Annotated in this window: 54 protein-coding genes and 1 tRNA gene (2 of these 55 running past the window's edge); 21 read left to right on the plus strand and 34 right to left on the minus strand. The window is 37.1% G+C overall.

Annotated features, from left to right (window positions below):
• Window positions 1-275, minus strand: partial view of a DUF2029 domain-containing protein gene (locus tag FVB32_RS07625; protein ID WP_147742780.1) — the 5' portion only. 1,090 nt of this gene lie to the left of the window's left edge; 275 of the gene's 1,365 nt are visible here — the first part of the coding sequence; the start codon lies at window positions 273-275; the stop codon falls past the left edge of the window.
• Between the two features lie 127 nt (window positions 276-402).
• Window positions 403-864 carry a GyrI-like domain-containing protein gene (locus FVB32_RS07630; protein WP_246139843.1) on the minus strand — a complete coding sequence of 154 codons (462 nt, stop codon included), beginning with the start codon at window positions 862-864 and terminating at the stop codon, window positions 403-405.
• A gap of 202 nt (window positions 865-1,066) precedes the next feature.
• Here FVB32_RS07630 and FVB32_RS07635 point away from each other — a divergent pair, with 202 nt between their 5' ends.
• The gene (locus FVB32_RS07635) at window positions 1,067-1,420 is read left to right on the plus strand and encodes a hypothetical protein (RefSeq protein WP_147742782.1); all 354 of its coding nucleotides are present in this window, start codon (window positions 1,067-1,069) and stop codon (window positions 1,418-1,420) included.
• A gap of 2 nt (window positions 1,421-1,422) precedes the next feature.
• Entirely contained in the window at window positions 1,423-1,884 is a 462-nt protein-coding gene (locus FVB32_RS07640; RefSeq protein ID WP_147742784.1) for a hypothetical protein, read from the plus strand.
• A 203-nt stretch (window positions 1,885-2,087) separates the two neighbouring features.
• Here the strand turns inward: FVB32_RS07640 and FVB32_RS07645 are convergent, their stop codons facing one another.
• The 7 genes from FVB32_RS07645 to FVB32_RS07675 form a co-directional block, all read right to left on the minus strand.
• Window positions 2,088-2,810 (minus strand): helix-turn-helix transcriptional regulator, encoded by a 723-nt coding sequence (locus FVB32_RS07645; protein WP_147742786.1) that lies wholly within the window; start codon window positions 2,808-2,810, stop codon window positions 2,088-2,090.
• Window positions 2,811-2,814: 4 nt separating this feature from the next.
• Window positions 2,815-4,086: an MFS transporter gene (locus tag FVB32_RS07650; protein WP_147742788.1), complete on the minus strand. Its 1,272-nt coding sequence runs from the start codon at window positions 4,084-4,086 to the stop codon at window positions 2,815-2,817.
• A 237-nt stretch (window positions 4,087-4,323) separates the two neighbouring features.
• Window positions 4,324-5,808 (minus strand): cellulose synthase family protein, encoded by a 1,485-nt coding sequence (locus FVB32_RS07655; RefSeq protein WP_147742790.1) that lies wholly within the window; start codon window positions 5,806-5,808, stop codon window positions 4,324-4,326.
• A 1-nt stretch (window position 5,809) separates the two neighbouring features.
• A complete protein-coding gene (locus FVB32_RS07660) occupies window positions 5,810-6,499 on the minus strand; it encodes a glycosyltransferase family 2 protein (RefSeq protein WP_147742792.1) in 690 nt (229 codons plus the stop codon).
• Window positions 6,500-6,982: a toxin-antitoxin system YwqK family antitoxin gene (locus FVB32_RS07665; protein WP_147742794.1), complete on the minus strand. Its 483-nt coding sequence runs from the start codon at window positions 6,980-6,982 to the stop codon at window positions 6,500-6,502. It abuts the gene before it with no gap.
• 1 nt (window position 6,983) lies between these two features.
• Entirely contained in the window at window positions 6,984-8,588 is a 1,605-nt protein-coding gene (locus FVB32_RS07670; RefSeq protein WP_147742796.1) for a 4Fe-4S binding protein, read from the minus strand.
• A gap of 62 nt (window positions 8,589-8,650) precedes the next feature.
• The gene (locus FVB32_RS07675; RefSeq protein WP_147742798.1) at window positions 8,651-10,000 is read right to left on the minus strand and encodes an NAD(P)/FAD-dependent oxidoreductase; all 1,350 of its coding nucleotides are present in this window, start codon (window positions 9,998-10,000) and stop codon (window positions 8,651-8,653) included.
• Window positions 10,001-10,235: 235 nt separating this feature from the next.
• Between FVB32_RS07675 and FVB32_RS07680 the strand changes: the two genes are divergently transcribed.
• The 5 genes from FVB32_RS07680 (at window position 10,236) to FVB32_RS07700 (ending at window position 15,199) form a co-directional block, all read left to right on the plus strand.
• Entirely contained in the window at window positions 10,236-10,958 is a 723-nt protein-coding gene (locus tag FVB32_RS07680) for a DUF547 domain-containing protein (protein ID WP_147742799.1), read from the plus strand.
• 19 nt (window positions 10,959-10,977) lie between these two features.
• On the plus strand, window positions 10,978-11,847 hold the full coding sequence (locus tag FVB32_RS07685; protein WP_147742801.1) for a hypothetical protein: 870 nt from the start codon (window positions 10,978-10,980) through the stop codon (window positions 11,845-11,847).
• A gap of 46 nt (window positions 11,848-11,893) precedes the next feature.
• Window positions 11,894-12,910, plus strand: coding sequence for a glycoside hydrolase family 113 (locus FVB32_RS07690; protein ID WP_147742803.1), 1,017 nt, complete (start codon window positions 11,894-11,896; stop codon window positions 12,908-12,910).
• A gap of 17 nt (window positions 12,911-12,927) precedes the next feature.
• Window positions 12,928-14,190, plus strand: coding sequence for a BamA/TamA family outer membrane protein (locus tag FVB32_RS07695; protein WP_147742805.1), 1,263 nt, complete (start codon window positions 12,928-12,930; stop codon window positions 14,188-14,190).
• 76 nt (window positions 14,191-14,266) lie between these two features.
• Window positions 14,267-15,199, plus strand: coding sequence for an N-acetylmuramoyl-L-alanine amidase (locus FVB32_RS07700; RefSeq protein WP_147742807.1), 933 nt, complete (start codon window positions 14,267-14,269; stop codon window positions 15,197-15,199).
• A gap of 3 nt (window positions 15,200-15,202) precedes the next feature.
• Here FVB32_RS07700 and FVB32_RS07705 read toward each other — a convergent pair whose 3' ends face one another.
• The 4 genes from FVB32_RS07705 to FVB32_RS07720 all read right to left on the minus strand — a co-directional run bounded on the left by FVB32_RS07705 (window position 15,203) and on the right by FVB32_RS07720 (window position 18,368).
• A complete protein-coding gene (locus tag FVB32_RS07705; protein WP_147742809.1) occupies window positions 15,203-15,913 on the minus strand; it encodes a TIGR04283 family arsenosugar biosynthesis glycosyltransferase in 711 nt (236 codons plus the stop codon).
• Window positions 15,900-16,808, minus strand: coding sequence for a DUF547 domain-containing protein (locus FVB32_RS07710; protein ID WP_246139844.1), 909 nt, complete (start codon window positions 16,806-16,808; stop codon window positions 15,900-15,902). The genes FVB32_RS07705 and FVB32_RS07710 overlap by 14 nt, the downstream gene beginning before the upstream one ends.
• Window positions 16,809-16,930: 122 nt before the next feature.
• Window positions 16,931-17,746: a purine-nucleoside phosphorylase gene (locus tag FVB32_RS07715; RefSeq protein ID WP_147742811.1), complete on the minus strand. Its 816-nt coding sequence runs from the start codon at window positions 17,744-17,746 to the stop codon at window positions 16,931-16,933.
• A gap of 4 nt (window positions 17,747-17,750) precedes the next feature.
• A complete protein-coding gene (locus FVB32_RS07720; RefSeq protein ID WP_246139845.1) occupies window positions 17,751-18,368 on the minus strand; it encodes a TIGR04282 family arsenosugar biosynthesis glycosyltransferase in 618 nt (205 codons plus the stop codon).
• Between the two features lie 285 nt (window positions 18,369-18,653).
• On the opposite strand from FVB32_RS07720, the gene FVB32_RS07725 reads away from it, so the two are divergent.
• The 3 genes from FVB32_RS07725 to FVB32_RS07735 all read left to right on the plus strand — a co-directional run bounded on the left by FVB32_RS07725 (window position 18,654) and on the right by FVB32_RS07735 (window position 22,121).
• Window positions 18,654-20,201, plus strand: a complete 1,548-nt coding sequence (locus FVB32_RS07725) for a glycoside hydrolase family 32 protein (RefSeq protein ID WP_147742813.1) — start codon at window positions 18,654-18,656, stop codon at window positions 20,199-20,201.
• Window positions 20,202-20,316: 115 nt separating this feature from the next.
• Window positions 20,317-21,306, plus strand: coding sequence for a type I glyceraldehyde-3-phosphate dehydrogenase (gene gap / locus FVB32_RS07730; RefSeq protein ID WP_147742814.1), 990 nt, complete (start codon window positions 20,317-20,319; stop codon window positions 21,304-21,306).
• A gap of 365 nt (window positions 21,307-21,671) precedes the next feature.
• On the plus strand, window positions 21,672-22,121 hold the full coding sequence (locus FVB32_RS07735; RefSeq protein ID WP_147742817.1) for a hypothetical protein: 450 nt from the start codon (window positions 21,672-21,674) through the stop codon (window positions 22,119-22,121).
• Between the two features lie 38 nt (window positions 22,122-22,159).
• Here the strand turns inward: FVB32_RS07735 and FVB32_RS07740 are convergent, their stop codons facing one another.
• Both FVB32_RS07740 and FVB32_RS07745 read right to left on the minus strand, forming a co-directional pair.
• Window positions 22,160-22,387 (minus strand): hypothetical protein, encoded by a 228-nt coding sequence (locus FVB32_RS07740; RefSeq protein ID WP_147742820.1) that lies wholly within the window; start codon window positions 22,385-22,387, stop codon window positions 22,160-22,162.
• Window positions 22,388-22,539: 152 nt separating this feature from the next.
• A tRNA-Phe gene (locus FVB32_RS07745) sits at window positions 22,540-22,612 on the minus strand.
• 110 nt (window positions 22,613-22,722) lie between these two features.
• Between FVB32_RS07745 and FVB32_RS07750 the strand changes: the two genes are divergently transcribed.
• The 7 genes from FVB32_RS07750 to FVB32_RS07780 all read left to right on the plus strand — a co-directional run bounded on the left by FVB32_RS07750 (window position 22,723) and on the right by FVB32_RS07780 (window position 30,492).
• A complete protein-coding gene (locus FVB32_RS07750; protein ID WP_147742822.1) occupies window positions 22,723-23,451 on the plus strand; it encodes a type III pantothenate kinase in 729 nt (242 codons plus the stop codon).
• Window positions 23,452-24,708 carry a hypothetical protein gene (locus FVB32_RS07755; protein WP_147742824.1) on the plus strand — a complete coding sequence of 419 codons (1,257 nt, stop codon included), beginning with the start codon at window positions 23,452-23,454 and terminating at the stop codon, window positions 24,706-24,708.
• Between the two features lie 102 nt (window positions 24,709-24,810).
• A complete protein-coding gene (locus tag FVB32_RS07760; RefSeq protein ID WP_147742827.1) occupies window positions 24,811-26,181 on the plus strand; it encodes a hypothetical protein in 1,371 nt (456 codons plus the stop codon).
• A 1-nt stretch (window position 26,182) separates the two neighbouring features.
• Window positions 26,183-26,785, plus strand: a complete 603-nt coding sequence (gene lptC, locus FVB32_RS07765) for an LPS export ABC transporter periplasmic protein LptC (RefSeq protein WP_147742830.1) — start codon at window positions 26,183-26,185, stop codon at window positions 26,783-26,785.
• Between the two features lies 1 nt (window position 26,786).
• On the plus strand, window positions 26,787-26,993 hold the full coding sequence (locus tag FVB32_RS07770) for a hypothetical protein (protein WP_147742833.1): 207 nt from the start codon (window positions 26,787-26,789) through the stop codon (window positions 26,991-26,993).
• A gap of 3 nt (window positions 26,994-26,996) precedes the next feature.
• Entirely contained in the window at window positions 26,997-28,286 is a 1,290-nt protein-coding gene (locus FVB32_RS07775; RefSeq protein WP_147742835.1) for a hemolysin family protein, read from the plus strand.
• 85 nt (window positions 28,287-28,371) lie between these two features.
• Complete coding sequence (locus FVB32_RS07780; protein WP_147742837.1) at window positions 28,372-30,492, plus strand: peptidylprolyl isomerase; 2,121 nt, start codon at window positions 28,372-28,374, stop codon at window positions 30,490-30,492.
• Window positions 30,493-30,644: 152 nt separating this feature from the next.
• Here the strand turns inward: FVB32_RS07780 and FVB32_RS07785 are convergent, their stop codons facing one another.
• From FVB32_RS07785 to FVB32_RS07810, 6 genes are all read right to left on the minus strand, one after another.
• The gene (locus FVB32_RS07785; protein ID WP_147742839.1) at window positions 30,645-31,763 is read right to left on the minus strand and encodes a glycosyltransferase family 4 protein; all 1,119 of its coding nucleotides are present in this window, start codon (window positions 31,761-31,763) and stop codon (window positions 30,645-30,647) included.
• 219 nt (window positions 31,764-31,982) lie between these two features.
• A complete protein-coding gene (locus FVB32_RS07790) occupies window positions 31,983-32,570 on the minus strand; it encodes a GDYXXLXY domain-containing protein (RefSeq protein ID WP_147742842.1) in 588 nt (195 codons plus the stop codon).
• Window positions 32,563-33,846, minus strand: coding sequence for a DUF2157 domain-containing protein (locus tag FVB32_RS07795; protein ID WP_147742845.1), 1,284 nt, complete (start codon window positions 33,844-33,846; stop codon window positions 32,563-32,565). The genes FVB32_RS07790 and FVB32_RS07795 overlap by 8 nt, the downstream gene beginning before the upstream one ends.
• A 211-nt stretch (window positions 33,847-34,057) precedes the next feature.
• Window positions 34,058-34,477, minus strand: coding sequence for a hypothetical protein (locus tag FVB32_RS07800; RefSeq protein WP_147742847.1), 420 nt, complete (start codon window positions 34,475-34,477; stop codon window positions 34,058-34,060).
• Window positions 34,478-34,557: 80 nt separating this feature from the next.
• Window positions 34,558-35,469 (minus strand): GYDIA family GHMP kinase, encoded by a 912-nt coding sequence (locus tag FVB32_RS07805; RefSeq protein WP_147742849.1) that lies wholly within the window; start codon window positions 35,467-35,469, stop codon window positions 34,558-34,560.
• Window positions 35,469-36,785, minus strand: coding sequence for a hydroxymethylglutaryl-CoA reductase, degradative (locus tag FVB32_RS07810; RefSeq protein ID WP_147742852.1), 1,317 nt, complete (start codon window positions 36,783-36,785; stop codon window positions 35,469-35,471). Before FVB32_RS07810 ends, FVB32_RS07805 begins: the two co-directional genes overlap by 1 nt.
• A gap of 157 nt (window positions 36,786-36,942) precedes the next feature.
• Here FVB32_RS07810 and FVB32_RS07815 point away from each other — a divergent pair, with 157 nt between their 5' ends.
• Window positions 36,943-39,102 (plus strand): S9 family peptidase, encoded by a 2,160-nt coding sequence (locus FVB32_RS07815; protein WP_147742855.1) that lies wholly within the window; start codon window positions 36,943-36,945, stop codon window positions 39,100-39,102.
• An 18-nt stretch (window positions 39,103-39,120) separates the two neighbouring features.
• Window positions 39,121-40,653, plus strand: a complete 1,533-nt coding sequence (locus tag FVB32_RS07820) for a peptide MFS transporter (RefSeq protein WP_147742857.1) — start codon at window positions 39,121-39,123, stop codon at window positions 40,651-40,653.
• Here the strand turns inward: FVB32_RS07820 and FVB32_RS07825 are convergent.
• From FVB32_RS07825 to surE, 5 genes are read right to left on the minus strand one after another with little or no spacing between them, the layout of a single operon-like run.
• Window positions 40,650-42,674, minus strand: coding sequence for a ComEC/Rec2 family competence protein (locus tag FVB32_RS07825; protein WP_147742860.1), 2,025 nt, complete (start codon window positions 42,672-42,674; stop codon window positions 40,650-40,652). The two genes, FVB32_RS07820 and FVB32_RS07825, sit on opposite strands and share 4 nt — an antisense overlap.
• A complete protein-coding gene (locus FVB32_RS07830) occupies window positions 42,674-43,246 on the minus strand; it encodes a C40 family peptidase (RefSeq protein WP_317132201.1) in 573 nt (190 codons plus the stop codon). The genes FVB32_RS07825 and FVB32_RS07830 overlap by 1 nt, the downstream gene beginning before the upstream one ends.
• A 3-nt stretch (window positions 43,247-43,249) precedes the next feature.
• Window positions 43,250-44,362, minus strand: coding sequence for a lipid-A-disaccharide synthase (lpxB, locus tag FVB32_RS07835; protein ID WP_147742862.1), 1,113 nt, complete (start codon window positions 44,360-44,362; stop codon window positions 43,250-43,252).
• Between the two features lie 15 nt (window positions 44,363-44,377).
• The gene (locus FVB32_RS07840) at window positions 44,378-44,665 is read right to left on the minus strand and encodes a hypothetical protein (RefSeq protein WP_147742865.1); all 288 of its coding nucleotides are present in this window, start codon (window positions 44,663-44,665) and stop codon (window positions 44,378-44,380) included.
• Window positions 44,655-45,434 carry a 5'/3'-nucleotidase SurE gene (gene surE / locus FVB32_RS07845; protein ID WP_147742867.1) on the minus strand — a complete coding sequence of 260 codons (780 nt, stop codon included), beginning with the start codon at window positions 45,432-45,434 and terminating at the stop codon, window positions 44,655-44,657. Before surE ends, FVB32_RS07840 begins: the two co-directional genes overlap by 11 nt.
• A 203-nt stretch (window positions 45,435-45,637) precedes the next feature.
• Here surE and FVB32_RS07850 point away from each other — a divergent pair, with 203 nt between their 5' ends.
• The gene (locus tag FVB32_RS07850; protein ID WP_147742870.1) at window positions 45,638-47,836 is read left to right on the plus strand and encodes a carboxy terminal-processing peptidase; all 2,199 of its coding nucleotides are present in this window, start codon (window positions 45,638-45,640) and stop codon (window positions 47,834-47,836) included.
• A gap of 74 nt (window positions 47,837-47,910) precedes the next feature.
• Here the strand turns inward: FVB32_RS07850 and FVB32_RS07855 are convergent, their stop codons facing one another.
• Complete coding sequence (locus FVB32_RS07855) at window positions 47,911-49,179, minus strand: DEAD/DEAH box helicase (protein WP_147742873.1); 1,269 nt, start codon at window positions 49,177-49,179, stop codon at window positions 47,911-47,913.
• Window positions 49,180-49,327: 148 nt separating this feature from the next.
• Entirely contained in the window at window positions 49,328-49,780 is a 453-nt protein-coding gene (locus FVB32_RS07860) for a hypothetical protein (RefSeq protein WP_147742876.1), read from the minus strand.
• A 124-nt stretch (window positions 49,781-49,904) separates the two neighbouring features.
• Here FVB32_RS07860 and FVB32_RS07865 point away from each other — a divergent pair, with 124 nt between their 5' ends.
• Window positions 49,905-50,705, plus strand: coding sequence for a DNA/RNA non-specific endonuclease (locus tag FVB32_RS07865; RefSeq protein ID WP_147742879.1), 801 nt, complete (start codon window positions 49,905-49,907; stop codon window positions 50,703-50,705).
• On the opposite strand, the gene rodA is transcribed toward FVB32_RS07865, so the two are convergent.
• The 6 genes from rodA to purH form a co-directional block, all read right to left on the minus strand.
• Complete coding sequence (gene rodA, locus FVB32_RS07870) at window positions 50,702-51,985, minus strand: rod shape-determining protein RodA (protein ID WP_147742882.1); 1,284 nt, start codon at window positions 51,983-51,985, stop codon at window positions 50,702-50,704. The two genes, FVB32_RS07865 and rodA, sit on opposite strands and share 4 nt — an antisense overlap.
• Entirely contained in the window at window positions 51,975-53,843 is a 1,869-nt protein-coding gene (locus tag FVB32_RS07875) for a peptidoglycan D,D-transpeptidase FtsI family protein (RefSeq protein ID WP_147742885.1), read from the minus strand. Before FVB32_RS07875 ends, rodA begins: the two co-directional genes overlap by 11 nt.
• A 56-nt stretch (window positions 53,844-53,899) precedes the next feature.
• Entirely contained in the window at window positions 53,900-54,247 is a 348-nt protein-coding gene (locus FVB32_RS07880) for a hypothetical protein (RefSeq protein WP_317132202.1), read from the minus strand.
• Between the two features lie 151 nt (window positions 54,248-54,398).
• Window positions 54,399-55,214 (minus strand): rod shape-determining protein MreC, encoded by an 816-nt coding sequence (gene mreC / locus FVB32_RS07885; RefSeq protein ID WP_147742890.1) that lies wholly within the window; start codon window positions 55,212-55,214, stop codon window positions 54,399-54,401.
• Window positions 55,215-55,277: 63 nt separating this feature from the next.
• Window positions 55,278-56,306: a rod shape-determining protein gene (locus FVB32_RS07890; protein WP_055396723.1), complete on the minus strand. Its 1,029-nt coding sequence runs from the start codon at window positions 56,304-56,306 to the stop codon at window positions 55,278-55,280.
• Window positions 56,307-56,361: 55 nt separating this feature from the next.
• Window positions 56,362-57,671: the 3' portion of a bifunctional phosphoribosylaminoimidazolecarboxamide formyltransferase/IMP cyclohydrolase gene (gene purH / locus FVB32_RS07895; RefSeq protein ID WP_147742893.1), read on the minus strand. 223 nt of this gene lie beyond the right edge of the window; only the last 1,310 of its 1,533 coding nucleotides appear in the window; its start codon lies off the right edge, out of view; its stop codon occupies window positions 56,362-56,364.

Below are 57,671 nucleotides of genomic sequence, written 5' to 3' on the forward strand. Positions count from 1 at the left end.
ATAAAGCGGTAAAAATCTTGGGAAAGGTTTGGTTCCGTTAGTAGAAAAACCAAACGAAAGAGTATTCCTGAAACCAAAAGGAACTTAAAGTTCCATTTTTCAAATTGGATCAGTTTGTAGTGGAAGAAAAACAGCGCAACAAATAACGAAAGTAGTTTTGGAAAATCTTCACGCTCTAAATCATAGGCAAAGACCGTATAAAACGAAATACAACCCAAAACTATTAAGATGGAATAGGTGTGGAGCTTCCAAAATTTTATGATTTGTTGGGGCATCTGTGACGAATATTTTTTACGCTTGTAAAAAGTATAAAAATATATCCGATTTAAGACTTTTCAATGGGATAATAACCCGTTGTGTATTTGAAGGGCAGTAATACACAACGGGAGGTTAATTTTGATACTATTCTGTGGCAATTAAAATTTCTGCCTCACCATTGGTGGGGTTCATTGCTTTTTCACCATAAATTTCAATATCTGTGGTGTACGTTCTTTTCAAATCTGTTTTCCAAATATCCATCCAAGTGTTGATTACAGCATCTTTGGTAAGGTCACCTTTTGCCACAAATTGGGTATAATTGGCAGCTGGAACCATTTTTACGGTCATGTCCTCTGGAATATTATCCAAGTTGAACACATTACAGCCAATAACTATGGTGTAAGGTGCGGTATGATCCCCTTCATAGTCGGTATAAATGGCATAAATGGTATCGTCTATTTTGTGTGGTATTCTACTGGGCACATTTTCTGCCATAAATTTTTCCCAAAGCTGTGGAATATCTTTTTCAGCTTTTCCTTTACTGTTAGATGTTCTGGCAGAAAGGCCAACAATGGTCAATGCGTCTTTTTTTGTGATAGTCATCATGATATATTTAAGATTTGACACAAAAATATTATCAGGTTATGACAAGGGTATGTCAGGGGTATTTGAAATTGCTAAATTTATCTATTGTGTCCATCAATTTCATCTGGATTTTTCATTAAAAATTCCCGAACTTCACTTATCGTAGGATATAAATCATTAAAACGAATTCATATCCTTTTTAGTTAGGCACAAGTTGACCAAAATGCGAACAGAAGAATATAATAGAATAACGAAAGAGGGAAACGTACTTGATTTTGGAGCGCTAAAAGAAACTAAAAAGCAACTCGGAATTAATAAATTGACGGAACTTGAATCTGAAATTGACCGAATAATAGCGGAAAATAAAATTCAAAAACCTGAATTGCATAATAAACAGAATAGTGAGGAAACTGACTTTTATCGGATTGACTTAAACTCTGACCAAATTGAAATTATTGTTTCTATGTTTGGAGATTTGGAAGTTGGAAATCTCGGACTGAACTATGAAACGACTTATTCTGCTAACTTCTTTGCTAAAATGCTTGATAAGTGGAATAATTTACCAAATTACAGATAAAAATGAGTGAGGAAAAACCACCACACCTGAACGCTAAACAAATCAGAGAAGGAACTCAAAAAGGACTAAAGAAGTATGAAAACTTAAGTTTTATTGAGCAATATGCTATGTATATGGGAATGGCACAAATACTCGAATTTGGACTGAAAAAGTTATTTGAAGAGAAATTTGGAGGAAATCTTGACGATATGGAAAGATGGACTCTCGGCAAAACTAGAGTTGAACTTGAAAAAAAAGGATTGAGAACAGACTTTATTGCTCTTCTCAAAGAGGTTACAGATTCAAGAAATCATATAGCACACGAAATTCTAGCAAATGAAGCGCTTATGAATGGAATGATGAATAAATTAAATGTACAAGGAGGATTTTCTAAAAACCAAAGATTTCTTTGGAAAGCAATAAATGAACTTGAACACACCTGTTTTCTCTTTGACTGGACGAATGAAAATAATGGTTGGGATTAAAAAACCAGTGCCTAGCACCGTGTATAATTAATTGCTTGGTTCTCGCCTACTTACGAACATTCCTGCGGAATATTCTATCTGTGATTTATTTGCTAAATTAGTTGCTTAACCACGCAACTAATCATACACAACAACGATAAGTGCCATCATAAAAACTCGCACTCCTATGCCGGTGAGCATTTTACTTTAAGGAGTACGCATAATTATTTCCCGTCTAGATCAGGGGTTTCTTGGTAATAGTTATCATACGATTTATAATATTCTTCCAAGGTCATATTATGGGATTCAAAATGCTCGTAGGTATTGGTAATCTTTTGAATATGATCTATTCTAAAGACCCTAAAAGCTTTCCGAAGTCGACAATAAGCGATGAGCAACCATTTTTCTTGTGTGCTGTATAGGGCAAAGGGCTCTATGTTCCTGTTCGTAGATTTTTGATCTAAGGATAGGTAATCAATGTTCAAGACCTCAAAATTGGTGAGAGCTGATTGGATGCGCATAAGATAACTACTTGTCCTCTGATTCAAATAATTGTCGGTGAAATAGATACGATCTTTAAGTAAGCTGGCCTTGTCTTTTTGAGGCCCTTTTAAAAGGGCCCTTATTTTTAGGATGGCCTCTGAATAATGTTGCACAAAGGAGGTATCCTTATTTTTTAGAATCAATTGCTCGGCGGTTATAAGGGCATTTGCTTCATCTTCCGTAAACATTACTGGAGGAAGTTGATACCCATCCATCATGGAATATCCCTTCCCTTCTTCGGTAATAATGGGAACCCCGGATTTTTCCAAAGTGCGAATGTCCCTATAAATGGTTCTAATGCTAACCTGGTGCTTTTCAGCAAGCATTTTTGCCGTTACAATTCTTGAAGATTGCAATTGTGTTAGAATGGCCGTAAGTCTTGAAAGTCTTGGTTTTTCTTCCATGTAATCAAGATTCTGAAATTTTTTGCTTTCTATACAATAGGAAGTAGCCCCAAGCGGCAATACCACCTATAAAGGAAAATAAAGCCAACATCCAAAATACATGCTGATGCCCTTTTGCACCTGGAGAATTTTCCAACAGATAACCCATCGCGGGTCCTGCAAATATATCTGGTGTATACCCTACGAGTGAAATAAGACCAACAGCGGTTCCTGTAAGAACCAGTGGAATTTTGCCTTCTTGCATCACAGCAAAGTAGAGTGAACGTACCGCATACACTCCAGCTGCCACAATCAAAATTGAAATAAAAAACAGCGCTGTTACCGAATCTAAAATTATACCCGTGGCAAACAATAACGCTCCGAAGCAGGAAACCATAAAACCTACAATAAGCCAGAAGGTAGTTTGACTGCGGTCTGCCAATACCCCGATCAGCACCCCAATCACGGGGCGGACAAACAATAAAAAAGTGCCCACTTGGGCCGATTGCACTTGATCATACATCATCACATCTTTGGCATATAAGGAAAATATATCTGTGATTTTGTAACCCACATAGGCACATAAAATGATAATCATAAGCAACCATACTGAAGGTAGACGGGATACTTCTCGTATTTGCGATATCGTAATTTTCTCCAAAATGAGCTCTTTTTCTGACTGACTATCCATTTTCATAAAGAGCCATACCAATATCCCCACAAGAGCAACGATACCCGAGGATACCAGAATCACATGCTTAAATGCTGCCCTGCTTTCAGAGGTTGTCGTCAGGGATAGTTCTGAGGTAATGAACAGGGAAAAAATAAGTACGCCCATAGCTCCGAACAGTGCCCCTACTAATCCACGGCCCCCATCCAAAAAACCGAAGGCCTTGCCTTGGGAGGTAGATCCACCCCAGACCCGAGTTGCCTTGATCATCGGGGCCCAGAATAAAAAAATAGTTGTGAATCCCCAATAGCCATAAAGTATTTTTAGTACGGTATAACTGGGGAAAGTCGCATAGACTAATCCGCCAAGAGCGGTCATCCATAGCGCCACTGCAATTAACTTTCTTGGAGGAAACTTATCTGCCAAAGGACCTCCGAAGAGATAAGACAAGAGCGCTACGATGCCATAGACAGAGAAACATATGCCTAATTGCACATTGTCGACATTAAATACCTCAAGTACGGTGGGTCTAAAGACACGCGCAAGTACAAATGGAAGGATAAATACAGACTCTCCGGCCAAAATAAGGAGTAAGAGGAAATACCAGGGAGCCTTTTTTTGATTCATGGAGTTTTGTGGACTGGACTTTTAAACCTAAGCATAAAGATAACTGTTTAAAAACAGCATTGATTGCATACTTTGATTATGCCATTTTTGTTTGAATGTAATACTATTCAACAATATAAAAGTAGCCAGCTGGATTTTTGAAAATAAAGAATCAACTAGCTGAATTGTATGATTATTGAACATGTTTCCAACTTTCCGATGAGGAAATAACATTAATTCAAAAGATTGAAATGGAATTTAAGCCTTTGCCGTTAAGGATTTAAAGAACACAAAACCAAAACCTAGAAACAACATTAAATGAAAAGGAAAAAGTCCATAATCATTTAGTGGAACTGCACTGTACATACCAAAAAGAAAATACACCATCAAGGCAAATTCCAAAATCATATTGGGAGATAGTTTCTTGGCAAGGTATTTATTGCCCTTCCAGCTATCTGTAAGATTGTTGATGTTGAATTTTGGAGTACGAACAAACTCACTTCGCTTGCCCATATGCCCTTCTAAAACTGCTACCGTGTTGTGCAAGGAGAACCCAAGGGCAACAGAGAAAAAGGTAAAGAAGAGCTTTATATAGTCTACAAAATTGTCGAATCCGCTTCCCTGAATACTTTTATAGGTAAACCAATAACAGATAAATAGGATTATAGTACTTACAATGAAAAAGCTGGTCACTTCAAAAATCCAACCTAAATGGCCATAGGAGTTTTTGATATACAGCATCGGAATGCTTAAAAGTGCTACAATAAAAACACACAAAAACATGGAGCTGTTCAACAAGTGCATTACGCCATGAAATTTTGTCTTAAAAGGAATGTTTTTGGCGGTAACAACACTCCAAACCGTTTTTCTAAAGTTTTCAGCTCCACCCTTGTTCCATCTAAATTGTTGCGAACGGGCTGCACTGATAACAACAGGAAGTTCTGCAGGAGTCTCTACATCTTCCAAATATTTGAATTTCCAATTTTTCAATTGGGCGCGGTAACTTAAATCCAAGTCTTCCGTAAGTGTATCACCTTCCCAGTTACCAGCATCTAAAATGCATTCTTTTCTCCAAATCCCAGCTGTTCCATTAAAGTTAATGAAATGCCCCTTTGAATTTCTCCCTACTTGTTCTAGGGTAAAGTGCGCATCTAACGCAAAAGCTTGAATTCTTGTAAGTGTGGAGTAATCTCTATTGATGTGTCCCCATCTAGTTTGGACCACACCTATTTCTTCATCCTTAAAATAAGGAACCGTCTTTTTTAACCAATCGCTTTCAGGAAGAAAGTCAGCATCAAAAATGGCAACAAAATCTCCTTTGGCAATTTCCAGACCTTCTTTAAGCGCACCAGCTTTAAAACCTTGTCGGTTTTCTCTGCGAATGTGTGTTATATCAAGACCAGTTTTTTGAAGATTTTTTACTCGTTGGGCTGTTTCAATTACGGTATCGTCCGTAGAATCATCCAAAACCTGGATTTCCAGCTTACTTTTTGGATATTCTATTTTGGAGATGTTTTCCAACAAGCGCTCCATAACATATTCCTCATTATAGATAGGAAGTTGTATGGTGACAAACGGAATTTCTTTGGGGTCTAATAGGTTGAATTTTGGAGCTACTTCGTTTTTTCTTTTATTACCTAAATAGTTGACCAAAAGATTTAATTGTGCTAAACTATAGCAGAAAATTAAAACTAAGGCTGTAGTGTAAATAGCGATGATAATAAAAGCGATCGTAAGTCCCATATTATTTTATACTGTATTTAAAAATCCAACCTAGAATTTTTATGCCTGCAAATATAGCACCTTTTACGGTTCCTGAAACTTTTGAGACACCTATTCTCTTTTTATAACGCACTGGTACTTCGGTATATGCCAGTTTTTTACGTAAAGCTTTCAACTGCATCTCCACAGTCCAACCGTACGTTTTGTCCTGCATTTCCAATTCTTTGAGCTTTTCGTATTTAATGGCCCTAAAAGGCCCTAAATCTGTAAACTTTGCCCTAAAAAACAAGCGCATTAAAAAAGTCGCTAATTCGTTTCCGAAAATTTGTGGAAAGGTCATTGATCCCGCTTCGCGTAGTTTTTTTTTTCGTGCTCCAATGACTAGGTCCATGTTTTTATTTAGGATTGGGGCTACTATTTTATCCAATTCTTCGGGATAGTCTGAATAGTCTCCGTCGATAAATACGATAATATCGGGTGCTTTGGATTGTTTGTCGATGTAATCCATTCCTTTTAGGCAGGCAAAACCATAGCCTCTTTGGTTTTCTGTCAATACTATAGCACCAGCTTTTAGGGCATTTTCAACAGTATCGTCTGTAGATCCGTTGTTAACCACAATAATTTCTGAAACTGATTTTGGTAACTCTGAAACTACCTTGCCAATGGAATCTCCCTCATTTACAGCTGGGATTATGACTTTTATATCTGCCATTTACTTTAAATCAGATAGTTTGTTTTCCTTTTTAAAGCTTGAGAAATTATGCCACTCCTTTATTTTTTTTCCGTTGTTATATTTTTCGGCGGAAGTCAATTTTTCATTTTTATACTTTAAGCAATAGCCATTTTTTATGCCTTTTTGAAGCTGACATTTATGGTTTACGTGTCCTTTATCGTCGTAAAACAACCACCATTTTACCATTTTGTTTTTTGAGTAATGCCCTTCCATATCCAAAATACCATCTTTGGTATAAAAATACCAATATCCTACACGCTGATTGTTACGAAAGTGTCCTTGCTCCATAATTTTACCGTTTGGAAAGTAAAATTTCCAGAAGTCCTCGCGAGAATCACCATTTTTCCATCCTTGCGCTTTTATTTTTCCGTTTTCATGAAATTCTCGGTGGTACTCTTTTTTAAAAGTATCTTCTGAATAGATACCCAGGAGTAAAAGACCTGTAATAAGAAATCGTAGCATTTTATTTTTTGTTCACCAAAGTCATTAAATCCACATCATTACCCAACAATACTTGGTTGCTGTCTATACGACCTTGCAGAGGTCCGTTCTCCAATTTTAGAACACCTCTTGGACATACAGCAGAACAAATACCGCAGCCTACACAGCTGGAACGAACAATATTCTCACCTTTTTGGGCATATGCACGAACATCAATACCCATTTCACAGTAAGTAGAGCAGTTACCGCATGAGATACATTGCCCTCCGTTTGTGGTAATCCTGAATTTTGAAAATAATCGTTGCTGGAAACCTAAAATAGCTGCCATTGGACAACCAAAACGACACCAAACACGGTTTCCGAAAATGGGATAGAAACCTGTGCCTATAACACCTGAGAAAATGCTTCCTATTAGAAAAGAATATGATTTACGGAGTGTTTCTGATTTGAACAAAAATACTTGGCCTTCACCACTAAAAAAATGGAAACCAATTAAAGCAAGAATAATAACCAAATAACCAGCGGCTCCATATTTTGCATCTTTTTGAAACTGGTCTCTTTTAAAAATCATGACCAAAGCAAAAACGGAAGTCAATAAAACACCTACACCTACTAAGAAAGTACTCTTGGTCAACCAATATTTACTGGTATCATTGCCCAAATATGAATAAATGACCGCTGTGGTCATTAAGGTTACAAAAACAACTACACTATGCACTACCCAACGCTCAATTTTCCAGGCCTTTACAGTTTTATCACTTAATTGACGGAAAGAATCTCCAGCAGTCTCAGCTAAGCCTCCACAACCACAAACCCATGAACAGTACCAGCGCTTTCCATATTTGTATGTGAGAATTGGACTGATAACAAAAATAGAAAGGACGCCAAAAATCAAAAGAGCAAAACCAATATCACCGGAGCTTAAAAAACCTTTAATACGATATCCTTCAAAATTGTAATAATTCAAAGGCCACATATTTTTAAGGTCATAATAAGGTAGGCTACCACCATTTAAGACTGAACTTCCGTTCAATCTTGCCATCAATTCAGGAATAATAAAGGCAAAAGCTGTTTGAAAGAACATCACACTCATGGTGCGTATTCTTTCATATCTATTATGACGATACTTCCACATAAATTTTATACCAAATGCAAGTATTGCAACAGTATAAAGCGTTCCATAAACAAACCATTGGCTGGCCGGGTTGCCACTTAATGCTCTGCTCAATGGGTCAAATAAACCAATAACACCAGTATTATCTCCTTTTTGAACTAGGCCTAAATACTCTGGATAGAAATAAAGGATAATATAAAACGAGGTTAAGGAAATACCAGCAATCCATCCCCAAAAACCTTTGCTGGAGATAGATTTGAACCAAACGCCATCATTCTTAATTCCTGGTTCTTTTTTGGAATACATATCCCACGAAAACCAAATTGTTCCAGAGGTAATGGCTGCCAAAGAAATACTCAACCAAAGCGCCTTGTTTGGAAAATCAACGTTAAAAGCAGCCAACAAAATGATCGCCAAACCAGATAAGCCGATTAGGGTCGCTATTTTTTGGTTTCTACTTAGTTCTTTTGGTGGTTGACCCGTTAGGGCCATGCTTCTGTCGTAAGTGCTCATATTTTCTTATTCAAAGTTGAATGGTAAAAGTTGTTTAAGATTTATATTGATGGTAACAACCATTAACCAATTGCAAATATTCTTTTTAAACTCTTCTTTTTCATTTTGATGGATTTTCCAAAATCCGCATTGTATTTGGAAACGACCTCAGTTTCATAATTTTTATAGAACTCTGGATCAAAATTGGCATCTATAAGATGTTCCATAACATAATCAACATCTTTTTCTTGGGTTAACCACCTGTCAAAAACCTCATGCCGCATGCGAATACCAAAAGTGTTGATTCCCAAAAACTGATTATTTTCCTTATTGAAGGCTATTGTAATGCATACCTTTTCTTCGGCATGTCTCCAGTGAAAGTGCTGTTCATATTCTTTCATTCCTCTTTCAGAAAAGACCCAGCCATAGGTTTGGTATTCAATATCCAAGAATTTAGCTGAGTTGAACCAATGTCCTGGCTTGTATTCAATTTTGTTTCCACAAATGGTTTGAGCTACTGTTTCGCCCATCATTCTTCCGGTATACCAAACAGCTTCAATGGGTCTTCTATTTCCAATAGCCTCATGCTGTTCCGCACAATCACCAATGGCATAAATATCCTTAACATTCGTTTCTAAAAAACGGTTCACCTTAACGCCGCGACCCAATTCAATTCCTGAGTCTTTAAGAAAATCGATGTTTGGTGTTACGCCGGCGGTAAGTCCAACCATATCACATACAAGTTCTTCTCCAGTTTCAGCAATTATGACAGATTTGACTCTTCCATCATCATCTGCAACGATTTCTTTAAGGTTTGTACCGAGCCGTAAATCAATATGGTGATCTAAAATATGTTCATTTATCAATTTTGATTCTCCACTAGGAAGAACCCCGTTCCAAAAACTATCTTCTCTAACCAAAAAGGTCACCGGAATATCTCTGCTTCGTAGCATTTCTGCCAACTCAATACCAATTAAACCACCACCAACGATCACAGCTCTTTTGCAGGCCTCTTTATTGGGTGCATTCACTTCCAAAAGGTCCAAATCTTGTTTTGAATAGAGTCCTTGTACCCCATGTAAATCTTGACCAGGCCATCCAAATTTATTGGGTTTGGAGCCAGTTGCTACAATTAGTTTATCATAGGTGATAGCTCTGGAGCCATCAATCTGTAATTGTTTTTCCTCTGGGTTAACTTTGGTCACATATCCTCTTACCAATTCAATCCTATTCTTTTCCCAGAACCAATTTTCATAAGGTTGAATATGATCAAACTTCATGTGGCCCATATACACATACATTAGGGCAGTCCTTGAAAAGAAATAATCTGTTTCCCCAGAAATAATAATGATTCTCTTATCTGAAAGCTTTCGGATATGTCTTGCTGCAGAAACTCCTGCAATACCATTTCCGATAATAACAATGTTCTCCATGAGATTGTATTGGTTGTGGCTAATGTGTCGTCCCTAAATATAGGAACTTAACACGAGCCCTTAATTTAGAAAGAATTTAAATTTTAAAGATTATTGTAAGGTTACTCCATAAATGCGAACGCCTAAGTATTTGATTATTAAAACCTTAAATAAATCATAAAATGTTAAAAGTGCTGTATGGTGCAAAAAAAGCATTCGACAGAAGCAGCAGTTTTAACAACTAAAAATTTAAGAAATGACTTCTAAAAAAATACTAACCACTTTTTTATTGGCTATTGCTTTCCAGTTTGGTTTTTCACAAGATACTGCTACTTTTTTCGGTAAGGCAGATGGTTTTTTTAAAACCTATGTTAAGAATGGGAGAGTTGCTTATAAAGAAATTAAAGCAAATCCAGAGAGTTTAAATGAGCTTTTAAATCTGGCTAAGACAATTTCCATATCAAAAAGCGATGCGAAAACGTACCAAGCCTTTTGGATCAATGGGTACAATTTGTCCGTAATAAAAGGAATTGTAGATAACTACCCCATAAAATCACCTTTGGATAAAGCAGGTTTCTTTGATAAGATAACGTATGATATTGGTGGAAAGAACACCACTTTAAATGATATTGAAAATAAGTTACTGAGAGCAAATTTCCCTAAAGAAGCCAGATTTCATTTCGTACTTGTCTGTGCCGGGCTGGGTTGCCCTCCGATAATTAATAGTGCTTATCTACCTAATACCTTAGATGCTCAATTACAGAAACAAACCGAATTGTCGCTGAACGATTCCAATTTTATAAGACTGAAGGGAAAGAAAGTAAGCCTTTCCCAAATTTTTGAATGGTATAAAAGTGATTTTATACAAGGCGGAAAGAGCTTGGTAGATTTTGTAAATCAATACCGAAAAGAAAAAATAGACTCCAGTGCTAAAGTAGGATATTACCCTTACGACTGGACTTTGAACGAAACCAAATAAAAAAGTAAAAACAACAATCATGAAAAAAATAAAATACGGAATCCTATTTGCTGGAATCATAATGTTCTCTTTATCAGGATTTTCTCAAGATGATCCAGCTGGAAGTAATATTCAAAATTTAACGCCATCAAAATTAATTGGTAAGGGACAGTGGGACATTAAATGGTTCAACAATTTGTATACAGAGACAGAGGACACTTTTAGCGGTGATATCCCTCGGAATGTTTTCTTTACGTCAACATTGGATATTTTCACTGGAGTAGGCGAAAACAAACGTGTAAATTTAGGGCTGCTACTGGAGTTTAGATCTAATACTACTGGTGGAAGAGGAGTGTTTGATTTTCTATCTTTTGATGGTGAAGAAGGCTCTGCCAGATCAGGGTTGACTTCCTTTGCTCCAGCCGTGAAGTTCACTCCGTTTAAGAACGTGAACAACTTTTCTATTCAGAGTGCATTTTTTATCCCTTTAGTGGATAATGAAACAGAAAATGGGGTTTTCCTTGACCAAAATGGATTTATATGGCAAAACCGTTTTTTCTATGACTACACTTTTCCTGGGGATAAATGGCAGTTGTTCAGTGAATTAAATAGTGAAGTGAATTTTGGTGATAAGGATGAGAGTTTTGCAAATAATAGTCTTCGGTTAACACCAGGACTCTTTCTAAGTTATTTTCCATCGTCTAACTTCACCATATTAGGATTAGTGCAACACTCACAACTTCTTGATTTGGGTAATGATTTTACGCAAAATTTCACTGCTGTAGGTGGTGGGGTTAAGTTTCAATTATCACAACCTTTAAACCTTGAATTGTTGTACACCAACTTTGTAAGAGGTAATGATACTGGGTTAGGGCAAACATTTAACATAGGATTACGGGCTGTGCTATAGACCCAAAGACATAAAAGAGTATTTTAGGAGTCTTAATTTTTTAACTATGAAAAGATTAGGGCTCCTATGCTTATGCCTACTCCAGTTTTCATGTAGCAGTCAAAATGCTGAAAAGATTAATGGAGTAAGTTTTGTTGGATCCAGAGACGCTGTTGACCAAGCGCATGTAGATCCCGTCCTGCGGGTAAATGCCAATTATGCTGCAGTAATGCCCTTCGGCTTTGCGAGAAACCTGAACTCGCCCAATATTATTTTTGATACAGATAGACAATGGTATGGAGAAACAAGACGAGGCGCAAAACAATACATTGAACTACTCCAGAAGAATGGAGTTAAAATTATGTTGAAGCCTCAAATTTGGGTTTGGCGAGGAGAGTTTACAGGAGATATGACGATGAAGTCGGAAGAAGATTGGAAGGCTCTAGAAGATTCTTACAGCAAATTTATTTTAGCCTATGCAAGATTGGCGGAAGAAACAAAATCTGAAATGTATTGCATCGGTACCGAATTGGAAGAATTTGTAAAGAATAGACCTGAATATTGGCATGACTTAATTGCAGAAGTAAAAAAAATCTATCACGGTAAAATTACATATGCTGCCAATTGGGATGAATACAAAAGAACACCTTTTTGGAAAGAACTGGATTACATTGGTGTGGATGCATATTTTCCCCTATCAACAGAACGCTTTCCAACAATGGAAGAATTGAAATCTGGATGGCAACCCTGGAAAACGAAGTTGGCGGAAATAGCCACAACTAATGGGAAGCCAATACTTTTTACAGAGTTTGGTTATAGGAGTATGGATTATACAGCAAAAAAACCTTGGTTGGTGGATCAAAATGATATGGATGTGAATTTGGAAGCTCAAGCAGATGCAACCCAGGCGATTTTTGATGAATTTTGGAAGGAAGATTGGTTTGCAGGAGGTTTTGTTTGGAAATGGTTTATCCATCATGATGTTTCAGGAGGGTCCAAAGACAATAGGTTTACCCCACAAAACAAACCAGCCGAATCTGTAATTCGTAAACATTATACAACATTGCAAGAATCCAAATTTTAGTCCAGTAAGGATAGTTCATGATACGTACCGCTGCCACCATTCTCTTTTGCTTTTTTATGGTTTCGGCATATGGTCAAAATAAGGTAGCGGATTTAAAAGTTCAAGGGAACAAACGAACAAAGACTTCCTTTATAAAAAAGATTACCAGACTTAAAGCTGGTATGGATTTAGACTCTTCACTTATTGCAGAAGATATATACAGGCTTAAGCGTTTACCTTCGGTATCCCACGCTTATTTTCAAGTTTTCCCCGCTCACGAAGAAGGTCAATATAATGTGTTTTATGGAATAGAAGAGAATTTTACGCTTATCCCGTTTGCAAGTGTCTATACTTCCAATAATGACGAATTTGCCTTTAGGGTGGGCTTGCAGGAGTTCAATGTATTAGGGAATAACATAACGCTGGGAGGTTTTTATCAAAGGGATGTTTTTAATTCGTTTGGAGCACACCTAAGAGCACCGTATCTTTTTAGCAATAAATTGGGCCTCGCCATCAGTTATCAGGACTTAATCACCCAAGAGCCTGTATTTTTGGATAATGGAACTGCGGATTATAAATACAATAACGAAGCTTTTGAGATTTTAGGACTGTATGAAATAAATTTTAGGCATAGGGTAGAACTGGGAATCAACTTTTTTACCGAAGACTATCAATACCTATTTGGAACAACAGATCCAGAAGTGCCTCAGACATTAAACGTAAACAAATACTTGTATAAATTCATTTACAATTACGATGGTATCGAGTATTACTATCAGTATTTATCTGGTTTCAAGAGCACCCTTAATTTTCAATATGTAAATAGTGCAAATGAGCAACTGCCAGAGTTTGCAATTGGATTCAATGATTTTGCATATTATTTACGAGTTGGACAAAAAGGCAATTGGGCTAGTAGGTTACGTTTAGGACTCTCCAGTAATTTGGATACTCCATTTGCACCATTTGCTGTAGACAATAACCTTAATATTCGTGGTGTGGGAAACACCATTGATAGAGGCACAGCTGCAATCGTTTTGAATACCGAATACAGGCATACCCTTATCGACAAAGATTGGTTTGTATTACAAAGCAACGTTTTTGTGGACGGAGGATCCTGGCGAAACCCAGGAGGGGATTTTAGTGACTTTGGAGATGACCAGAATTTAAGAATTTATCCGGGGATTGGCATTAGATTTATGCATAAGAAGATTTTCAATGCCATTTTTAGAATAGATTACGGCCATGGTATTACCAATGAGGCTTCCAAGGGAATAGTATTTGGAATTGGGCAATATTTTTAATGTATTTCATCGATGATTTTTGCATTTCATCGATTTTCACCATATTTGCAGTGCACCCCTGCAACACCATTTTACTATGAGATTAATACCAGCAATTTTATTGTGGGCAAGCATGTCGTTTAAGCTGTTTGCCCAAGACAATTATTACACCGTTACGGCTGTACCAGGAGATGGAATTTTTTCTATCCTCAGAAAGCAGGGATTAGATCCGATTAAATATTATGAAACGTTTATCACATTAAATACTGAGGACATAAAAGATGGGAGCATGTTGCATGCAGGGAGGAAATATAAAATCCCCAATGCGGAGGATTCCTTTAAAAATACTGGGGTGAGGGTACAAGTATCTGAAGATGCTGAGAAACCAATATTCAATACAGAGCTAGCCAAGATGTCCCATAAAAGCAATACGCTCAAAAATGCTGTGTATTATTTGATTGCCGAAGACCAGACCAAAACGGAAAACAAGTTTGTAAGTGGTATTACAAAAAGCCTGGCGGCAGAACTTATGGTACATGGAGCCACAGTTTTTATTATAGAAGACAAGGATGAAAAACTCACGAATAGTGTGCCTTTGACAGAAGTGGAAAAAATGGGGTGGTATGTTGAAACTATAAACAAACGCTACCTTCAGAATACTGGAAAATACCAAAGACTTCTACTTATTAGAGCAAATGGCCTTATAGAAAATGGGAATATGGATGTTGCGGTATATCATCATAATAAGAGTGAAAAAGGACAACGCCTTGCAGAAAATATTCAAACAGTTTTTAAGAAACACAGTGTATCCAACCGTTCCTTTAAAAATAGTAAGATGGTTTTTGAGGATAAGAACAGTCTTTATTTGGCAAAGAACACACTACCTGCCGTTAGCTTGTTGACCATAAATAGTACTTCCAAAACTTCTGGTGAAGCAGGTATTCCAGTTCGTTCAGATAAAAAGTCCTTTGCAAACTGGCTCACAAGTGGAATTCTGAAGGATTATGCTGATTTAGAAATAGAAGATTAGACCTTATGCATTTAGAATATGCTTGGAGTAGTATTGAAAGAGTTCATCAGGACCTGCGCCCAAATAGTTTTTTACATGAATCATTGCAAAATGGAACTGTACTCTTAGCCATCCTTTTTCCCGGTACTTTCTGGCTGAGGTAATCACATGATCCGGAAGAACTTTAAATGAGGTTTTACGGTAAAGGCGTTGTATAAATTCCGTGTCTTCATAAATTAGGTAATCCTCATTAAACCCTTCTGTTTCTTTAAATAAATTACGCATTATAAATAGGGATTGATCTCCTCCCCTGCAAAGCGTATGGTTTATTCTGGAGAGCCACGCAAAAAAGCGTAAAATAGGATTCTTAGTATCAAATCGCATTCTAAAACACCCAGATTCGTGACCTTGTTCAATGGCATCCAATATCATTAAATCAAAATTCTGTGGAGGGGAGGTGTCTGCATGCAAAAAGTAGAGTGTATTCCCCGTGGCATACCTTGCCCCTAAGTTCATTTGTCTGGCTCTTCCTTTTTTAGATTGAACTACTTTGGCACCATATTGCTGTGCTATGGCAACAGTCTTATCTGAGCTACCCCCATCTATACAAATGATTTCCTCAATATTTTTTGTGGAACTTGTTTGAGCTATGTGCGTTAATATCTTTCCCAGATAGTTTTCCTCGTTTAAAACGGGAATTATAATGCTAATGGTATTGTTTTTATTTGACTTCATTTAAGCTCCAGTCATAGTCCAAATACTCAATTTTTACTTTTTTGTCAATGGGATTTTCCAAGTAGGGATTAATGTACTCCAGTAAAGAAGAATCTTGGGTAAAATCACTTTTATACCACTTAAAAATTTTGGAAAGTTGGGCAACCCCATTTTCAAAACGATTTCTTTTTTTATCGTTTACAAAATCGACCGTTGCTTTAGAAAGCAGGCGCTCCATACTTTTAGCTGTAAATGCTACATTTAGCAATTTGGGACATGAATATGAGGCACAATTTATAGCGAAATGAATTCTAGGTTCATTCATTTTACGCAATACCTCATGCTCTATATCATTTAATGATGTAGTGCTCTTGCCTATGGCAATCCATTTTTTCTTCCAGCGGTTTGGAATGTCTTTGATGCTTTTTGTGGGGTAATTGTCGACAATCAATTTTACTGTGGCCGCATTATATAGATTGATGTAATATGCTAGTTTTTCATTCTTTTCCCAATCAGACGATGGGGCTTTTTGCTGTAAATATTCTAGATAGGTTTCCAAACGGGTCATATCATTTTTAAACCCGAGGTAGTTTACATTGCCATCTTCATCAACATATTTTTTGAGCAAATCATTCCATACACTATGATCGATGGATGTGACAGCAATGTTCACCTGCTTTTTTGGAGTCATGTTCTCCGCCTGAGGATTACTCTGTGATTCTTTTGTTTTGGAAATTTTGATGGTATCTGAAGAAATAACTTCTGGCAAAGTTTCATTTAGCTCTAATTCGATTGATTTTGTAGTATCCGCCACAACAATTTCTTCTTTGCTGGATTCCGTTATTTGTGGACCTATTGCCTTTCCATTACATGACAGAATTAGGGCTCCAAATAGCAAATGCAAAATAAGATTCATAAGCAATTAGATTTGAGATGTACTTTAGAATTAACTGGATAGTCTGAAAGATGTGCCCAACCTTTCAAAAATTTTGCAAAAAACTATTGACAATCTTCCTTATTGCCATGTAATTGCTTGTTTTAAATTTCCTTCATCAATTCTTTGAACAACTTGATCATTTTGGGCTCTGTTTTCCCTGCTATTTCAATAATTTCTGCAATGTTTACTGGCAATAGATTATCTGGATCACATTCATCGGTTAAAACAGAAACGGCCATAATGGGCAGGCGCAAATGATTGGCAACAATCACTTCAGGAACAGTGCTCATCCCAACAGCATCGGCCCCCAGTATTTTAAGCATACGGTACTCTGCTTTGGTTTCTAATTGTGGCCCAACAACAGAAGCATAAACCCCTTTCTGCAGTGTAATACCCTCTTTTTTTGCTATAGCTTCAATTTTGTTGCGCATATTTAAATCATATGGCTCGCTCATATCCACGAAGCGATCACCAAACTCAGCCACATTTTTAAAAGCCAAAGGGGATCCCCCTTGAAGATTAATATGGTCTTCAATCAGCATGATATCTCCTTTCTTGTAATCGAGATTGATGGCCCCAGCGGCGTTGGAAACAAATAGTTTTTTAATTCCCAATTGATGCATTACACGAATGGGATAGGTAATGTCTAGAAAATCGTATCCCTCATATAAATGAAACCGACCTTGCATCACTACTACGGTTTTGTCACCTATGGTTCCATAAATCAGTTTCCCCGAGTGAAACTCCACGGTAGCAAGAGGAAAATATGGGATATGATTGTAATGGGCTTCGATGGAATTTTCAATTTCCTCTACCAATTGGCCCAATCCTGTGCCCAGTACAATTCCAATTTCTGGGGTATCAAAGCCTTTCTTTTTTAAATACTCAACGGACTCGTTTAGCTGTTTTTTAGTCATTACTTTATAAATGTTTTAGAAAGCGTTGAAAAGCATCGATATCTTTAATGTCCTCATAATGATCAACATCGTTTTTAGCTTTCAACAAAAAATAGTTATCGTTTTTTAGGTTTTCCATCGTGCTTGAAAGAACCGTTTCTGTTCCCCAAGTCTTGTTTTCAAACAGTTCTTTTTTTAGAGAAGTCATACCCAAAAGATAATAACCCCCATCTTCTGCAGGCCCAACTACATATTTATGATTGTTAAGTGCTGCAAATGCCGCCTCCAAATCTGTTTGTGAAAGATCGTACATATCACTCCCAATAACAATGATTTTTTCAAATCCAGCATTAAACCCTTTTTGAAAAGCGTTCAGCATACGCGTTCCTAAATCAGGTCCAAGTTGTAGTTCCTTGTGATAATCATCATTGTCCCAAATATCATCTTTCCAAATGGCTTCGGAATAATAAACGTGTTTTTGGGCCGGAAGACCCTTCGTAATGGAAACGGTATGCTCCAATAAGAATTTATAAATTTCCAGGGCAGCGGTATCACCTACTTTGGCGGCAAGTCTTGTTTTGCATTTACCTAGCTCAGGATTACGCGTAAAGATTAAGAGTAGATTCTTGTTTTTGATATGCAATGGGCTTTGATTTGAGGGGTGTAAAAGTTTCTAGTATTCGTCAGTATGGTTTTGCAATACTTACTATAATTATACATTTTCTATTTATTCAAGTATCGCGTATCATTCAGCTTTAACCTTTTCCTTTAAGAACTCATGGTAAGCCTTCTTAAGTAATACATGTCCATTAAATGAATAGTAGATCTAAGATGTTTTGCCATGCTTTAAATGGGCTATAAAGATACTGTTTTGTATATTTTGAAATAGATTTTGTTACCTTGAAGATGAAATTAGTATTCAATTGAAATGAGAAGAATAATCCTTCCAATTTTAGTATTATGCATGTTCTTTGCTTGCAAGAAAAAAGTAGAGAAGCAGCAGAGAGAAAATCCAATAGCAGATAATTACACTGAAGAATACCGACCCCAGTTTCACTTTTCCCCTCCAGAAAAATGGATGAATGATCCTAATGGATTGGTATACAATGATGGAGTTTATCATTTGTTTTATCAGTATTATCCAGAAGATATTGTTTGGGGTCCTATGCACTGGGGGCATGCAATTTCTAAGGATTTAGTGTATTGGGAACATAAACCCATAGCGTTGTACCCCGACGAAAATGGGCTGATATTTTCTGGTAGTGCCGTGGTTGACAAAAATAACACCTCAGGATTTGCTAAGGAAGGGGAGACTCCTTTAGTGGCTATTTTTACATATCATGATATGGAAGGGGAAAAGGCTGGAAGGACAGATTTTCAAACCCAGGGAATTGCATTCAGTTTGGATAACGGTGATACCTGGGTCAAGTATAAAGATAACCCGGTCATTGGCAATAATGGAATAAAGGACTTTAGAGATCCAAAGGTTTTTTGGCATGAAGCGTCGGAAAACTGGATTTTATCCTTAGTGGCGGGAGATCATGCGAAGTTTTATTCATCCAAAAATCTAAAAGAGTGGAAATATTTGAGTGATTTTGGAAAAACGCAAGGTGCCCATGGTGGAGTTTGGGAATGCCCAGATTTGTTTCCTTTAAAAGTTGAGGGCTCAGAAGAAGAAAAATGGGTACTGATCATAAGTATCAATCCTGGTGCTCCTAATGGTGGTAGTGGCACGCAATACTTTATTGGAGAGTTTGATGGTAAAAAATTTGTGTCGAACCAAAAAGAACCTAAATGGCTAGATTATGGTACAGATAATTATGCAGGGGTAACCTACAATAATGTGCCCAATGACGACCGTATCTTTATTGGCTGGATGAGCAACTGGGATTATGCCAGAGACACACCAACAAAAAAATGGCGAAGTGCCATGACTTTGCCTAGAAAACTTTCTCTTAGAAATATTGACGAAGAATACCTACTAACTAATTACCCATTAAAGCAAGTATTTGAATTGCCCGGAGAGGTTTTAGTAGAAAGCTTAAATGTATCCAATCTGGCCACAGAGACCATAAATACTAATGGATTAAATCAATCTCAAATTAGTTTCACCACAACTTCCAAAGATTATAGGTTGACTTTTAAAAACAATCTGGATGAGACTTTGGAATTAGTTATGGACGCTAAGAACAATGCCTTCTTACTTAACCGAATGGAATCTGGAAAGGTGAACTTCCAAGCAGAATTTGGTAATAAAAAACACTTTATGCCAATAACACATTTGTCACAAGGTGAATATGAAGTGAAGATTTTGTTGGATTGGTCGTCTATAGAAATTTTTATTGACAAAGGCCAATATGCAATGACTGAACAAATTTTCTCTAACGAAGCATATAATCAATTGATTATTGAAAATTTGGACCCAGAGTTTTCCATTAAAAATGTAAAAATTAAGAGGGTAGAATCTGTTTGGTAATGCTCCCCAGAGCTATAAATATTTATTGACTTTAAGGCTGTAGGCTTTGTAATTTAATAGGCAGTTTTCAGACTAATGAAACTTAAAAACAAGTAATAACTTAAGAACATCAAAAATGAAAATAGGAATAAATGGAATGGGACGAATTGGCCGTGCTGCATTGAAAGTAATCAATGAAACTCCAGGATTGGAAGTAGTGGCAGTAAATGATATTGTATCCATAGAAAATACAGCATATTTATTAAAATACGATACAGTTTATGGCGTATATGACAAGGAGGTTTCCCACAAATCGGATTCATTAATTGTAGACGGGCAAAAAATCCAATATACATCCGTTAGAAACCCTGAGGACCTTCCGTGGGGCAAAAACCAAGTGGATTTGGTAATTGAGAGTACTGGAGTTTTTACTAAGGGAGAGGATGCAGAGCGTCACCTTAAAGCAGGAGCGAAAACAGTAATTATTTCGGCTCCAACAAGCAGTGCAGATACACCAACAGTTGTGCATGGGGTAAATACTTCAGATGGTAACACCAATGTATTCTCATGTGCTAGTTGTACCACAAACAATATTAGCCCAGTGGTTGAAGTGTTGGGTCGAAGAATTGGTATTAAAAAAGCCATTATGACCACCGTGCATGCGTATACGGCATCTCAAGGAATGGTAGACGCACCTTCAAAAAAGAATTTTAGGATGGGGAGGGCTGGCGCCCAGAATTTGATTCCGACGACTACAGGAGCGGCAATTGCAACTACTAAGGCCTTACCAGAATATGCAGGCAGGTTTGATGGAGTTGCGATACGTGTACCGGTTCCGGTAGGATCAATTTCAGATATGACTTTTGTTACAGAAAGACCTGTAACCGTAGAAGAAGTAAATCAAATTTTGATGGAAGAAGCCAAAACAGACCGATATGCTGATGTTTTAGACACTACAAATGAACCTATTGTATCCTCAGATATCATTCAAAGTCCCTATGCATCAACAGTAGATTTGGCAATGACAAAGGTGGTAGATGGAGATTTACTTAAAGTAATGACATGGTATGATAATGAATGGGGATTCACCAATCAAATGGTAAGGCAGATTAAAGAAATGCAATAAGAGTTGAGTTTACCTAAAAAAGTAAGGGCCAGCATGTACATGCTGGCCCTTACTTTTAAAACATAAAATGATATAGGCTGTTGATAAGAGAGCACACGGAGCAGGTGATTACAAAATACCAAAATAAGTAGCCCATTTTTTCTTCTATAGTGTTCATTTTAAAAGTATTTGTTTTTGGTTGAGGTTCTGATTTACCTTTCGAAAGTACAGAAATGTTTGGCTTATAATTTTACATTTTTGTTAGTTGCAGGGAAAAAGATATAAATGGTAAAAATTACTTCGTAAATGGTATTTGTAACAGAATTCCATAGATTTTTTGAAGCTTTTGGTTTTTGAAGTCTAATTTTATGGGAACGGAATGAACTATGGATTATAAAGACGTTGATCAAAATATTGCAGGAGGAATGCGGAAATGGGGAATCCCTGCAATCCGGATTTCTTTTGCTATCATATTTTTTTGGTTTGGGATTTTAAAGCCTTTTGGATTGTCTGCAGCTGAAGATCTCTTAAAAGCAACGGTGGCATGGTTACCCTTTGGGGAAACAGATGTTTGGTTGGCCGTGATTGGCTGGTGGGAGGTTATAATCGGAATTACATTTTTATTTAAATACACAACCCGAATTGCGATAGCCCTATTATTATTGCAGATGATAGGTACTTTTATGCCTTTGGTGTTTTTACCAGAAGTGACATTTCAGAATGGAAACTATTTACTGCCAACCTTGGAAGGGCAGTATATAATAAAAAATGTAATGATTATTTCTGCTGCACTAATAGTGGGAGGAACTTTTTTCAAATCCAAGAAAAACCCCTGATTGGCTGCAATAGGTAATTTTGATTAAGCAGAATCAAATTATACTAGCGGAGTACCCTTTAAACGCTTTTCTATTTTACGCTTCTTTTCGGTAAGACGCTTCATTACATCCATTAAGTTGGAATCGTTCGTCTCTTTATAAATTTCGTTAATTGAAAGTATAAGTTGTTTAGCCTCTCTTGAAGCTGCTACTCGATCGCTAGTGGACATATGACTCAAAGTTCTGTTTTCAAACTCTTTTGCCTTTTCTAATAAGTCTTCGGTCATTTTTATTTAAAATTAATCTAGATTGGCTAAATATAAGAGTTAGTTTCATATTTTATGCCTATATCGCTATTCGATTTCTATATTTATGAAATTATTAAGAATAATACTACGCCTATAAAACAAAAAAACCGGCAATTTAGCCGGTTTTTTTGTGGTACCTCCAGGAATCGAACCAGGGACACACGGATTTTCAGTCCGTTGCTCTACCAACTGAGCTAAGGTACCTTCCAAAGCCTTTTGCTAAGGCGGGTGCAAATATAATTTCAAAATTAGGATATACAAACAAAAACTTGAAAAAAGGCAATGGTTTTTTTTCAATTCTCGACCTTTGCAGTATGAACTTGGTTATCGACATAGGAAATACGCTAATAAAGTATGCCGTATTTGAAAACAATACGCTGCTTTTTGATCAAGGATCAGAGTCGGGTTTATTTTTATCAAAAGTGAAAGAGCTGTTTGAGTTATACCCTAAAATTGACCATGCGCTAATTTCTTCAGTCGGTCCTTTAGAAAGAAAAGAACGAGATATTGTTTCGCTTTTTTGTAGGGTACATGTGCTAACCAGTGAGTCCAAAGTACCTTTTAAAAACAGTTATGCAAGCCCTCAAACACTTGGGATGGATCGCATTGCGCTTGCGGCATCTGCGTTTTATAAAAACCCAAGAGGAAATACATTGGTTATTGATGCTGGCACATGCATTACATATGATATGATAAATGACTCTGGTGAATATGTTGGTGGTGCCATTTCACCAGGAATTCGTATGCGATATAGGGCGATGCACAATCAAACTGCAGGACTCCCGCTTCTTCAACCTGAAGATATTCTGGACTTTATTGGGAACTCTACTAAAACGTGCATGGATAGTGGTGTAATCAACGGAGTTACCCAAGAAATTGATGGAGTGGTAAGTCAGTATAATTCTCGCTTTCAAGATTTAACAGTTATTTTAACAGGCGGCGACTCCCATTTTTTTGCTAAACGACTAAAAAATACCATATTTGCGAATTCTAAATTTCTCTTGGAGGGGCTAAATTACTTGCTGGAATACAACAAACGCTAGATGATTAAGAAATTTTTGATTGCTTTTTTTTGCGTAGCTAGTTATGGCATTTTTGCGCAAAACGGTACCATATCACCATATTCATATTTTGGGATAGGAGACCTAAGAAATAATGGTACGGTTGAAAATCAGATGATGGGGGGGCTAAGTATGTATGGAGACAGTATACATATCAATCTTACCAATCCAGCAGCATATTCCAAATTAAAATTGACCACCTATACTGCTGGAATTTCACATACAGCTTTCAGATTAAAGAGCTTTACCGAACAACAAAATGTTGGTGTAACCAATTTAGATTACCTATCTATTGGTTTTCCAATTGCCAAAAATGTGGGAATGGGATTCGGGCTTATGCCTTTCTCCTCTGTTGGGTACAATCTTACAGATGTAAGTGCTGATGAAACAATTACCAATGTATTTGCTGGAGAAGGAGGTTTAAATAGGGCCTATCTCTCCGTTGGTTTTGAACCCATAAAAGACCTTAGCTTTGGAGCTTCGGTAAATTTTAATTTTGGAAGGTTAGAATACCAGAGAATCCAAAGTGTTGAAAATGTTCAGTTTGGAACGTTGGACAGGCGGGAATCCAGAATCAATGGCTATGATTTCAATTATGCCGTCAACTATAACCCAACGATAAAAGATAAGTACACTTTGTACACCTCCGTGGTTGTCAATACCCAAGTAAATCTGACTTCAGAGAATACAGAACGCTTAGGTTCTTTCTCCCTTGTTAATGGACAGGAAATTGAAGTTATTGATGTAGACCTAGATGCCGTTAATTTAAGAAACACAGAACTTAAAATACCAACAAGAACTACAGTGGGATTGGGTTTAGGTGAAAATAAAAAATGGTTCGTTGGGGGCGAATATAGCTTTCAAAAGTTCAGTGATTTTCGAAACGATTTTTTAGGAATAGATAACGTGGTATATAATGATGCCAATACTATTGCGATTGGAGGTCATTTTATTCCGGATTATAGGTCACTTTCCAATTATTTTAAAAGAATTACCTACAGGGCCGGATTGCGCTACGATACAACAGGTCTTGAGGTAAATAATAAGGAGATAAATAATCTTGGCATAACTTTTGGATTTGGGTTACCGTTGGGCAATTCATTTTCAAATCTAAACCTAGGTTTCGAGGCGGGAAGAAGAGGTACAACAGATGCAAACCTGGTCGAAGAAAGTTATTTCAAAATCAACGTGGGATTATCCTTAAACGACAAATGGTTTATTAAAAGAAAAATAAATTGATGGCAGTTTTAACTAAATATCAATAAATAACCATTGATATCTGTTCCATTAAGATGATTTTTTCATGAAAATTTGTACATTAACCACTTTAAAATTAGTAAGATGAAGACGAAACACTACTTAACGATGATAGCGATCCTTATGTCGATGGGATTAAGTATGGCTCAGGCTCAAAATCCAGAGTGCATGACCAATCTTTCCATTTATGCAGAACACGCAAAAGTTAAAAACTACGATGCGGCGTACGAACCGTGGAAAATGGTTTATGAAAGTTGTCCTGATATAAACAAGGCAAATTTCTCATATGGGGAAAAAATTCTGTCCCACAAAATCAAGAATTCTTCAGGGACCGATAAGGATGGATATATTCAGGATTTAATGTCGTTATATGACAACAGTCTAAAATATTTCCCAAACAAATTCAGCAAAGCTGGTGTTGCAATCGACAAGGCACTTTTATCCTATGACAATAAAATGGCTTCAGATGACCAACTCTATGATATGTTGGGAACAGCTTTTCAGGGAGATAGGAAAAACTTTAAAAACCCAAAAGCACTTTATCTGTACTTCTCAAGTCTGGTTGACCTTCACGGAGCTGGAAAGAAAGATTTGCAAGAGGTATTTGATGTATATGATGATGTAACGGAAAAGGTTGAGGAAGAAAATAAAAAGTTAACTGGTATAGTAACCAAGTTACTTCCAAAAGATTCTTTGGGAACATTAACATCAAAAGAAAAAAGACAGCTTAAGGCAGCTACCACGAACTCAAAATCGTATGGTAAAATTGCCGGAAGTATAGATTCTAAACTAGGTGCACTTGCAGATTGCGGAAATCTAATCCCACTTTACGAGAAAAGCTACGAAGCTAAAAAAGGAGATGTAAGCTGGGTAAAGCGCGCTGTAGGAAGAATGTTCTCTAAAGAATGTACCGATGACCCCATGTTTAGAAAATTGTTCGAAGCACAATTGGCCTTAGATCCTTCTGCCGATGCTTATATGTATGGCGGGGTACTAAAACAAAAATCTGGTGATAGTAAAGGAGCTATTGCTGACTTTAACAAAGCTGTGGAATTGGAGACGGATCCATATAGAAAATCCAATATCCTTTACAAAATTGCTACTACGGTAAGAAGAAGTAGTAAGTCTCAGGCAAGAAGTTATGCACTTAAAGCTATAAATGCCAATTCCTCAAATGGAAAAGCATATTTGTTGATTGCTAATTTATATGCTGGTAGTGCAAATGCATGCGGAACCACAGCATTTGAAAAGAGAGCAATTTACTGGAAAGCTGCAGAGATGGCAAGAAAAGCAGGTAGAGTAGATCCTTCTTTAAGTGGACGTGCAAGTAAGTCTGCATCCAGCTATAATGCAAAAGCGCCAGATAAGACTATGATTTTCAACTCTGGAATGGCAGGAAAAACAATTTCCTTTAAATGTTGGGTAGGCGGTAGCGTTAAAGTGCCCAGTTTGTAGAGTGAAACAGACATCGATAATAAATTTAAAGTGTTTTGCCACGGTTTTTACCGTGGCAATCCTTTTTATATCCTGTAAGGACAATTATAAACGGGTTGGGGAAGAAGCTGTAAAACCTATTTTTCCACAAGGAGTAGCTCAGAATTTCACGTTGACCTATACGGAGACAAAGCAGGAAATGAGCACAGAAGATTCAGCCAATTCTAAAATAATAGCAATTTTAACAAGCCCTATTACCGAAGATTTTGACAATCAGAATTTCAAGTTCCGCACCTTTCCAGAGGGCCTAAAGGTTGACTTTTTCGATGAAAAGAACCAAAAGAGTGTAATTACAGCAGACTATGGCATTGTATATTCTCAAACCAATTTAATAGACCTTCAAGGCAATGTTGTAATAGAAAGTCATGACGGTAAAAAATTAGAGACCCCTCAACTATTTTTTGATAGAACCAACAATTGGATTTTTACAGAAGAAGAGTTCACCTATACAAATCCAGAGGATGGTACTGTAATGGATGGAGAAGGAATGGATTTTAATAGAGATTTTAGCTTCTTTAATGCACACAAAACCTATGGTCTTATGACCTTAAAAGAAACCGAATAATATGATTAAATTTTTAAGATATACGGAGTATTTGTACTTGGCCGTAGCCGTAATCTCTATTTACAAAGTTGTTACGCTATGGAGTATTGACCCAAAAGAAACCTATATTTTTATATTTTTTGCTGTGGTTTCCATCGCTATGTTTCTTTTTAGAAGAAAATACCGCCAGCGTTTTGAGCAACGAAAAAAAGATAATCAACAGCAGTAGTTTTTGGACGCGTCTTTGATCATTATAATTCTTTCCTTACTGTTTTCGGCTTTTTTTTCCGGAATGGAAATCGCATTTGTTTCCGCCAACAGAATTCATATTGAAATTGAAAAAAAGCAAGAAGGCTTTTTTGCAAAGGTGTTGACCTGGCTCACCGAAAAGCCTTCCAAATTTATAGCAACCATGCTTATTGGCAACAACATAGCATTGGTAATCTATGGGTTTTATATGGGAGATGTGCTCATGGAATGGTTTCAAGTGCTCTTGCCTACCACCTCAGAGTTTTTAAATGTATTGTTGACAGATTTCAGGTTACTTTCGCAAACCATAATTTCTACCCTAATTATCTTGCTAACAGCTGAGTTTTTGCCCAAAGTGCTCTTCCAAATATATTCTAATACATTATTAAAGTTTTTTGCGCTACCCGCTTATTTCTTTTACCTACTATTCTCTGTTATTTCGTGGTTTGTGATCAAAGTTTCAGACTTTATTCTTCGTGTGTTTTTTAAAACAGAAGGCGATGAGGTGCAATTGGCATTTACTAAATTGGAACTGGGAGATTATATCACAGAGCAAATGGAAACGGTAGAGGAAGAAGATGTGGTGGATTCGGAAATTCAGATATTCCAGAATGCCCTAGAGTTTTCAGCAGTAAAAGCAAGGGAGGTTATGGTGCCCAGAACAGAAATTACTGCAGTAGAAATTGATGAGACCCCAAAAAATTTGACCAAACTGTTCACAGAAACAGGATATTCCAAAATCCTTGTTTATAAAGAGAGCATAGATGAGATTATTGGTTATGTACACTCCTATGAGCTCTTTAAAAAGCCAAAAACCATAAAAAGTATTTTACTTCCAGTGGAGTTTGTGCCAGAGACTATGCTCATTCAAGATATTCTTAACGTGCTTACCAAAAAACGCAAAAGTATTGCAGTCGTTTTGGATGAATATGGGGGAACCTCAGGAATTATGACGGTGGAAGACATTATAGAAGAATTATTTGGTGAAATTGAGGACGAACACGACTCTACAGATTTACACGAAGAACAGTTAAGTGAGAATGTATATGAGTTTTCCGCGCGTCTGGAGGTAGATTACATTAATGAAAACTATAGATTAGAGCTACCTGAGGGTGATGAGTACGAAACTTTGGGTGGTTTGATCATGAATGAGACCGGAGAAATTCCCGAGCAGGACTCCGAAATAAAAATTGACGGTTTTATCTTTCATGTTTTGGAAGTCTCCAGCACAAAAATTGATTTGGTCAAAGTGCAGGTTCTCATTGAAGATTAACAGTTTCCGTTCTTTTTTAGACTTTCCTATTTGAAAAGAAAATGGTATTTTCGCCCACTGAAAATATAGAAAAACAAGCAGTAAAATGGCAATATTAGAGAATATTAGAAAACGAACAACGGTACTGATTTTAATTATCGGTATGGCTTTGTTTGCCTTTGTAATATCTGGAGTGTTTACCAGCAACGATTTTGCAGGGAACAAAGTAGGTTCTGCTGTGGCAGAAATAAATGGGGAAAATGTTTCCATTGATGATTTTAGAAAAGAGGTAGAGAATGCCTCAAGAAGATTTGGCCCAAACCTATCCTCAACGCAGTTGGTAAACCAGGTGTACGATCAGGAAGTAAGAAAAGCGATACTAGGGCAACAATTTGAAGACTTGGGGATCGATGTGGAGAGCGATCAAATTATAGAGTTTGTAAAAACCTCTGGGTACGCACAAATTCCAGATTTTCAGGATGAAAATGGTTTTTTCAATGCAGAGATTTTTAAAAACGCCATTGCAGACTGGAAAGCTAACGACCCTTTACGTTATGATGCCTGGTTGCAAGATGAGAAAACGATAATTCAATCTGCAAAGGAACGCATGTATTTTAACCTAATTAAAGGAGGAGTAGGAGCTACACTTTCTGAAGGTGCTTTCGATTATAAAATGGCAAATGAAAAAGTGGATATTCAATATGTGCGTGTGCCTTATAACACCGTTGCAGATAGCACTATCCAAGTTTCCAAAAGCGAGATACAAGCATATATAAACGAACATCAAGACGATTACAAGCAAGAGAAGTCCAGAGATATTCGCTTTGTGTATTTTGAAGAAAAAGCGTCCTTGGAAGATGAAAACGCAATAAAAGATGCAGTGACTGCCCTTTTAAACGATACGGTCGAGTATTCAGAAGAAAACGATACAACCGACACTATTCCTGGTTTTAGAAACACAAATGATATGGCAGCTTTCTTGGATAGAAATTCAGATGCCAAGTTCGATACCATATTCAAAGCCAAAAAGGATTTACCGGCCATAGCTGCAGATACTTTAATGACGTTGCAGGTAGGGGAGCTATACGGACCATATCGTGATGGGGATTTCTTCAAAGTTTCCAAAATGATGGATAGAAAGGCGAACGGAACCGTAAAGGCGAGCCATATTTTGTTTACTTGGGAAGGTGCAGAGCGTGCCAATCCAAGCATTACAAGAACAAAGGAAGAAGCAGAAGCCAAAGCCAAGGAAATTTTAGCTGAAGCGAAAAAAGAAGATGCTGTGTTTACAACATTGGCTCGTGATAATTCAGATGGACCTTCTGCACCAAGAGGTGGAGATTTAGGATATTTCCAAGAAGGAGTTATGGCCGATGCTTTTAACGATTTTTGTTTTTCAAATAGCGTTGGAACAATTGACTTGATTGAAACACAGTTTGGTTTTCACGTCATTAAAATAGATGATAAACAAGATATTGTTCAGATAGCGACGCTTTCAAGAGAAGTTGAACCGTCTGAAGAAACCATAAATACCTTGTTTACGGATGCGACTAAATTTGAAATGTCAGCTATCGATGCAGAACCAGAAAACTTTGGTGATATTGCAAAGGAAGCCAGTTACACCATAAGACCTGTAAATAAGATAAAGGAGATGGATGAAAATCTTCCAGGTCTTTCAGCACAGCGTGGTGTTGTACAATGGGCTTTTAATGAAGATACCAAAGTAGGGGATATTAAGCGATTCAACATTAATAACGGATATGCAGTAGTGCAGCTTACAAAAAAATACAAAGAAGGTTTGATGACACCAGAGGATGCTTCCTCAAGTGCGTTGCCTAAGATTAGAAAGGAACGTAAGGCCCAACAAATTATTAGTGCAAATCAAGGAAAATCTTTGGAAGATTTTGCAAAGGATAATAATGTGACCCAATCCAATGCATCCGCGTTGACCATGAAATCTCCTACCATTCCAGGAGCTGGTAGAGAGCCTTTGGTTGTAGGAACAGCATTTGCATTGGCTCAAGATGCCACTTCCACCTTGATTGAAGGTGAAACGGGAGTGTTTATGCTAAAGGTTATTAAAAAGGAAGAGGCACCCAAGGTGGAAAACTTTAGTACCTATGCCAATACCTTAAAAGCAAATGCATCCAACAGAGTAAATAGCGCAGTCTATAATGCTTTAAAAGACGGTTCTGAAATTGAGGACAAGCGTGCTACTTTTTATTAGCACAGTAATTTAAGAACAACCGAAAGGTCTCCAGAAGGAGACCTTTTTTTATGGACTTAAGGATAAAATTCGTTGGTCTATTCAGAATCAGGTCGCCTAAAAATGAACAACCCAAATTCTCATCAAAAGCTAAAATTTGAAAGTTAAAGTTGTCAATTATTATTGATTGCCTTCTGCGCTAAAGCATATAGTTTTAGCAATTGTTTTTTCTGATTATAGTTTTCTTCCACATGCTTACGTCCTTTATGCCCCATTTCTTTAGCGTTATTGGCGTCTTCAAATATTTTTATGATGTAATTTGCCATGGCATCTATATCGGTCTCTTCTACCAAAAATCCAGTTTTTTCGTGAAGTACAAGATTCTTTATGCCTCCGTGAAGGGAACTTACAACGGGAAGTCCAGAAGCACTTGCTTCTGCGATGCTCACAGGAGACCCTTCCATATCCCCATTGGGAGCAGTAATTGAGTGTTGAACAAATGCAGTTGAAGCTTTCATTAGGTCGGAAATTCTGTTTTGCTCCAAAACTCCGGTAAAAATAACTGATTTATGTATTTTGAGTTCTTTTACAAGCTGTTCACAATCATCATAAAGACCAGTTTTTTTTCCAACCATAGTAAGGGTGGCCTTTGGAAATTTTTGCAAGACTTTGTGGAATGCCTTAATAGTATATAACGGTCCTTTTTTTGCTGTAAAACGCCCTACTGCAAGAAGTCTTTTTTCTTTGTGCGGGTTCTTATTTGGACGGAATTTTAGAGTGTCAACCCCACATGGGATTACCCTAATTTTAGAAGACGTCGCACCAATAGCAATCAGGTTTTTTTTCATTTCTTCCGAAACCGCTATTATAAATGAAGCGTAAGCAAATAATTTTTGATATTTTTTTCTGTATTCACGTAGGAGTTTTTTATCCGATGCATCATGACCATGAAAGATTACAAGTAAAGGAATATTGAGTGTTTTACAAGGAGGAACCATATGGGAGGCAGACAACCCGTAATTGGCTAGCACCACATCTACCTTATTTTCTTTGAGATGTCTTTTTACTCCATAATTACTGAAAAAGTTGTTTCTTCCAAGGAAGATTTTCAAAATTTTATGCGCCATCCAAAAAAGTTGTGGATTAAGCAGAGATCCGTCCTCCTTTCTTTCTGGAAATCGTCCACCATAAATAGAAAATACATTTGAAAGTTCTGATAGGATTTTGATTTGGGCACGGATAAAAGTTTCGGAATAAGCATGTTTTTGAGAACGGGTAATACAAATTCGCATTTGGGACCAATTTTTAATCGTAAGCGTAGGATAGTCAACACTATTTTAGCATTGATGCTTTTAAAAATAGAAGTAAACAAGGGTGGGATTCTTATCTAATTGACGAAAGGGTTATTTGGATATATGGAACAGCAGCTTGCCTCGACTTGTTGTAAAATATTTGGTATAGCAACTTTTTCCATTCTAAGAACGGAGCTGTTTTTTTAGTAGGGGAAGGAGTTAATCTTGTTTTTCAGTCTCTTTTTTGGCTTTAACGAGCTCTTTTATAGGAATGCCATCAATTAAAACATCCTTCAACACGGCGTCACCATTTTTTATGCTTACTAATGCATAGGTGACACTAGTTGTATCACGCAGTGATTCTGTGTAGCTTAATTCTGCGTCATAGGCTTTTGACTCTTCCATGTAAAATCGGTCAAAAGGATACTCAATAGTCAATTCTGAAGTCTCATAGGAGGTTACAAAACTAACCTCCGCCTTTACAAAATCTTCATTCTCGTTTATTTTTTCTTTTGAAATGGACTTTATTTTGGCAAAACCCTCTTTGTCTTTGATAAGAGAAACATAAATATCCTCTCCACGAACCCAATCATGTTCCTTTGGGATTTCTACAGTAGTCTCATCATAACGTAAAACAATATACTTACCTCTAAAGGGATCACTGGGATCAATGGGAGCCGTTTTAAATTTAAATTCCTTTCCGTTTTCCAATACCTCTTCTCTATCCCATATCATTTTGGAAGGCACAGATAATTGAGCTAAAGCAACAAGAATGAATATTGGAAATATAACTTTTTTGCTATTCATTTATCTTTCTTTTTTTAAGCATCCAGTAGTTTGCAACAAAGAAACCTGCTCCTACCAATACGAACAACATTCCTCGGATAACAAAACTCAAATCGGTATCAAAGAACCTACAGATAACCAGCACAGCAATAATGGACAGGCCAAAGTTTAATATACCGAGATGATTCTGTCTTGCACCATTTCTAATGGTGAGAATACCAATTCCGAGAACATACAGGTTGATGAGTATTACAGCAAACGAAAAGTAAATCCCAATAATAAAGGTTATCGCAAATACTATAAACATTGGTGCCAGTGGTTTTATATCTTCAATGGATTTGTTTTTTTGGTACAGATAAAACATCCAACCGGCCAATACTGTTATAAGTATAGACGCTATAAATTCGGGTGCTATAATAACCTCTTTGAATATGTATTTATGTCTTCTTAAATCTTCCCAAACCCCATCAAAACTTAAGGTTATTAGCAATACAACCATACCAAGGCTACCTAGCAGTCGATAACCATTGCTCCTGGTTTTCTGTTTGGCAAAAAAGTCTAGATTCCCAATCAAATAGAAAAATCCAAAAAGACTGAAATAGGCAAGTAGCATTAATTCCTCTTCCTTATCGGTAAGTGTACCCAATACAATTAGCACAGATAAAGGAATGACCCAATTATGAAAGGTCATGAAATTGCTTTTAGGTTTTTTCTTGAATAACTGATAATAATGTGGTAAGGATGCCAAGAGTAACAACCAATAGAGATAGGATTCTTTTGAAGGATAGGACCAATAACTTGTTTCGCACGCATAATAGGTTATACCTATAATATAGAATAGGGAGGTAAAAGAGGAGTTCATTATGTATACTATAGGAAGACAGAGTAACATCCATATGAGTATGAATGAATCTAGATTACCAGGGATATTATAAATTTGACTTATTAATGATATGCTGGCACCAATAGCAAAAAACAAAAAAGCAGACGTACTCTCTTTCCAAGCTATACTATCATTTTTTTTAAGAAGTGCGTAGCCACAAAGTACTTGCCCGACTATAAGAGGTAAAAACGCAAAAAACGTTTTTGTTGTCCTTGACAGCTCGTCCCAATTATGGGCCAATATTAGAATAATGCCCAGACCTACTAAAACGGCACCCAATATTCCAAAAACAATAAAAAGCCGATTTACAGAAGTGTCTCCTTTACTTTTATAGTAGGTTTTGATTTTTTCCGCTGTGTCTTCGGTAATAATACCGGCCTCAATAAGGTCCGGTAAATCCTTAAGGATACTCATTTCCTGTTTTGGTTTGAATGCTTCACCGTCATATCACATAAAATATAGGTATGTGGATAATCTAATATGTCAGCCTTTTCTACTGAAATATACTAAAAACTAAGCCATTTTTAAACCTTCATATTTGACTGCTAGTACTTTTGAGTGGATAAACAGGATGAATTCTACAATAGCTAAAAAACAAGCTCGGAAAAGAAAAAATGGGTTTAATTTATTTGAACTTGGTTCTTTTTAGATTATAAAAATGGCTGTCTGTTAATTTGGAAGGCCTTCTATGAAGGTCAAGTCCCAATAATAAAGTATCCTTGCCTTTGAATTCAGCAATTCCCAAAAAGTATTTTTTTCTTTCACCTGACCTAAGTTTAGTTATAATAAAGTCAATTTGAATAGGCTCAAAACTTGTAGAGATTTCATAAGTCAATTGGCATTTTTCATTCTCATAAATGAATTCTTTGCCACCAAAAACTCCTTGTTTTTGCGTAAAAGATACCCATCCGCTTTTATCAAATTCGATAATTATAAGTTCACCTTTAAAATCCCATGTCCATTTTCCTATGAAAGCAGTGGATGTTTTTTGAGTAGGCAAGGATAAAAAAGGGACAATAAAAAATAATATTAGTGTGGTTTTCATGACATCTTACATTCAAAGAGGATAGACTTCTTAAAGCGTGATGAAAATAAAAGAAACCAAAACGAATAAACGTCATAAACTTATGAAAGGGCCATATGAGTATATGGAATAATAGTTTTATATCCTTTGGATTTAAAATAATCAGCGGTTTTCCCATTGCCGGTTACCATAATGAAATCACCCCCCCATGCCCCCAGACTCTTTATAGCTCCAGAATAATCTGCAAAAAGCCGAGATTTTATGGGTTGCACCTCTAACACTTGAGATAAAACTTCCTCATGTGTGGTCATCAATGCTTCAAATTCGGACAATGAATTGGTCGTAATCATTTTTTGCGTAATGCCAGTAATGTCCTGAAGCAACTTAGTGGTATCAAATTCTTTTTTTCTATACGCCGCAATAGCCTCTTTACTGCTTTGCTTTTGATTTAGATAAACAAAATAGATGGCATCTTTAAATGGAGGATTAAAAGCTACTTCCTCAACCTTGGGAGTACCATTTTCCAATTGATATAAAATGGGACTGTTATGTTTTGCACAGGCAATATCATAGCCACTTCCTCCAAAGGCATTCCACAATAGCTGATATGCGTCTACTTTGGCCCATTGCGCAATGTTATTTATGAGGGTGGAAGAAGTGCCTAATCCCCACAATCGAGGAAAACCAAGTTTTGTGACCACTTTAAGACCGGTTTGGTTTGGTAAAAAGTCAGGATTTTGCAATCTAGCTTGCAATAACAATTTCTTCAACGTTTTTGAAATGGCCTGGTCTGAAGATGAAATTTCAACCAAATCTTTTAAAGCAAAGTTGGCCGCAAACCATTCCACTCCAGTATCGTCTAAACTTACCCATTCCAAGTGTTCAGATGAGGTTGATGTTACCCTTAAGGACTGCCCATATTTAGTGGGTAATGCCAACCCAAGAGCGCCATCCAATATGGCATACTCTCCTGAGAGCAATAGTTTACCATTACTATAAAAATCCTTTTGCATTAGCGTGATTGAATCTTTTCTAGCGCTTCCTTAACGGTTGCATTGGTAACTACGTGGTTCTTAAAATAGTCCACTAGCTGTTGTTTTTCGCTTTCCGATGCACCCATTTGATTGAGCATGTTCAATAAATGCATTTTCATATGCCCTTTCTGTATTCCTGTGGTAACTAAAGACCTAATGGCCGCAAAATTTTGGGCCAAACCGGCAACGGCAACAATCTGCATCAATTCTTCGGCTGATGGTTCTTGAAGAATTTCCAAGGCCAATTTTACAAGAGGATGAAGTGAGGTTAACCCACCAACAGTACCCAAGGAAAGTGGAATCTCAATCCAAAATTTAAAAATGTCATCTTGGATAGTAGCGTGTGTTAAGCTAGAATAACTACCATCCTTGGCAGCATAGGCATGAACTCCGGCCTCAATGGCTCTAAAATCGTTCCCTGTGGCCAAAATTACGGCATCAATACCGTTCATGATACCCTTGTTATGGGTCACTGCACGATAAGGCTCTGCCTTGGCAATATCCACGGCCCGTACAATTTTTTGTGCAAATTCATGTGCAGAAATGCCATCTTTAGTTAAAGCATCCACAGTGCAGCTTACCTCGGCGCGTACCAAACAGTTGGGTACATAATTGGAAAGAATGCTCATAACCACTTCAATATCTTGCTCCTCAGAAGTAAAAGATTCATAAGTACCTGCCTTCTCCTTCAGGGTACCTGCAAATTGCTCTAAGCAAGAATTGATAAAGTTAGCTCCCATGGCATCTTTGGTCTCAAAAGTGCAGTGGAGTTGATGATATCCTGCCACTTTTTCGGACATATCCCTTAACAAGATGTTCTTAATACCTCCACCTCTTTTTTCCATGCTCTTGGTGATGGATGCAGCGTCTTTGTAGAAATCAGGTTTTATTTCGTTAAAAAAAGCATGCAGTTTTTTTGTATCTCCTTTAAAAATAAAATGGACCTGCCCCACTTTTTCAGTTCCCAAAATTTCTGTCTTAAAACCACCTTTGTTCAACCAGAACTTGGCTGCTTTACTAGCAGCAGCCACAACAGAACTTTCCTCAATGGCCATAGGAATTGCATAAAGCTTGTTGTTGATTAAAAAGTTGGGAGCCACTGCAAAAGGGAGGTAGTAGTTGGAAACTGTATTTTCTATGAACTCATCATGCAGTTTTTGGATATCTGTATCCGAATTCCAATAGCGTTCCAATAGCTGCTTTGTCTCATTTGGATTTTTAGTAAAATTGGTGGCTATCCAATCAATTTTTTCAGCTTTGGAAAGTTTTGAAAATCCTTCAACAGGAGTGTTCATAGTGCTTGGTTAAAGGGTTCAAATATAAGGATAATGCAACTTTTGGCTATTTTTCTGCCTTATCCTAGCTCAATTCTTGTTACAATTGTAACACCAAAGTTTAGATTTTGGATAAATATTAGTAAACTTGACAGTTTTTAATCAATTTATAACGTTCATGAGGAAACAAGTTCTCCTATTCCTATTAGCATTCGGATTTTTAACCTTATCCATAGCCCAAAAGAAAAAAATAACCCTAGAGGAAATTTGGGGAGGCACATTTAGAACTGAATATTTGGATGTGCTTCGATCCATGAAAAATGGCAAACAATACACCATTCTAAATTTTAATCGCTCTCCAAAGACCAGCAGTATAGATAAATATGATTATGAGACCTTGGAAAAGGTGGAAACTATTGTTGCATCTTCAGACGCCATACCATTTTTTAGCTCCTATACGTTTAGTGAGGATGAATCGAAAATTGTTCTGGCAACAGAAATTGAACCCATTTTTAGACATTCTAGGTTGGGGGTCTATTATGTATATGATGTTGCCACCAAAAATATTGTAAAGGTTTCTGATGCTAAAATTCAGGAACCTTTGTTATCTCCAGACGGTTCAAAAGTAGCCTATGTATTGGACAACAACTTATTTGTTTTTGATGTAGCTGCAAAGAGTACAAAACAAATCACCACAGATGGTAGCAAGGGAACCATAATTAATGGTGTTACAGACTGGGTATATGAGGAAGAGTTTGCTTTTGTAAGGGCTTTTGAGTGGAATAGTAACGGAACTAAAATTGCTTTTCTCCGATTTGACGAAACCAATGTACCTCACTTTTCAATGGATGTGTTTGGTGAAAATTTGTATCCATTTCAATATGAATTCAAATATCCGAAGGCGGGTGAGGAGAATGCAACTGTAAGCCTGCATATGTATGATATTTCTTCTGGAAATACCTCAAAGGTCGATATGGGGGATGCTTATTATATTCCACGAATTAAATGGATGAACAATCCTGATTATTTAAGTGTTCAAACCATAAATAGACATCAAAATCATCTCAAATTACATGCAGTAAATGCAAAAGATAATAAGGTTTCCGTTTTAATGGAAGAAAAAGATGATGCCTATGTAGATATTACCGATAACCTTACCTTTTTGGCCGATGATAGCTTCATATGGACGAGTGAAGCGGATGGTTACAATCATATTTATTTGTATGGCAGCGATGGTAAGCTAAAAAACCAAATCACCAAAGGCGAATGGGAAGTGACCAATTACTACGGTTATGATAGAAAGACCAATAAAATCTATTATCAATCCGTGGAAGATGGTTCTATTAATAGAGATGTGTATAGCATTAGTAGTTCTGGAAAGAGTAAAAAACGACTTACTTCAAAAGAAGGAACCAATGCTGCCGACTTTAGCGCGGATTATACCTATTTCATCAATACATTTTCAAGTGCAACCAAACCATATGAGTTTACATTGCACAAAGCATCCAGCGGGAAAAAACTGAAAGACATTAAAAATAATTCAGTTTTGGATAGCAAATTGGAAAGCTATGAATTAACGCCAAAAGAGTTTTCAACCATTTCTATTAATGGAAATGATTTGAATATGTGGATGATCAAACCTGTAGATTTTGATGAAAACAAAAAATACCCGCTTTTAATGTTCCAGTATAGTGGCCCAGGATCCCAACAAGTGTCCAATAGTTGGTTTGGAAGCAACGATTACTGGCATCAAATGCTCGCATCTGAAGGATATATTGTGGCCTGTGTAGATGGAAGAGGAACTGGATTAAAAGGACGTGATTTTAAAAAAGTCACGTATATGAATCTAGTGAAGTATGAAACAGAAGATCAAATTGTCGCAGCTAAAAAACTGAGCGAGCTACCATACATTGATGAAAATCGAACCGGGATTTGGGGATGGAGCTATGGAGGCCATATGAGCACAAATTGCTTACTTAAGGGAAATGATGTATTTGAGATGGCCATTGCAGTGGCTCCCGTTACCTCATGGCGTTTTTACGACACCATTTACACCGAACGTTTTATGCGAACACCTGCAGAAAATCCTGGAGGGTACGATGATAATTCACCTTTTAACTATCCAGAACTTTTAAAAGGAAAATATCTCTTGGTGCACGGCTCTGGGGACGATAATGTGCATGTGCAGAATTCTATGCGTATGATCGAAGCACTTGTACAAGCCAATAAAGATTTTGAATGGGCCATTTATCCCGATCGCAATCATGGAATTTATGGTGGAAATACAAGACTGCATTTGTTTTCCAAAATGACCAAGTTCGTAAAAGAAAATTTGTAATCAAACTCACTATTATATATGTCTGATATTGTAAAACCAGCCAGCGAAAAGGAAATTTTTGGACACCCCCAAGGCCTTTTCTATCTATTTTTTGCCGAATTGTGGGAGCGTTTTAGTTTCTATGGAATGCGAGCCCTCCTTACGTTGTATATGGTCAACGTCATATTTGAGGCACTGTCTACAAGAGATTACGCAGCTGCTGCGGTTTATGCATCATACGGTTCTTTGGTTTATGCCTCTACTGTAATTGGAGGTAAGATTTCAGATTCTATTTTGGGAATGCGTTCTTCCATTTTTTTAGGAGGAATATTAATGGCCTTAGGCCATTTTGTATTGGCTATTGAACATAACACCGCCTTCTTTTTAGCCTTGGCATTTATTATAGTTGGTAACGGTTTTTTCAAGCCAAATATCTCAACATTCGTTGGGACATTGTACAAAGATGGAGACCATAGAAAGGACTCAGGATTCACCATTTTTTATATGGGAATCAATATCGGTGGATTTATTTCTCCTCTGCTTTGTGGATGGTTGGGAGAAACCTATGGATGGCACTATGGCTTTGGTTTGGCCGGAATAGGAATGCTTACAGGGTTACTTTTCTTTTGGAGTGGTATAAAAAAGAATGTTTTTGGTGAAGGTGGAAAACCGCCAAGTGTTGAAGTGTATGAGAAAAAGGTTATGGGAATCCCTCAAAAACATTTGATTCCAATTTTAGCATTTTTGTCAGCTCCTTTGATTGCCTATTTGCTGTATTCCTATAAATCCTTGGGTGGTGAAGGTAGTTTTTTAGAGGATCAGAACATTGTTAACGTATTGTTCAAATTGATTGCTATTGCCATTTTGGTATATATGGGTTCCATAATGATTAAATCCACTATGGATGAACGAAAGAAGCTCTTTATGGCTTTATTGATTACGTTTTTCATGACCATATTTTGGGGTTTTCATGAGCTTCATGGGAGTGTAATTACACTGTTCGCTGCCAGAAATGTGAACTTATCCTTGATCAACGCAAGTCAGACCAATGCCTTGAATTCAATGTTCATATTTATTTTAGCCATTCCAATCTCCTTGGTTTGGACCTATTTGGCAAAAAAGAAATTAAATCCTAGAACACCCTATAAATTTGGATTAGGTCTGGTACTGGCTGGTTTGAGTTTCTATGTAGTATCGTTAAGTGGAGGCGCTGCGGATGAAAATGGAATGGTACCCTTCTCATACTTACTTTGGTTGTATTTCATATTATCAGTAGGGGAGTTGTTTATGTCACCAGTTGGGCTTTCAAAAATTACGGACTTGTCACCAAAACGAATAGTGGCCTTTATGATGGGTGTTTGGTTTTTATCATCAGCCTTTGCTTTTCAAGTGGTTGGCTTTATTTCAAAACAGCTTGCAATAGAGAGCACCGATAGTAATGTAGGCGGTTTGGATACGCTGGATGTGTATTTAGATGGTTTTCGCTTAATAGCCATCTATGCCTTGGTTGCTGGCGTGGTGGTTTTAATATTTGGACCTTTGATGAAGCGATTGATGGGTAACGTTCACTAATCAGTAGGAAGATTAAACTTATAAGATCCCTTTTCACTAGTACTGTGAAAGGGGATTTCTTTTTTAAAACAGGTTTGTTTCCAACGAGAAATGTAACTTTTATAATTACTGCCATCCGCAATGACCATTTTAGGACGGATTGAATCCAACAGACGTTCCAAGTGTATTTTTGGTGATTGTGTCAATAACAAAAAATCATGATTCTTGTTTTCAGGATAGATTCCAAAACTATCCATCACGTAAAATCTTTTTTGGGCAATAGTGTAGCTATTTTTTAAAGAATGGAGGGTCAGAGATTCAATTCGCTCGGCTACTTTGTAGTTGTTGATGAGACTGGTTGTCGGAACACTGTCATTTGTGTAAAGATTTATGATTTTCCCAGTTTGATGCAGTATTACAGTGTTTTTTGATTTATGCATGATCATAAAGACCTCTTTTTGATGGAGTTGAAATTGATTCCAGATACTCCATAACTGTAGGAGAACAAGACAAACAAATATGACTATAACATTTTTGAATCTTGGTTGAGTGAAGAAGGTTATAAAGGCTAGAATTAATGCGTAGGCCAGAACCATTTCCATTGTATCAAACGGAATATCTTTTATAATAAAACCTTCTTGGGTAGCAACCCAACCAATAACCTCGTTCATGATTTGGATTATGGCATTATAGCCAAAAACCATAAAATTGGGGAGGTAGTCCAAGATAGTAAGAAGAATTACCAGTATCCCAAACCCCAAAATGAGTCCCAAAAAGGGTATAATTAAAAGATTCGACACAAAAAATAAAGCTGGAAATTGATGGAAATAAAAAAGGCTAATAGGCAAAACGCCCAATTGGGCAGCAATACTAACGGATAATAACTGCCATGTCTTCCTTATGATAAACGCCTTGGGAGACCAAAACCGCTGTAACTTAGGATAGACCCAGACTATGGCGAATACGGCTGCATAACTCATTTGAAAACCCACCTGAAAGAGAAACAATGGCTTTACCAACAAGATAAAAAACATGGACAACGCAAGAATATTAAAAGAGTTTGATGGTCTGTTCAAATGTTGCGCATAAGCTAAAAACGAGAACATAGTTACGGCTCTAACAATGGATGGGGAGAGCCCCGCTAAAAATGCATATGCCCATAAAAGGAGTACAATCAATAGCAACTTCAGGTTTTTTCCTTTAGGAAACCGTTCCAAAGGCGATAATAAGAATTGAAGCAATAGTAATAAAACACCAACATGAAGCCCGGATACAGCTAGTATGTGAACTGCTCCAGCATTTTTATAATTATTGTATGTGCTTTCTGAAATGTCACTTCGCTTCCCTAATAAAAGTGCCTGAATTACGCCTAACTCATCCGTTCCAAAGCTTTTCTTTTTCAGTTTGGAAATAATCTCCTCTCTAAAATTCAAAGCCATGCCCGTTAGACTTTTGGAAGGATTTTCTTGAATTAGGATGGAATTGTAATTGGCGGTAATTTGAAAATGAATCCCTTGCTTTTTCAAATAGTCCCTGTAATCAAATTGATGTTGGTTTAATGGTGGTGAAATAGCGGTTATTTTAGAAAACACAAAAAGTTCATCGTCAACCTTTAAAATTTGGTTGCTACTATCCACGGGCAAACTTAGAATCAGCTTTCCTGCGCTTTTTTCATTTTCTATGGATTGGACACTGGCAATATATCGTTGTGTATATGGATTTGGCTTAAGCACCTCTCTAATCTTAAGTTCCCATTGTTTTGGGTTATCCTGCTGATTTTTGGAATAATGCTGTTGCAGATTTTTGGATTGTGAGACGTTGACGATCAGCACACCTAAAAGAACAATTATAAAGATTGTTGTTACTTCAAAGAAGGGGAACCCTTTTCTGGATTGTTTTTTCTTGGCCCAGTAGAGCAAAGGAAATAGAACAATAATGATACCCAGCGGAATTTGGGAAGATACATCAATATAAAAGCCGAAAAGAATACCTAAACAAAGGCATAGCGTCAATTTTACGGACGCAAAATTAAAAAGGCGCATTACAGAATTCGCATTGCCTTAACGAACGAATAATTCCAGAACCCTTCTCGAAGAGAAGACACAATGACCCCTCGAGAGGTGGTGGAATGAATAAATTTGATATCCTTTCCTTGCACATCAACTACTAAACCTACATGGTTGATGCGTTTTCCGCTTTTACTGGTCTTAAAAAACAGCAGGTCCCCCTTTTGTACTTGGCCTACTTTTATTCTCTTTCCTTCTTCGGCCATTTGATATGAAACCCTGGGAAAAAGCACTTCATTTTCTTTTAAAGCCACATATACGAGACCAGAGCAGTCCATTCCCTTTTTTGTTGTACCGCCAAATTTATAGCGGGTTCCAGAAAAGGTCATGGCAGTGGAAATGATATCTTCAGCTTTGGAATTTCCCTTTTTTTTAGGTTCTTCTATAGGTGGAGCCTCTTCGGCAGAACCTTCTACGGTTACCGTTCTAGATTTCGATTTGCTATAGGTTCTTTTTTTCTTTGCAGAGCCACAACTAAAAAGAATGAGTAGGATAAGAAGGTATGGGACTTTTCGTAACATCCAAGAATAATTTTTTTCTTGGAGCATAAATTAAGCATTTTCAATGATTAATTCTGCCGCTAATTGACTGGCACCTTTTCCTCCCAATTTCTCCTTTAATACTTTATAATCAGACAGCACATGTTCTCTATGTTCACCATCAATAATTTTGGAAAGTTCTTTTTTCAGGTTTTTGGTGTTCAAATCTCCCTGTATAAGCTCTTTTACCACTTCGCTATCCATAATAAGGTTCACAAGAGAAATGTAATCCAAGGTGATAATGCGCTTTGCAATTTGATAGGAAATCCAGTTGCCTCGATAACAAACTACTTGAGGAATGCCAAAAAGAGCTGTTTCCAAAGTTGCTGTGCCACTGGTAACCAAAGCGGCGTGGGAATGCTTTAACAACGAATAGGTTTGATTTGAAACGTAACCTACTTCATTTTCTTTTGCAAAACTGCTGTAAAAGTCATCGGATAGACTTGGAGCACCAGCAATTACAAATTGATAGTCTGGAAAATCAGAACAAACGGAAAGCATGATACGCAGCATTTTCTGCACCTCCTGTTTTCTGCTTCCAGGTAAAAGGGCAATTATTGGTTTTTCTGCATCTAAGTTGTTTTCTTTTCTAAAGATGTCGTTATCTACAATTTTGGTATTCTCGATGGCATCGATCAGCGGATGGCCAACAAAGTGAACAGGATAACTATGTTTTTTCTCATAAAAATCCTTTTCAAAAGGAAGAATAACGTACATATAATCAATATCACGCTTTATCTTTTCAATTCTGCTCTCCCGTGATGCCCATATTTGGGGTGAAATATAATAATTGGTCTTGAAGCCATTTGTCTTGGCCCATTTGGCAATGCGAAGGTTAAAACCCGAGAAGTCAATAAAAATGATAAGGTCAGGATTGAACTTTTTAATGTCCTCTTTGCAAAAGCTAATATTTTTGAAAATGGTGGGGATGTTTTTGAGCACCTCAAGAAAACCCATAAAGGCCATGTCCTTGTAATGTTTTGCCAGTTCACCGCCAGCCTGTTGCATTAAATCACCGCCCCAACAGCGAATTTGAGCCTCCCCATCTTTTATTTTAAGGGCTTTAATAAGATTAGAACCGTGCAGGTCACCAGAGGCTTCACCTGCTATAATATAGTACTTCATTAAAAAAGTTCAAGCTCAACTAAAAATCTTATAGTATAAAATCACCAAGGCCGTAATAAGCGTCGCAATCAATACCCCTCTTGCTCTATAATCTCTTTTTAAGCGTAAAAACGCAAAAAAGGCAACAAGGTTTAAAATGGCACCCAATGCCAACAAACTTCCTACATGTCCTTGGGTTACTGCAGCTTTTAAAGTTTCAACAATACTTAAATCAGAAAAAATAAGAATATACAATAATGTACCAAAAGTGTTGGCGATAATGCCCACTACAAGACCAATTAACACTTCTTTCCTACTTTTCATTTAAACTCCAATTATTTACTTGTTGAATTACTTGATGGGCTGTAAGGTCAAATTGCGTGGGAACCACTGAAACGTAGCCCTCCGATAAGGCCCATTCATCTGTATCTTCGCCATTGTCCAATAGTTCAAATTCGCCAGTAAGCCAATAATAGTCTTTTCCTGTAGGGCTTATGCGTTTATCAAACTTTTCTTTCCAATTTGCCCTGGCCTGTCTACAAACTTTTATTCCCTTTGGTTCATTATCGATTTTTGGAATGTTCACATTAAGAACGACTCCCTTTGGAATTCCATGCGTAAGTGCTTCGGTCACAATTTTTTGAATTGATTTTGCTGCATAGCTAAAATCGGCTTCCCAAGAATAATCACATAAAGAAAAACCAATGGCAGGAATGCCTTCAATTCCAGCTTCAATAGCAGCACTCATAGTACCAGAATAGATTACATTTATGGAAGCATTTGATCCATGATTAATGCCGCTAACACAGATATCAGGTTTTCGGTCCAAGATTTCTTGCAGGGCCAATTTTACACAATCCGCGGGCGTTCCGCTACAACTATACTCACTTGGAGCCCCTTCTTCTTTATCAATTACAACCTTCTTGGAATAAAGGGTATTATCAATGGTTATGGCGTGTCCCATGCCAGACTGTGGGCTGTCAGGAGCCACAACAATAACCTCCCCTATTTGCTTCATTATCCGTATTAAAGCCCTAAGACCTGGGGCAGTAATTCCATCATCATTGGTGACAAGGATGAGCGGTTTTTTCATTTTGCATAATTAATGGCATAAAAATACGTTTTTCATAAGGATATGAAGCCCTGGGCGTTTAACAAAAAATTAAAAGCCACGAATAAGACTGGCACGGTTTTTTCAGTATCTTAGGGAATTCATAAGAATAGAAACGAAGGATGACGTAATGATGGTTTGGCAAGAATGGCCAAATAATTTCGCTCCCAAATAAAAACCCATTTATGAAAAAGAATTTCATCTTGGCGCTTTTGGTAATTCTTGTTGCTGTAGCCTCATGTAGTTTTACAAATAAATCTTTTGAAAATGACGATAAGGACAAGTTGTTATTAGACTTGATCACTTATGTTTTGGAAAGAGGTCATTATGAGCCTAAAGATTTAAATGACAGTTTTTCTTCAAACGTTTTTGATGATTTTGTAGACATTTTGGATCCTACGAAAAGATACTTTTTAGCAAGCGATATTAGAGAATTTGAAAAATACAGGTTCATGATTGATGATGAAATCAAGAATACTGACATCACTTTTTTCAATATTGTCTATCAGCGTTTAATGAAGCGTATGGATGAGGCCCAAGAAATATATAAAGATGTACTTTCCCAACCTTTTGATTATACGTTGGAAGAAGAAATCAATATTGATTATAAAGATCAGGAGTTTGCTTCAAATAAAAAGCAACTTAAGGAGCGTTGGAGAAAACAACTGAAATACAATACCCTTGGTGTTTTTGACAATAAGATTGACAATAAACTCATGGAAAATATCAACGCAGCAGTTGGTGAAGGAGGGGACATTGCTTCCACTGGCACAAATTTAAATCTAAAAAACGCCAATGGAGTTTTAAAGGATGTCACCATTGAGGAGATTGAAATTGCTTCTAGGGAGAATACCAAAAACACCTTGGATGAATTCTTTGACTTTATTGAAGATTTAGAGCGTAAAGATTGGTTTGTGCAATACATAAATACTATTGTTGATGAGTTTGATCCGCATACCTTCTACTTTGCTCCAGATGACAAAGAAAAGTTTGATATTGGTATGTCAGGTAAATTTGAAGGCATTGGAGCCAGACTTCAGAAAAAGCCCGAAGGCGCTAGGATTATAGAGATTATCTCTGGTGGCCCTGTTTGGAAAGAACAAAGTTTGGAAGTTGGTGATGAAATATTAAAAGTTGGACAAGCTGGAGAAGAACCTATTGATATTGTAGGGATGCGATTGGATGATGCCATTAAATTAATCAAAGGTCCCAAAGGAACCGTGGTTGATTTAACTGTTAGAAGAGTTGACGGCACGGTTGAGGAAGTTTCTATAAAAAGGGATGTGGTGTTATTGGAAGAATCCTATGCAAAATCTGCTACCGTAAAAAGAGAAGATCATACCTATGGGTTGATTAATTTACCTAAGTTTTATGTGGATTTTGAAGATTACACAGAACGGAATGCCGCTACAGATGTAGCCAAAGAAGTAAGTCGATTGAAGCAAGCAGGTGTTGAAGGTATTGTACTCGATTTAAGAGATAATGGTGGAGGATCATTGAAAACTGTCGTTGAAATGGCGGGTCTGTTCATTAAAGATGGCCCTATCGTACAAGTTCGTTCCTCAGGTCAAAGAAAAGAAGTGCATGAAGATAAAGATGAACGTATCCAATGGGATGGCCCACTGGTTATTTTGGTGAATGAACTTTCTGCTTCTGCTTCAGAAATTTTGGCAGCTGCCATGCAAGATTACAAACGTGCGGTTGTTATAGGAAGCAAGCAAACTTTTGGTAAAGGAACCGTTCAAAATGTAATTCCATTGGATAATATTGTTAGAAGTAACGAACATGGAGACTTAGGTGCCATTAAGCTTACAACCCAGAAATTCTATAGAATCAATGGAGGTTCCACACAGTTAGAAGGGGTGAAAAGTGACATTGTTGTTCCAGATAGATATAGCTATATCGATTTGGGAGAACGTGACCAGGAAAATCCATTAGGATGGGATAAAATCACACCTGCAGAATACGAAATATGGGATGGTTACATTGATTTTGAGACCACAGTTGCCAATAGCAAAAAGCGGATGGAAGGCAATGAGCAAATCAAATTAATTGAGGAAAATGCCAAGTGGTTAAAAGAGCAACAAGATGAAATTATGGTGTCACTTAACTACGATGCCTACAAGCAAAGAGAGGAAAAAGCTAAAAAGAGATCAGAGCGGTTTAAAAGCCTGCGTGAGTATGATTCAAAACTCACTTTTGAATCTTTAAAATACGAAACTGAACTATTTACACAGGATTCCGTATTGCGCGAGAAGCGTAATAGATGGCATAAAAACCTTGCAAAAGATATTTATGTAGAGGAAGCTGTGAATGTACTTCGCGACTTGCAATTAAATAATATTAAGAGCAGTGAAAGAAAATTGGCAAGCGTAAAAGGATAGACCTCTTTTTGAAAGAATTTTAAAACCGACTTCTTATAAGAGTCGGTTTTTTTATGGAGTAGTTTTAATAGCGATTACCTTTTTTTTCTTCGGAAACCGGGGTTTTGAGAACCTCTTTTTTTATTACGATTGGCAAAAAACGCTTGCTTCTGGCGTTGTTTTTCCTTCTGTAATTCCTTCTTTGCAGTCGCATTCATGGGTTTATCGGTCTGCGGAAAAGGATTGTCGCTTACAATTTCGATTTTTTGTTTAATGAGTTTTTCAATATCCCTTATAAACAGGTTTTCCTCCGGTTCACAAATTGAAATAGAAGTACCTTCTTCTCCCGCGCGTCCACAACGCCCAATTCTATGCACATACGTTTCAGGCTCATTCGGTATATCATAATTGATTACATAGCGAAGCTTATCTATGTCAATACCACGCGCTGCAATATCTGTAGCCACCAATACTCTTATATTGTCGGCTTTAAATTCTTTTAGTGCCCTTTGTCTTTGATTTTGGGACTTGTCACCATGTATGGCCGCACATTCAATTTTTTTCTTCTGGAGATTGCGCACAATGCGGTTTGCACCATGTTTTGTTCTTGAAAAAAGAAGCACTTGCTCAAGTTCTGGATTTTCTAGAATATGCAAAAGCAACTTGCCCTTGTCCTGTTTGTTAGTGGTATATAAAAACTGCTGGATTGTTTCCGCCGTGGAAGAAACCGGATTGACAGCAACCTTCTTTGGGTTGCTTAAAATTTGTTGGGACAGCCTCAAAATATTTTGGGGCATGGTTGCCGAAAAAAATAAGGACTGTCTTTGTTTGGGTAATTTGGCTAAAATCTTTTTAATGTCGTGTATAAAACCCATATCCAGCATACGGTCTGCCTCATCCAATACAAAGTATTTGACATCCCTTAAAGAGATATACCCTTGGTTCATCAGATCCAGTAAGCGCCCAGGAGTGGCAATTAAAACATCTACGCCTTGTCTCAATATATTTGTTTGTGCTCTTTGATTTACACCCCCAAAAATGACCGTATTTGTGATTGTAGTGTATTTACCATAAGCCGTAAAACTTTCCCCAATTTGTATGGCAAGTTCACGAGTAGGGGTAATTACCAGTGTAGAAATCCTCCGCCTGCCATTTTGATTTTGCTTGTCATTTGCCAAATGTTGGAGAATGGGAATGGCAAAAGCCGCCGTTTTTCCTGTTCCAGTCTGTGCACTGCCCAGAACATCTTCTCTATTTAAAATTAGTGGAATTGATTTTGCTTGAATAGATGTGGGCTCTGTATAGTTTTCATCCCTCAAAGCTTTAAGTATGGAAGGAATCAATTTTAAATCTTCGAATGTCATTTTATTTTTCAAGGGGTTACAGCGGTTGATGTGCAATTGGAATTGAAAGACCTTGCTGTTTTTTGATATGGGGCAAAGGTAACTGAATAGAAAGGTTTCCTATTAATAAATTTGCCGGTAATTAATTACCAGTGTTGTAAGCAACAGTTTATATTTTAAAAAACAGTACAACTGTAAAAACCACATATTTAATAATTTGAATAGTTCCAATGATAAATTGAGTATTGGAACCTGCTCTTGCCTCATAATATGTAGAAAATTCCTGTGGGTAGTTTTCTAAGATAAAATCTGTTCCCCAAAATGGATAGAAAAATTGTAAGATAAGAATACCAAAGAAGACACAAATTAAAATTAAAAGTAGATTCTTAAATTTAATTTCCAATAGTTTCTTTGTGTTATTAAAAATCGATATCAGTATGCTACTAAAAATAATCAGCCCAACTAACTCAGGTAGCCATTGAAACCCAAAAGATTCATTAAATAGCGCAATTTGCAAGTGACGTAACACATACTCAACAAAACTTGAAAACTCTATAACTGATAAGAATAAAAAAGCCCCAATTCCTATAATTTTTATAAAATCTGATTTATTTAACCTCAAATGCTTTTTGATTTAAGTTGTTGTCAATAAATGTAAATGGTTAATAACCAATATAGGAATATATTGACAAGGACCATATATTTCATATGATTTTCCTAAACTTGAAAAAGAAAGCGATAGCTAAATGAAAAACAAAACCATCTATACCCTGCTCTTTATTGTTTGTGTTGTAGGTTTCTGGGTATTTGAGAATTTTTATACGCCTGATACGTATTCAAATCCTAATAGTAAAGCAGACGCTGTATTAGTGGATACTGGATTTTTGCCAAGTTCAACCACAGGAGCCATTGTGCAACATGAACATTTTATGCTTTCCTATAGTGAACCGCACGAGCAAGCAGAATGGGTCGCCTATGAATTGAAGAAAAGTCATTTAACTCAAGATGATAGAAGAAGGCCCTATTTTATTGAAGACCCAAAAGTAAAGACCAAATCTGCGGATTGGAGAAACTATAAAGGTTCTGGTTATGATAGAGGGCATCTTTGTCCAGCGGGAGATCGCCGTTTTTCTGAATATGCGTACAATGAAACTTTTTATACGAGCAATATAAGCCCTCAAGACCGGGAATTTAATGCTGGAGTATGGAACCGATTGGAACAACAAGTTCGCTATTGGTGTAAAAAATACGGTGATTTAGTTGTTATAACAGGAGGGGTTTTAGAAAATGGACTGAATGAAATTGGGGAGGAAGATGTGGACGTTCCAAAGGCCTTTTACAAAGTAGTCTTTCGAAAAGATGGAAATACCGTGGATGTCCTTGCCTTTTTAATTCCAAATAAAGAAAGTAATGCGCCTTTAGAGCATTTTTTGGTGCCCATCGATAAGGTAGAAGAAAAGACTTCCATCGATTTTTTCGAGAAACAACCTAAAGCCTGGCAAGAAAAAGTGGAGCAAAAAGTAAATGCTTCCGCCTGGCAATTTTAAATTCCGTCCTTCAGTCTGTTAGAATCCAGCTTTAAGAAGATAAAAAGAAGCATTGTAAAGAAAATTAATCCAGAACCCCCATAGCTAAAAAACGGCAGGGGAACTCCAATGGTAGGGAGTAGTCCAATCACCATTCCAATATTGATGAAATAATGAATAAGCAAAATGGAAATAACGCCATACCCAAACATTCTGCTAAAATCACTTTTTTGCCTTTCTGCAATATAAATTAACCTCAGAAAAAAAAAGGAAAAAAGTAGAATGACTGTTACCGTTCCCATAAATCCCCATTCTTCACCTACAGAACTAAAAATGTAATCTGTATGCTGTTCAGGAACAAAATCTCCCTTTGTTCTAGTACCTTCCAAAAAACCTTTGCCAAAAAATCCACCAGATTCAATTGCTTTTTCAGATTGATAGGTATTATAGCCAATGGTTTTTCTAATTTCTTCCAGTTTTTGCTCATCTTTCTCCAAACTGAGCCATAAGGCAAAACGATCTCTATGTCGTTGCTCAAAAACGTTTTCATAAACAAAACCAACGGATAGCGAGAACAAGATTGAAATTGTAAAAGTTATGATCAACGGAAGTATTGGGATTTTGGTAGATTTTCTTTTAAAGATGAAAATTAACAAGGTTAGAATCCCGAGGCCTATTGCCACCCATACAGTGCCAAACATAAGGGTGGTGGCGAATAACGCTACCGTTATCAACAATATTCCAAGATAATACAATGGAAACCCCTCTCTGAACAGTACGAAAAAAAGTGAAAAATAGATAAGAGAACTCCCAGGGTCAGGCTGTGGTAATATTAAAAGTGCCGGTAATAAAATAATGATTAAGGCATATAACTGATGTTTCCGATTTTTTATATCGGTTTGAATATCACTGAGGTATTTGGCCAATGCAAGTGCCGTGGTGACCTTTGCCAGTTCTGAAGGCTGAAGATTAAAAAAGCCCAAATCATACCATGATGTTGCACCTGCTATTGTTTTTCCAAAAACAAAGAGCCCAAGTAGCAAAAGAATAGATACAATGTAGAAAATGGAAGCAAAGCGTTCGAAAAAGTTGGTCTCTATAAATAAGACAAAAATGATTCCGGCAAAGGCCAATCCTATAAAAAAAAGTTGCTTTCCGTAAAGTGTTGAGAAATCAAAAATGGAGGTATTGGGGTCACTTAAGGTTGTGGAATAAATGTTAATCCATCCGATTAAGACTAAAAATGCGTAAAGAAAAATACTAAGCCAATCTATCCTTCCAAAAAGACCTCTACCAGACATATTCGTTTATCTTGAAAGGTTCACCACTATACGGTTTTACATATTCGTGTTCCAATGTTTTTTCAAGCATGCGTTTTTCCAAATCTTTTCGGGTGATTTCGCCTTTTACATATTTTTCTATTAAAAGCGAGGCAATATGTCCTGCATAGCGAGATCCATAATAGCCATTTTCAATATAAACCGCTAGCGCAATTTTTGGGTTTTCCACAGGAGCAAATGCTACAAACACTGAGTGGTCTGTAAGTTGCATGCGCTCTCCATTCACTCGCACAAAATTTTCAACTGTTCCTGTTTTTCCTGCTATTTCTATTCCAGGAACTTGAACCCACCGTGCAGTTCCGTATTTATACACGTTGGACATGCCCTTAATTACAGGCTCAAAGTGTTCTTTGGCTATTGTGGTCTGGCGTGGTTCGGTGTACTTAGGATCTAAGGACCCAGTGTTTCCAATGTTTTTAATGATATGGGGGGTGTAAAAATACCCGCGATTGGCAATAGCAGCGGTCATATTGGCAAGCTGTAAAGGTGTTGCTGCCACCTCGCCTTGTCCAATGGCATTTGAAATAATTGTAGAGGAACCCCATCTGCCATCACCATACCATTTATCGTAAAAAGCCTTTCCTGGAATTCTTCCGGGTCTTCCTGTTGGGATATCTGTACCTAAATAACCACCTAAGCCAAAACTTTTCATGTGCTTCTCCCAAACTTCCATACCCTCATCCGTGGTGGGGTATTTTTCATATATTTTTCTGAATGTTCCTGCGAAGTATGCGTTACAGGATTGATATATTCCCGAGTTCATATCTCGGACACCACCTCCACAGTGACATCCCTTCTTTTGATTCCCGACATAAAAGCCATTATAGCATCTGAATTTAGTGCCCGGATCTAATACTCCTTCTTGAAGTGCAACAAGAGCATTCAAAGTTTTAAAAGGTGATCCTGGAGAGGGTTCTGCCAAAATAGAGCGATCCCAAGTAGGTTTGGAAATCGTATCGTAATGAAGCTTACTGTAGTTTTTAGAACGTTGTCTGCCCACCAAGAGCGCAGGATTATAGGTTGGTCCGGAAATCATGGCCAAAATTTCGCCCGATTTGGGTTCAATGGCTACTATACCCCCTCTTTTACCATGCATCAATCGTTCCCCATACTCCTGTAACTTTTTGTCTATGGTGATATGGAGTTCCTTTCCTTGTTCGGGTAGTGTATCCAATTTTCCGTCTTTGTAGGGGCCTATATCTCGATTAAAACGGTCTTTTTGAATGAACATTACACCCTTACGACCTCTTAGGATCTCTTCGTACTGTTTTTCAATGCCGGTACGTCCTTTTAGTTCTCCAGCAACATAGTAGGGATTGTTTTGTAGATCTGTTTCATTGACCTCACTAATGTAACCCAATACATTTGCCGCACTGTTGGTTGTGTAATAGCGAAGGGATCTTTTCTGAATATAAAACCCAGTAAAGTGCCTCATTTTTTCTTGAAGTCTGGCATAGTCTTCTTTAGAAAGTTGCGGTACAAGAACGGAAGGTAACCTTGGGGAATAAACCCTGGCGGTCTTCATTTTTTTGATAAAGGATGCCTTATCTATTCCTAACAGACTGCAAAATTCCAGTGTGTCCAGAGGTTTTACTTCCCTGGGAATTACCATTACATCATATGCAGGTTGATTCCCAACCATAAGCTCCCCATATCTATCATAGATGTAGCCTCTTTCGGGATAATCATAAATAGCCTTAATTGCTGGATCTTCTAAGGTTTGATCGGGAGAGAAACGAAAAAGTTGTAAATAGGAAAGCCTGCCGATAAAGGTGAATCCTATCAGGACAATTATGGAAGATAACAGTAGTTTTTTCATAAACAACCAATTGGACTTATCCTAGTACTATGTATTTGAACGAAATAGTTCCATTTTTATTCGCTTTGCGGACTAAAAAGTGAACTAAAGAGTGTACATACAATCAAAGTTACAATTCCAGTGGCAAAAACCTTTTTCAAAATTAAAGGGAAGTGCGATATACTTAAAACTTCCAATGAAAAGAAAACCACTTGGTGTATTAAGATTAAAAGCCCCAAAAAGGTAACCCGTTGCACTTTGGTGGTATTTTTAAAACTGAAATTTTGAAACTCATAGTTTACTCCAAAACAAAACCTCATGATTATGGGTCTTACGTAGGCAACGGTCAATGATGCAATGGAATGCAGTGCCAAGGTATCTGAGAAAACATCAATAATGAAACCAAGCAGAAAAGCTGTCACCATAAATAAGGCTCTATTTCCTTTGATAGGATACCAGTAGAAAAAAATCACGTATACCAGAGGATTAATAAAACCAAGAAAGTTTAGGGTGTTAAAAATTAGAACTTGGGTAAGAACAAGCAGTATGAACCGAAATCCGTTTAAGATTATAGCGCTATTCATTGATGGTCTCCTCTTCTAAGGTTCTAATTTCCTGTTTGCTTTTGTTCTTTATTAAATAAACAGTTTTAATGTTGGCCATGTCATTGAACAATTCAACATCAATATTGTAAAAACTTCGTGAAGTATTTAAATCATATTTTTTAATAACCCCAATGGGGATGTCTTCTGGGAAAATACTGGACATGGCTCCTGTAACTATGGTATCTCCCACCACTAAGGGGACCAATCTTGGTATGTCGATGAGCTGCACCACATTATAATCCTGCACATCCCAAATAAGTGAACCAAAGTAATTGGTGTTTTTAATTTTGGCATTAATGTTGGATTTTGTGTTTAAAACACTCTGTACGGTAGCAAAATTAGAGGATACGTTTTCAACAATACCTAAGATACCACTAGTGGTAATAACACCCATATCCTGTTCGACACCTTGTTTTTCTCCCTTATCGATAGTGAGATAATTCCTTGGTGAGGAAAAACTGTTTTTTATAAGGCTGGCGCTGAATACTTCATAGTTAATTGCAGAAGTGTCAATGCCCTGAAGGACTACTTTCTCTGAATTAAAAAGCAATCTTCGCAGTTGCTCATTCTCTTTGACCAACTTATCATTTTCTTCTCTAAGACCAAAATAGGATGAAATATTGGCAGAAATACCATAAACATTTCCAGTAACCCATTTAGAAGAGTTAAAAAATTTGGATTGATGATACGAATGGGATCGTACTGTAAGCGTCAAGGAAATGACCATGAGAAATCCATAAAGGAATGCATTTCTATAACTTAAAATAAAATTGATGATGCGCTGCATGCAATCGTATCATTAGGAAAGTCAACAACTTTCAAATGGCCAATAAACGGTATGGTTACCGAACTATTTTATCAATATACTTTTATAGCGCTCTAAATTTTTAAGCGCAATACCTGTACCTCGCACAACAGCCCTTAATGGGTCTTCGGCGATGTACACAGGTAAATCTGTTTTTTGGGAAAGCCTTCTGTCCAAACCTCTTAACATAGATCCTCCACCAGCTAAATAAATACCTGTATTGTAGATGTCGGCTGCCAGTTCTGGAGGTGTTTGGGATAAGGTTTCCATTACGGCATCTTCAACCCTTAAAATACTTTTATCCAATGCTTTTGCAATCTCACGGTATGAAACCTGCACCTGTTTGGGTTTTCCGGTCAAAAGGTCTCTGCCTTGAATGGATTTGTCATCCGGTGGGGATTTTAAATCCTCCGTAGCGGAACCGATTTCAATTTTGATGGCCTCTGCAGTGCTTTCCCCTACATAGAGGTTGTGCTGCGTACGCATATAATAAATGATGTCATTTGTAAATACGTCACCGGCAATTTTAACCGATTTATCGCAAACAATTCCACCTAAGGCAATGACGGCTATCTCCGTTGTTCCACCCCCTATATCTACAATCATATTCCCTTTTGGTTGCATAATATCCAATCCAATACCGATTGCGGCAGCCATAGGTTCATGAATCAAATACACCTCTTTACCATTTACACGTTCAGCAGATTCACGTACAGCACGCATTTCCACTTCTGTAATTCCAGATGGAATACAAATGACCATACGAAGGGCTGGAGGAAACCATTTTTTCTTTAATGCCGGAATGTTTTTGATGAACATATTGATCATCTTTTCTGAGGCATCAAAGTCAGCAATTACACCATCCTTTAGAGGTCTAATAGTTTTGATGTTTTCATGGGTTTTCCCCTGCATCATATTGGCTTCGCGTCCTACAGCTATAATTTTCCCAGAAATACGATCACGGGCAACTATGGACGGACTGTCAACTACTACTTTATCTAAATGAATTATTAGGGTGTTTGCAGTACCAAGGTCAATAGCAATTTCCTCGGTCATGAAATCAAAAAATCCCATAAAAAGTGTCGGTTTTTTGGATTAAAGGTAAATTTTATCGGCTAAAGTACTAAAATTAATGCTTAAAATGTCTTGTGCCAGTCATTACCATTGCCAGTCCATTTTCATTACAATAATCTATGCTCAATTGATCTTTTATGGAACCACCTGGTTGAATCACACTTTTAATCCCAGCTTTGTCCGCAATCTCTACACAATCGGGAAATGGGAAGAATGCATCACTTGCCATTACAGACCCTTTTAAATCAAAATGGAAAGATTGTGCTTTATGGATTGCCTGATTTAGTGCATCTACTCTAGATGTTTGTCCGGTACCACTGGCACACAGCTGTTTGTTTTTAGCCAAAACAATAGTATTGCTTTTAGTGTGTTTGCATAGCTTGGAGGCAAAAATTAAATCTTCAATTTCTTCAGTAGTTGGTTTTTTGTCTGTTACCGAGGTTAATTCTTCTGCGGTATCGGTCTTAAAATCTTTATCCTGAACCAAAACGCCATTAAGACAAGTTCTTACCAAGGTTTCTGGCAAGGCTACTTCTTTTTGAATTAGAATGATTCTGTTCTTTTTGCCTTTGAGTATTTCCAAAGCTTCATCGGAATAGGAAGGAGCAATGACCACTTCACAAAAAAGTTTATGGATTTCTTCAGCGGTGGTGGCATCAATTTCAACATTGGAAATAAGAATGCCTCCAAAAGCAGAAACAGGATCACCTGCCAAAGCATCCACATAAGCCTTGTGTATGGTATCTCTTGTTGCCAGACCACAGGCATTGTTATGCTTTAAAATGGCAAAAGTGGGATCATCATTTTTGAATTCACCCATAAGATTCACAGCAGCATCTACATCCAAAAGATTGTTGTATGATAGCTCCTTGCCATGCAGTTTGGTAAAAATTGCATCAAAATCACCAAAGAAAAACCCTCTTTGATGTGGGTTTTCACCATAGCGTAGTACTTGACCTTTTTGCTCACTTATCTTTAATACGGCTTCACTATGATCTTTATTAAAGTAATTGAAGATAGCCGTGTCATAGTGTGAAGAAACATTGAATGCTTTCGCAGCAAATCGTTTTCTATCTTCAATTGTGGTAGCACCATTGCCTTCAGAAATTACATTTAGAAAATCTCCATAATCCTCCATTGAGGAAACACAAAGTACATCTTTAAAGTTTTTGGCTGCCGCTCGTATCAATGATATACCACCGATATCTATTTTTTCAATAATATCTTGTTCGGATGCCCCGCTAGCAACTGTTTTTTCAAAGGGATACAGGTCAACAATAACAATGTCCAATTGAGGAATTTCAAACTCTTCCATTTGGGCAATATCACTTTCATTATCCTGCCTATTTAAGATTCCCCCAAAAA

Source organism: Flagellimonas hymeniacidonis, from assembly GCF_008040165.1.
Lineage (GTDB): Bacteria > Bacteroidota > Bacteroidia > Flavobacteriales > Flavobacteriaceae > Flagellimonas > Flagellimonas hymeniacidonis.

What these genes read in the sequence shown, in the direction of transcription:
- FVB32_RS07630 (WP_246139843.1), bottom strand. Translation starts at nt 864, where the DNA reads ATGATGACTATCACAAAAAAAGACGCATTGACCATTGTTGGCCTTTCT.
- FVB32_RS07675 (WP_147742798.1), bottom strand. Translation starts at nt 10,000, where the DNA reads ATGGAGAACATTGTTATTATCGGAAATGGTATTGCAGGAGTTTCTGCA.
- FVB32_RS07800 (WP_147742847.1), bottom strand. Translation starts at nt 34,477, where the DNA reads ATGAAAACCACACTAATATTATTTTTTATTGTCCCTTTTTTATCCTTG.
- FVB32_RS07785 (WP_147742839.1), bottom strand. Translation starts at nt 31,763, where the DNA reads ATGCGAATTTGTATTACCCGTTCTCAAAAACATGCTTATTCCGAAACT.
- FVB32_RS07710 (WP_246139844.1), bottom strand. Translation starts at nt 16,808, where the DNA reads ATGAATCTTATTTTGCATTTGCTATTTGGAGCCCTAATTCTGTCATGT.
- FVB32_RS07850 (WP_147742870.1), top strand. Translation starts at nt 45,638, where the DNA reads ATGAAAAAGAATTTCATCTTGGCGCTTTTGGTAATTCTTGTTGCTGTA.
- FVB32_RS07810 (WP_147742852.1), bottom strand. Translation starts at nt 36,785, where the DNA reads ATGAACACTCCTGTTGAAGGATTTTCAAAACTTTCCAAAGCTGAAAAA.
- FVB32_RS07795 (WP_147742845.1), bottom strand. Translation starts at nt 33,846, where the DNA reads ATGAGTATCCTTAAGGATTTACCGGACCTTATTGAGGCCGGTATTATT.
- FVB32_RS07830 (WP_317132201.1), bottom strand. Translation starts at nt 43,246, where the DNA reads ATGCTCCAAGAAAAAAATTATTCTTGGATGTTACGAAAAGTCCCATAC.
- FVB32_RS07690 (WP_147742803.1), top strand. Translation starts at nt 11,894, where the DNA reads ATGAAAAGATTAGGGCTCCTATGCTTATGCCTACTCCAGTTTTCATGT.
- lpxB (WP_147742862.1), bottom strand. Translation starts at nt 44,362, where the DNA reads ATGAAGTACTATATTATAGCAGGTGAAGCCTCTGGTGACCTGCACGGT.
- FVB32_RS07635 (WP_147742782.1), top strand. Translation starts at nt 1,067, where the DNA reads ATGCGAACAGAAGAATATAATAGAATAACGAAAGAGGGAAACGTACTT.
- FVB32_RS07755 (WP_147742824.1), top strand. Translation starts at nt 23,452, where the DNA reads ATGATTAAGAAATTTTTGATTGCTTTTTTTTGCGTAGCTAGTTATGGC.
- FVB32_RS07840 (WP_147742865.1), bottom strand. Translation starts at nt 44,665, where the DNA reads ATGAAAAGTAGGAAAGAAGTGTTAATTGGTCTTGTAGTGGGCATTATC.
- FVB32_RS07865 (WP_147742879.1), top strand. Translation starts at nt 49,905, where the DNA reads ATGAAAAACAAAACCATCTATACCCTGCTCTTTATTGTTTGTGTTGTA.
- FVB32_RS07820 (WP_147742857.1), top strand. Translation starts at nt 39,121, where the DNA reads ATGTCTGATATTGTAAAACCAGCCAGCGAAAAGGAAATTTTTGGACAC.
- FVB32_RS07705 (WP_147742809.1), bottom strand. Translation starts at nt 15,913, where the DNA reads ATGAAGTCAAATAAAAACAATACCATTAGCATTATAATTCCCGTTTTA.
- FVB32_RS07735 (WP_147742817.1), top strand. Translation starts at nt 21,672, where the DNA reads ATGGATTATAAAGACGTTGATCAAAATATTGCAGGAGGAATGCGGAAA.
- surE (WP_147742867.1), bottom strand. Translation starts at nt 45,434, where the DNA reads ATGAAAAAACCGCTCATCCTTGTCACCAATGATGATGGAATTACTGCC.
- rodA (WP_147742882.1), bottom strand. Translation starts at nt 51,985, where the DNA reads ATGTCTGGTAGAGGTCTTTTTGGAAGGATAGATTGGCTTAGTATTTTT.
- FVB32_RS07655 (WP_147742790.1), bottom strand. Translation starts at nt 5,808, where the DNA reads ATGGGACTTACGATCGCTTTTATTATCATCGCTATTTACACTACAGCC.
- FVB32_RS07640 (WP_147742784.1), top strand. Translation starts at nt 1,423, where the DNA reads ATGAGTGAGGAAAAACCACCACACCTGAACGCTAAACAAATCAGAGAA.
- FVB32_RS07805 (WP_147742849.1), bottom strand. Translation starts at nt 35,469, where the DNA reads ATGCAAAAGGATTTTTATAGTAATGGTAAACTATTGCTCTCAGGAGAG.
- FVB32_RS07715 (WP_147742811.1), bottom strand. Translation starts at nt 17,746, where the DNA reads ATGACTAAAAAACAGCTAAACGAGTCCGTTGAGTATTTAAAAAAGAAA.
- FVB32_RS07700 (WP_147742807.1), top strand. Translation starts at nt 14,267, where the DNA reads ATGAGATTAATACCAGCAATTTTATTGTGGGCAAGCATGTCGTTTAAG.
- FVB32_RS07750 (WP_147742822.1), top strand. Translation starts at nt 22,723, where the DNA reads ATGAACTTGGTTATCGACATAGGAAATACGCTAATAAAGTATGCCGTA.
- FVB32_RS07875 (WP_147742885.1), bottom strand. Translation starts at nt 53,843, where the DNA reads ATGAAAAAACTACTGTTATCTTCCATAATTGTCCTGATAGGATTCACC.
- FVB32_RS07695 (WP_147742805.1), top strand. Translation starts at nt 12,928, where the DNA reads ATGATACGTACCGCTGCCACCATTCTCTTTTGCTTTTTTATGGTTTCG.
- FVB32_RS07740 (WP_147742820.1), bottom strand. Translation starts at nt 22,387, where the DNA reads ATGACCGAAGACTTATTAGAAAAGGCAAAAGAGTTTGAAAACAGAACT.
- FVB32_RS07780 (WP_147742837.1), top strand. Translation starts at nt 28,372, where the DNA reads ATGGCAATATTAGAGAATATTAGAAAACGAACAACGGTACTGATTTTA.
- FVB32_RS07760 (WP_147742827.1), top strand. Translation starts at nt 24,811, where the DNA reads ATGAAGACGAAACACTACTTAACGATGATAGCGATCCTTATGTCGATG.
- FVB32_RS07725 (WP_147742813.1), top strand. Translation starts at nt 18,654, where the DNA reads ATGAGAAGAATAATCCTTCCAATTTTAGTATTATGCATGTTCTTTGCT.
- FVB32_RS07660 (WP_147742792.1), bottom strand. Translation starts at nt 6,499, where the DNA reads ATGGCAGATATAAAAGTCATAATCCCAGCTGTAAATGAGGGAGATTCC.
- gap (WP_147742814.1), top strand. Translation starts at nt 20,317, where the DNA reads ATGAAAATAGGAATAAATGGAATGGGACGAATTGGCCGTGCTGCATTG.
- FVB32_RS07665 (WP_147742794.1), bottom strand. Translation starts at nt 6,982, where the DNA reads ATGCTACGATTTCTTATTACAGGTCTTTTACTCCTGGGTATCTATTCA.
- FVB32_RS07880 (WP_317132202.1), bottom strand. Translation starts at nt 54,247, where the DNA reads ATGGTGACAGCTTTTCTGCTTGGTTTCATTATTGATGTTTTCTCAGAT.
- FVB32_RS07645 (WP_147742786.1), bottom strand. Translation starts at nt 2,810, where the DNA reads ATGGAAGAAAAACCAAGACTTTCAAGACTTACGGCCATTCTAACACAA.
- FVB32_RS07855 (WP_147742873.1), bottom strand. Translation starts at nt 49,179, where the DNA reads ATGACATTCGAAGATTTAAAATTGATTCCTTCCATACTTAAAGCTTTG.
- FVB32_RS07650 (WP_147742788.1), bottom strand. Translation starts at nt 4,086, where the DNA reads ATGAATCAAAAAAAGGCTCCCTGGTATTTCCTCTTACTCCTTATTTTG.
- FVB32_RS07825 (WP_147742860.1), bottom strand. Translation starts at nt 42,674, where the DNA reads ATGCGCCTTTTTAATTTTGCGTCCGTAAAATTGACGCTATGCCTTTGT.
- FVB32_RS07890 (WP_055396723.1), bottom strand. Translation starts at nt 56,306, where the DNA reads ATGGGATTTTTTGATTTCATGACCGAGGAAATTGCTATTGACCTTGGT.
- FVB32_RS07815 (WP_147742855.1), top strand. Translation starts at nt 36,943, where the DNA reads ATGAGGAAACAAGTTCTCCTATTCCTATTAGCATTCGGATTTTTAACC.
- FVB32_RS07670 (WP_147742796.1), bottom strand. Translation starts at nt 8,588, where the DNA reads ATGAGCACTTACGACAGAAGCATGGCCCTAACGGGTCAACCACCAAAA.
- FVB32_RS07770 (WP_147742833.1), top strand. Translation starts at nt 26,787, where the DNA reads ATGATTAAATTTTTAAGATATACGGAGTATTTGTACTTGGCCGTAGCC.
- FVB32_RS07790 (WP_147742842.1), bottom strand. Translation starts at nt 32,570, where the DNA reads ATGAATAGCAAAAAAGTTATATTTCCAATATTCATTCTTGTTGCTTTA.
- FVB32_RS07685 (WP_147742801.1), top strand. Translation starts at nt 10,978, where the DNA reads ATGAAAAAAATAAAATACGGAATCCTATTTGCTGGAATCATAATGTTC.
- FVB32_RS07680 (WP_147742799.1), top strand. Translation starts at nt 10,236, where the DNA reads ATGACTTCTAAAAAAATACTAACCACTTTTTTATTGGCTATTGCTTTC.
- mreC (WP_147742890.1), bottom strand. Translation starts at nt 55,214, where the DNA reads ATGCAGCGCATCATCAATTTTATTTTAAGTTATAGAAATGCATTCCTT.